Below are 54,536 nucleotides of genomic sequence, written 5' to 3' on the forward strand. Positions count from 1 at the left end.
CAAATTAATTGACAGATCGTCCGAATAAATGATAGTATATTTTCCATAAGCTTATTAATTGTTTTAACCCCTGGTTATAAAAAAGGAGTGTTTCATGTGAAAGAAAAAGTAATCATCATTGGGGCTGGTGTTGGCGGTCTTGCCACTGCTATATTTTTAAAAAAGGCTGGAATAGAAAGTAGCGTATTTGAAGGTGCTTCGATTGAAAGAGAAAGCGGGGCAGGATTTGTACTCACACCAAATGGCCTGAATGTTCTGGAAACACTGGGTATAGATAATATTGCAGACCATAGTTTTCCCTTGGAATCTGAGACAACATACACCAGTAACTATAAAGAACTGTCCAGCATGACTTTTGCGGGAAATGATTTTTTAGTAAAACCTTTATTACCATAAGTAGACATAGCCTAATGAAACTACTTTTAGAAAAAGCTGAGGAATATAATATTCCCGTACATTACAATAAAAAGCTGGTTAATTTCGAACAAAACTCTGATAGTATTACAGCTCTCTTCTCTGACAATTCAAAGGAAAAGGGAGAGATCTTAGTTGGGGCGGATGGCATTCATTCAAGAACAAGAGAAATAATATATCCTCAAATTAAACCTATTTATGCTGGTTACTATGGCATTCACGGGCTGGTATCTTCTTCGAATGTAAAGCAAACAATTGATACTAATGCAAGTGTCTATGGTGATTTTGATAATTATTTAGGTACTTTTGTAAGTAAATGTTCACCCACTTCAGAAGCAGATATATTATGGCAATTTGTGGGGAAAGAAGAAAGAAAAATTCCTGCAACAGAATTAGAGTTGGCAGACAATCAGTTTATAAAGGATTGGTTATCAGAAAAAATTAGTGGGTGGGATAATCCATTTAGTGAACTTCTGAACAATACAGAAAGCATTACCTCTAGAAATATCTTTGAGTTGGAAGAACTGCCTCATTGGTATCATGGTCGAGTCACTTTTGTAGGGGATGCCCTTCATGCCACCAATCCAATGCTGGGAATTGGTGCATCATGGGCTTTAGAGGATGGGATGTATTTAGCAAAAATGTTAAAGGAGCATGGATATAGAGATGCCTTTTATTATTTTGAGAATGACCGTAAACCAATAATTGAACCTGTAAGAAAGGCAGCCACTAAAGTACTCGATAAAATATTTGAACTAAGAAACATGACGAACACCATTTATGATAATCGCATTGATTGGTAAAAAATAAAAGTAAACAGCTAATAAAGAGTGTGTACATTTCTGTACATACTCTTCTGTTGTTTTATAGACATCCTGTCCTTAGACAGAGAGTTTTTTATATAAGATTATAATATTATATTAGAAAATAATACAAAAAACAGTGTAGCTTTCGTTTCTTCTATTTTTTTCATATGTGGTTCTTGTTATCCTATAATACTTTGTGCGCAAACCCACCTTTTTTCTTTTAGATAACAGCTGGTTTGTTAAATGAAAATCAACAATTGATGAAACTCTATAAAATTTCAAATTTTTCTTCGAACATATGAGAAAGCTACTTTCTGGCTAACGTCTTTTTGAAAGTGCATCCCCTTCACCAAAGTATAATCCTTAGTTTTCTGAGTTTAGATTCTGCCACGTTTATCTCCCAAAAGGATTTTTCTAATATAACACCCACAATATTAAATCACATCTAGCTATAAAATTTACCTCCCTTATTTGGTATATGATAATTGGTTCAGAATAAAAAAATGCGAACAAATGTTTGTTAAATTTGCAAAAAAGGAAGGATATTGAAAGGAGGGTGACGAAAGTCCTCCTACCTAGTTTTTTAGAAGGGAGGGAACTGCATGAAAAATGAAAGTTGGGAAGTAATGAGAGAGATAAGAAAGTATTTTCTTCTCGAAGAAGTCAGACTGAAAATCACAGATGACTATCGTTCTGGATGGATAGTAAAGACTAAACAAGGTGGGGAAGTCTTGTACTTCTGGTATCCCTCTAAAACAGTGTTGATAAAGAAATTATCAAACCAAATAAAATTATAAGGGGATGATGGAATTGAAACGTAGTATGAAGAGGAAAAGAAGAGAAAACAAGAATTGCTGGAGTTTCACCGAAAGAACTGGGCCGAGGTCATGTTATCATCACGAATCAAACAGGAGGGGGAAAATGAAGATAAAGATAACCAGAAGAGAGGTTGAACACCTCTCTTCCTTCGAGATAAAATGAACAATTCCATAACGCCTGGTGAAGCGTCGTATTATAAAAATAAAATCGACTCCCTTCTTTTTCGAGCGAAAATAAGAGGAAAACGGGAAGGTGTTTGAAATGTCAGTGTTTGAAGAATTTCAGAGTGAAAGAGATAAAGTGATTGTCAATGTCATTAAGAGGATATCTAAAGGGGAGTCTTGCGAAAAAGTATCTAATAAAACAGGTCTCCCTATCGAGAAGATAAAGTAGTTAGTCGAAGAGTTTAAAAAGGAGGAATCGTTGGACGAAGATGCAATCGGAAAAAAGATTCGTCTGGCAGGTGGAAAGGCAAGGGAAAAATCGTGGTCAAAAGGAGTTGAAGTTATATACGAAGATGACGAAGGTAACCTCATAAAAGAATACTCGGACGGTACAATTAAGAAACAAGTAAGAGAGGAGGAATAACGTTGGACAAAGAGACGGAAGAAAGAATCGAGTACAGAAGTAGCTTGCGGATTGCAAAGAGAATGGTTGAAGGCAAGATTGATGACGACAAGATTCTAGAGTATACAGAAATATCTCCCTATGACCTGAAAAAGTTGAAGAAGAGTGAACACGATAAGGATATAGAAGAAGAAACACTTAATCGAATTTTGCTTGCTGCGGAATGTTTAAAGGAAGGAAAAGAAATAGAAGAAGTAGCGAATAAGACCGGTATCAGTCAGGAACACGTTAAAAGAATAAAGAAACAAATAGATGAATGGAAACCAAAAACCACGACCTTACCAATAAAGGCAAGTGAAATTCCTCCTGGCGAATACACAAGAGGATTTGCGGAAGTGGACTTGTTGAAAGGAGTATCCAAACAGGATTTGCTAAAGGAGCTAGAAAAAGAGCTAGAGTACCATAAAGACAGTGGAACGAGCTACCGTATAAGGACGACAGAACTGGCGATTAAGGTAATTAATTCAACCGAAGAAGATACATTTACGGACAAAGAAACGGTAAGGTCGGAAATTGAGAAGGGACTCGTTGATGAGGATGAAGAACGGAAGCAAGATGTAACGAAGTTGATTTGTGTAATTATGAAAGACATAAAGAATGAACCGTTAAAAAACCACGTAAAGAAAGAGAAGGAAAAACGGATTATTCTCCTTAAAAAAGGTTGGGAAGAGGAAATGAACGAGGAAACCCTGATACTAAGCAATTTTCAAAATGAAAACTCGATATCTCAAGGAGGCGTTAAAAATGAGCCAGATATTAGAAAATTACGATGATGAGCTTAGAAAAGAAGGTGAAAAAAAAGCCCTGTTAAAAAATTTTAAAAACTCATCTAGAAAGAAGTAAATCTGAGGATTTCATTATAGAAGCTATGGTAATAACAAAAGACGAGTTGAATGATTTAAAAAAAGAATTAAATAATGGAAATTAGCATCTAAGAGGGAGGGGACTCTTCGTGTCTACAGCTCGAATTTTGGTACGTCAACTCGTCATCTCTTTGCAAATGTTCGTGAATAGCGTAAAGCAACAAGGTATACGAAATCGCTAAAACCCCTGATACTAAGCAATTTTCAAAATGAAAACTTGATATCTCAAGGGAGTGTTTAAATGAGTAACTATAAACAAGATATTTTGAATTACGGAGACGATGTAAAGAATTTGGATTGCAGCCCTTACGAACAACTGAGAATGGTTAACGATAGAACGGAAATTCAAAAAAATATAGATAAGCTAACCAACTCTGAGATTACTCTTTTGCGTATGTTTGATTTAATGTTATTAAACAATGTCGAAGAAATGCTTAATCATATTAGCAATGTGTATGATTTCACTTTGTCCGACAAAAACAACATCCCATACACTTACTGGTGGTGGCATTTAGACAAAATCGTTAAAGGTGATTTAGTAGTCGGTTCAGATGTATCCCCGAAAAGAAACCAAGTAAAAACAGAAGTGTTCAATTCAAATGAATTAATCGAGGGGAATTAAGATGAGAGCTGCATTTGAAAAATTTCAAAAAGAAGAGAATAAGAAAATGATGCTACTTGGAGCCAAGGTAATGAAATTGCATGGTTCAGGGGAACCCATCGAAGAAATTTCAAAAAGCACAGGTTAATCTCAAGTCAGGTCAAAGAAATAATAGACGAATTTGAAAATCAATAAAAAATGCGGTTATAAAAAGGTAGGGAAGAGAAAATGAACAAGGATTTAAATTATTATTTGTCTCTTGACTATACGGTGATATATAAAAAAGTAAACGAAAAGAATGGCAAAGAATACTACTATGGGAAAGTTTCCGAATTGGACGGATGCCATACCACTGCGGACACTTTGGAAGAACTATTATCGGAACTTGAGGAAGTAAAGAGGGATTATATTGAAATTAAATTGGAGCACGGAGACCCTATTCCAGAACCAATGAAGGAGGATAAAGTAGAACTCAATGGAAAAATTTTGGGATGCGAATAAAGAGCAAGAAGCAAAACTCAGAACTCTTCGACAAGGAGTAATTAAGTATCTTCGTGGTAGCGATTTTGATTTTGATGAAAACGACCTCAAGCGTAAATTAAATAAAATTTCGGATGAAGAGAGATTGTGGGAGTTGCAAAAGAGAGCCGGAAGAGGCATAAAGGTCGAAGTGACCGAGGATATCTCCCACATGAACGTAACGGAAGAAGAGTATAAAATCAGCGAGGCTCACTATGACACGGAGTTAGCGGAGGAAGGTGATACCGTGAGTAATGGTAAGCAAACTTGGGCTGAGTATCAAAGTAGAAAAAAGGCAATCTTAGATGAGAATTCTCTAGTTCTTGATGAAATTGAAAAAGATAAGTTGGAAAGGGTAAAGACAATGATTGAGAAGGGGTTTTCAGATAAGGATATCATCGAGATTTATGATTTATTTGAAACTGAACTCCGGAAAATAAAAGACAATATATAATTTTGTTCTGTCTTATTATGATGTGGAGTTAGCAGAGGAAGGTGATACCATGAGACCTATCGAGTTTCTCTCGAAAGAAGACAAGAAAATTTACAAAGATACAAAAGCGCTGATAGATGTTTGTACGACAACAGAACAATTGCAGCTGTGTGAAAAGATACTGGATACTCTTATGAAGAAAGCGGTAAAGGCGTATAGGGAAGGAGTTAAGTGAGTACGAACAAGATATTTTGAGATATCGAGACGATGTAGAGGATTTCGACTCTAGCCTTTACGAACAACTTAGAAAGCTACACGAAAGAGCAGAACAACAAAAGAAAATCGATAAATTAAGTAACTCTGAACGGTTACTTTTGCACATTTTTTCCAAGAATGGTTTGAAATTATAGGAAATTAGAAAAATGAATTGAAGTTTTAGGAAGGGAAAATAAAGAACCCTTTATAATTTATGTAGCTAAGAAAAATGTTGATTTGGCGGGACTGTGTGGGAATCGAACCCACCGGAGACTGCACGAGCCTCCCTGAAGGTTTTGAAGACCTCGGCGTGCACCAGCATCACAACCAGCCCCGTAAAGACCTTTCGGCCACAGATACTTATTTTATTATGTTGGGCGCAGAAAATCAAGGGGGGGGTTACGGGTTGAGAATGCTCTAACATTCTATGGTAGCAGCCTCTATTTCCCTAAGAAGATTTGAAGATAAAGCAGCTGCTGAGACGCACCGGGAATCCTTACATATCATACATAAAGACACTAAAATAGAAACAAACCCTTTGTTAGATAAAGGGCGGGATGTATGTAAGGAGGAATCCAATGAAAGTCATCATATGTTCTTCTTATGAAATGGTAAGTGTCAAGGCTTCCCAAATAGTAAGCAGCCATGTAAGGGAAAAACCAGATTCTGTTTTTGGACTGGCAACCGGGGGCACTCCTCTTCGTATGTATGAACTTTTGGCTGAAGACCACCGTCTAAATGGAACATCCTATCAAAAAACTGTCAGCTTTAATCTGGATGAATATGGAGGATTGAATCGGTCCCATCCTAACAGCTATCATTATTATATGCAAAGTCACTTTTTTAGCAAGGTAGATCTCTTACCAGCTAATCGTTTTGTACCTGATGGGTTGGCCAGTGACTTACAAGAGGAATGTGAACAATATGAAAAACAGATAAAGGGTGCAGGAGGGATTGACCTCCAAATTTTAGGACTTGGAGAAAATGGGCATATTGGGTTTAATGAGCAGGAACCTCCTTCAAAAAAGGGACGCATGTCACAACGCTCACCAATGATACAAGAAAAGCGAATGCCCGCTTTTTTAAGAATCAACGAGAAGTTCCTCATTATGCTATTACGATGGGACTTTACACAATTATTCAGGCGAAAAAAATTGTCCTTTTAGCTGCTGGAAGGAAGAAAGCAAAAGCTGTGAAAAGAATGTTTACTGGCCCAATGACCGAATCTTTCCCGGCTTCTATTTTACAGACCCATTCAGATGTAACCATCCTGATAGATAAAGAAGCATCTTTTGAAAATATTAAAGAGGAAAAATGATTTCCACTATGGAATTTGTTATACGAAAGTCAATACATCGTTATAGATGATGTCTTAAACCTTACCTATGAACAGGGGTGTACAAGTAATGACCATGAGATTAAATCCTTACCTCGTGATGGACGGAACGGGTAAAGAAGCGATTGAATTTTATGAACATGCTTTAGGTGCAAAAGTTATCGGAATGCAAACGTTTGGCGAAATGCCAGAAAGCCCGGATTTTCCACTTCCTGAAGAAGCAAAGAACCGGATAGCACACGGCTTGTTAAAAGTAGGAGAGACAGATTTGATGCTGTCTGATACTTTTCCGGGCCAGCCCCACCAGACAGGGAATCAAGTGACAATTTGTATTATTCTTTCCGATAAGGAAAGGACAAATGAAGTGTTTGAGGCGTTAAGCGCTGATGGAAAAGTGAACATGCCTTTACAGGAAACCTTTTGGAGTCCGGCTTACGGAATTGTCACTGATAAATTTGGAGTTACTTTTCAGATTACGACAGAATAAAAACGGTGAATCATCATTATTCAGGACTGGGCGGAACACTCCTTATAGGAGTGTTTTTGCTTGTTTGAAAAATAACTGATTGCCTAAAAGTGCACCCTTTTATATTGAAAACTAGATAGAGAGTCTCGTGCTTACATAATTATTTTTGTTGGCTGCTCAAATATAGTAAGATGTACGTAAGTAAAGACGTTAGTAAAGAGGTGGGGAAACCCGTGAAACATACATACACCATTGGAATGGCAGGTCATATTGACCATGGCAAAACAACACTTACAAAAGTATTAACAGACATAGATACTGACAGACTGCAGGAAGAAAAGGAAAGAAATATTTCGATTGAACCAGGTTTTGCTCCTCTTTCCATACATGAAGAGATGGATATTTCAATCATTGACGTTCCGGGACACGAACGATTTATCCGCCAGATGATTGCCGGGGTGGCGGGAATTGACGGAGTAATCCTAGTAGTTGCGGCAGACGAAGGGGTGATGCCCCAAACGAGGGAACACTTAGAAATCCTCTCGTTTCTTGGAATTACCCATTCATTAATTGCAGTTACCAAAGTAGACCGTGTAGAAGAAGAGCTATTGGAACTTGTGGAGGAAGATATCAGGGAAGAAGTTCAAGGTACTCCATTTGAGCAAGCTGACCTGGTGTTTGTTGATAGTTTGTCTGGAAAAGGTTTGGATCTTCTCAAGAGCAGGATTCAGAAAATGATGAAAGGAGTCCCTGGCCGAGACCCTAAGGGAGCCTTTCGCCTGCCAATTGACCAGGTATTTACCGTTCATGGCCAGGGAACGGTCGTAAGAGGGACCGTATACGAAGGAAAAATTGCCGAAGGAGAAACAGTAAATCTTCTTCCAGCCCAAAAAACGGTTAGAGCAAGACAGCTTCAAGTACATAAGCAGCCTGTAAGGGAAGGAATAGCGGGTCAAAGACTTGCTATTAACCTTGGTGGGATTGACAAGGAAGAAGTGGAAAGAGGAGATGTCCTTGTATCAGCAGACCATTATGTGTCTGCTGATACGATTGATGTGGAACTTACCACAGTGGATGCGATCAAATTCCCTCTAAAACAACGGGGCTATATTAAGCTTCATTTAGGGACAGCGGAAGTATACGGGAAAATTGTATTCTTTGACCGGAATGTTCTTGAAGCAGGGAAAAAGCGGGTTCTTTGTCAGGTAAGGCTTGATGAACCTGTGGTCACAAAGAGAGGAGATCGTTTTATCTTGCGAAGGCCAACTCCTGTTGAAACGATAGGCGGGGGAATGGTGATTAATACGGATACCCAAAAGTATAAGTTTGGGCAAGAGACAATAGACAAGCTTGAAAAGGATCTCGAAGGGACGCCGGAAGACCGGATAAAGGATGTTCTCCTTGAGTATAAATGGCTGAGAAAGGATGAAATAGTGAAACATTCAGGCCTTACAGCCGATGAGGCAGAAGAAACGCTTTCTCTCATGCTGGATAGAGAAACAGTCATTGAAGTAAAGAATCAGATGTTTACGTTACCGGATTTATTTGGCAACTTTATGGATCGTTTAAGGGAAAGCTTAGAAACATTTCATACTGCCTATCCATTAAGAGCGGGGAAAAATAAAAGTGAAATTCTTCAGGAGAATAAAGAATCTTATCCAAAAGGGTTGTTAGAGCATTTCCTTGATAGTGGGATTCAAAAAGAATTAATTAAAAGGAATAACCAATATATTGCTCTAAAGAATTTCACTCCACATTTCCCTAAAGGCTGGGAGTCTCGAATGGAAAATGTGGTCACCGCTCTGCAACGGGAAGGATTATTTGTTTCCCCTTTTGAAGAGACAGCAGGGAACAATCTTTGTCAGACGATTTAATGAAAGAACTTCGCCAGTACCTTTTAGAAAATGGAAAAGCAGTTCCTATGGATGACAAGCATATTTGGGACCAAGAGGCTGTGTCAGAAGCTAAAAGGAAGTTACGTGACGGGACAAATGAGGTATTTACTTTGCAAGAGGCAAAAGAAGTTCTTGGCGTGACCAGGAAGTATTTAGTTCCTTTTTAGAGTGGCTTGATAATGAAAAATGGACAGCAAGAAAGGATAAGGAACGGACATGGCTAAAATGAAGGCAACTAAGGATAAGAAAGAATTAAAGGTTGTCTTTCTTACTCCTTACCTTTATTCAATCAGAGGAAATGCCACGACAGCAAAACGCTTGACCCAGGCTCTTTCCCGGGAAGGAGTAAGCGTAAAAGTGGCTTCTTATGAAGAGGAAAGTAATGAAAAAATTAAGGAATTCATAGCAGAAAGTGACATCGTGCATGCTCTTCATGTGAGAAGGTTTGTAGAATGGCTCAGTGAAACAGGCATCAAAATTACCCAGCCCCTTTTATTAACCTCGGGAGGGACTGATGTGAATGTGGATTTCAACGATCCTGATAAACTGAAAGAAATGAAAGACATTATAAATCAAAGCAGCGGAATTACTGTGTTTACTCAGGACGGAAAAGAGAAAGTTCTTCGATCCTTTCCAGAAAGCAAAGGGAAAGTGCATATCATTCCTCAAGGGATACAACTGGAAGATAACAAGGAGGTGGATATGCAGCTTCCTGCTGGCTGTCCAAAGATACTCCTTCCTGCAGGACTGCGTCCGGTAAAGGATGTATTGTTTCTTGGAGAGGCGCTTGTTTCTTTACGAAAGGTATTTCCTGATTTGCAATTTGCCATCATTGGTGCAAACCTCGATGAAGAAACCTTTCGAGAAGTAAAGACATGGGATCACCACTATAAATGGTTTCATTACTGGGAACCAGTACCTTTGGATAGAATGTCTACCCTTTATGAGTGGGCGGATATCGTCGTTAATACATCGAGTTCAGAAGGGCAGCCGATGGCTGTCTTAGAGGCTATGGCTTGGGGAACCCCGGTGCTTGCACGAAATATTCCAGGGAACAAAAGCGTCATCTTTCATGGCTCTAATGGTTATTTGTTTAATAATGCCGAAGAGTTTATGGAGCAATGTAAAACCTTCATGGCTTCTACTGAGCTGCAACATAAATTCATTTCTGGTGGAAAGAAAACGATATCAAAGCATCATGACCCGTCTGAAGAGGCAAAAGCTTACCTTTATTTGTACAAAGAAAGCATAAGTAAGAATGAAGAAAACAAGGGTTGAATCTTGGTAGAAGGCGTGCACTGCCTTTTTAAGAGGGAGCAGCCTACCTCCCGTCCTTTGTTTTTTGAAAAGAAGATCGCTGAGCCTCTTGTGGGCAGCGATCTTCTTTTACTGTTTTACATGGGAAGCATTTTTTTCGCCAGCTTTGTAAATGCCTCGCTTTCTTGAAGATTTTCACCGTGCTGAAGGTAAGAGGCATAAAAGGTTCTGCTCGAGGGGAGAAATCCGTATCGCCCAACGTTTCTTTTCTTTTCATGCTGCAGTGCAAGATCAGAAACAAATCCATATCCAATGCCTGCTTCAACCAGTGAAAGCATGGACTCTGTCGTAGGTGAAATAGCTGCGGTTTCAAGCTCAGCCATCGACCCGCCCCATTCATTTAATCCCCTTTCTGCCGCGATAAACGTACCTGACCCTTCCTTTCGTTTAATAAAAGGAAGATGCTGCAGTTCCTCCATTGAAGTTATCTTTTTTTATCAGAAGCAGAAGGTCCAATAATTGCAAGCCTGTCTTCGATAAGAGGGACCACCATAAGTTCAGGATGAGTATGGAAGCTCCAGTGAGCGCCATATCTAAATCTCCTTTCTTTAAGGAAGAAGAGATGGTTTCTGAATCATCAACCTGCAAAGAAAGGCGAATGTCAGGATAGGCTTTTATAAAAACGCTGCACAACTTTGGCAGAAAATAGGTTCCGGGTGTGGTGCTTGCCCCTATCCGGAACGTTTTTTTCCAGCTTTCGCCCCTTTGGGAGCATCTTTCCTTTAAATCCTCCCACTCTGTCAGCCATTCACTAGCTTTTTCATACACCCATTTTCCTTCCTCGGTCAATGTGAAATGATCCCGGTCAATTAAAGAGACACCAAGTTTTTGTTCCAGAGCCTTTAAATGCTTGGTCACAGCAGACTGAGATATATGAAGTGTATCAGCAGCTTTGGAAAAGCTTTCTTGATCAGCAAGAACAACAAAGGTTGAAAGCCATTTTTCGTTCATGTACGTCCACCGCCTTTGGTATGCATATAACTTTACAATTATCTTAAACAATGGTAGCTTAATAACGCAATCGTATTCCGTTATGGAATGGATATTTGTACGTTTTGGAAATGATAAGAAAATTGTGAAAGGATGAAGATTCTCCTATGAAAAAGTTTACTATGTTGTGTACAGGTATTATTCTTGCAGGCACCCTCGCAGCCTGTGGAGAAGAAGATGGACAGGAGGAAGTGGATGAAGGGATAGAGGTAGAAGAAACAGAAGAGGAAGCCGGGGAAGAAGCAGAAGAGCCTGAGGAAGACGAAATGGCCGGTGAGGGCGACGATGATGTATTAGAAGTCGCAGTGATCCCTGCTCAGTCAATCGGTGAAATGCAGACCGGTCTTGATCGTCTGGAAGAAACATTGTCAGAAAGTCTCGACAGAGATGTAGAAGTAGAGCATTACCCTAACTATAACGCTGTAGTTGAAGCCATTAACTACAGTCATATTGATCTTGCGTACTTAGGGCCTCTTACTTATTTAATTGCTCATGAAGAAAGCGGAGCGCAGGCGATTTTAACTCAGGAAATTGACGGGGCACCGTATTACTATTCGTATATTATTACCCATGAGGAAGCACCGTGGGACGACCTTGATGAGCTCCTTGAAGACAGAGAGGAAATTGACTTTGCATTCGCCAGCATTTCCTCAACATCAGGCTCTTTGATCCCTGGACTTGAGTTGAACCAGCGGGGAGTATTTGAAGATGAAAATAATCATGAGTTTGCCAGCGTTCGCTACACCGGCTCTCATGACATTACTTCACAAGTGGTTCAAAACCAGGAAGTTGATGCCGGGGCTGTAGATAGTGCTATTTATAATGCACTGGTAGAAGAAGGAGCAGTCGACGATGACCAGATTAAAGTTATCTGGGAGTCAGAGCAGCTCTATCAATACCCATGGGTTGTCCCTCACGATATGGAAGAGGACGAAATTGAAGCGATTCAAGAAGCGTTTATTGCCATAGAAGACGAAGAGATTTTAAATATCTTTGGCGGGGCATCAGCATTTGTGGAAGCGGATGACAGCCAGTATGAAGATGTCCTTGAGGCGGCAAGAGAGTTTGATATGCTCGATCCTGAGGTTCTGGATTAATCACGCTTTGTTTTAGCCGGTCATCGGTTGACGTATTTCAGCCAGACCGGCTTTTTTCTTAATGAACATATACCTGTCGAAAACTGAGGCTTTCCGACTTTGTCTGTCAGTCTGGTTTTGGAAACACTGGGGAAAGGGTTGAAAACATGATTTGGTTCCACAAAAGATACCTCCTTTATGGAGTTATCTTACTAGCGATCACCTGGTGGAGCATGAGGGAAACGGGCTTTGAGCTTGAAAGGTTTGCTCAGTTTACAGATGCTTTTACTTTCATACAAAACCGTTTTTTGCCACCGGAATGGTCTCTGCTTCCTTTGCTGCTCAGGGAATCCCTGGTGACATTGGCGGTGGCTTTCCTTGGTACTTTCTTTGCGCTTATTATTGCTCTGCCACTCAGCTTTGCGTCTGCTTCCAACACGAGCAGAAGCAGAACGGCTTATACGTTCAACCGCTTTTCTTTATCCGGCCTGCGGTCCATTCCTGAGATTGTCTTTGGTCTGATTTTTGTGGTGGTTATCGGTTTAGGCCCCTTTGCAGCTGTTCTTGCTATTTTACTTCATAATATTGGAGTCCTTGGAAAGCTGATATCCGAGTTGATTGAAGCTTCTGATCCAGGCCCCCATGAAGCAATGAAGTCAGTAGGAGCTCAAAGGCGGATTGCAAGTCTGTTTGCCATCGTCCCGCAAATTTGGCCGAATATTTTATCTCATTATTTTTACAGGTTCGAAGTCGCTATTAGAACCTCTTTAATCCTTGGATTCATTGGCGGTGGCGGGATTGGCCAGCAGCTCTTTAATCAATTTCAAAGCTTTAATTATACAGCGATGGCAGTGAGCATTTTACTAATTATGCTTCTTGTCATAATGGTAGATATGTTTGGCTCATATGTAAGGAAACGAGTGATCTAAGGAAGGGGGGAAAGGTTTGATTACATTAGAAAATGTAACGGTAAAATATCCAGGAGCCGCTGATCCGGCTATTGATAATTTGTCTTTATCATTTCAACAAGGAGAGTTTATTGGTGTCCTTGGTAGAAGCGGGGCTGGAAAATCAACCTTTATCCGGACCATAAACGCTCTTCAGGAGGTAAGTTCAGGAGAAATTTTTGTTGATGACTATTCTGTTCACTCCTTATCAGATGAGGATAAGCGAAGACTTAGGACAAAAGCCGGCATGATCTTTCAGCATTTCCACCTCATTCCCAGGATGACCGTGCTTCAAAATGTGCTGACCGGGCGGTTTGGCCAAAAGAAATGGTATGAGAATCTACTGCTTATACTCGGAGGAGGAAAAGAACGAAGGGAAGAGTGTCATTGAACAAGTTGGCCTGGAGAAAATGGCAGGAAGAAGAGTTGAGGCTCTCAGCGGCGGACAAAAACAGCGAGTAGGAATTGCCCGTGCCTCATGCAGCAACCTGATATTTTTCTTGGAGATGAGCCAGTAGCAAGCCTTGATCCGAGTACGGCTAAGTCTATCTTTGGCATTCTTCGTTCCGTTCATGACGAAAAAAACCTGGTAACGATCATCAATATCCATGATGTTGAGATTGCCAAGAAGTTTTCAACGAGAATCATTGGATTAAAAGAAGGAAAGCTTGCTTTTGATGGACGCCCTGAGGAGCTTGATGACAAGGCATATAATAGGATTTACGATGAATAAACCCCTGGACTTTTCCAGGGGGTTTATTATACGCTATTTTACTTCAATAGGGCGTTCTGTTCTTTCTGTCACACGGCCGATGATGGCTGCTTCATGAATTCCTTTTGATTGAAGGGCTTCGACATATTGATCGGCTTCTTCTTCAGGCAATGCTACAAGGAGACCACCTGACGTGATGGCATCGCACAATAAAAGCTGCTGAGCTTTACTTAGTCGGTCATCAAAGGAAATGACAGATTCAAGCCAGCTCGCATTGGCCTTTGATCCACCGGGGATTATTCCCTCCTCGGCAAGTTGCAGGGCTCCTTTAAGCACAGGAATCCGGTCATATTCAAATGAAAAGGTGACATCGCTGGAGCCGGCCATTTCATATCCATGACCGAGTAATCCAAAGCCTGTTACATCTGTTACAGCACTTGGATGGAAAGAATCCAGAGCTTCAGCTGCCTTATTGTTAAGTGCAGCCATTGTCCGGGTAACAGCATCTTCTTGTTCTTTTGTAACAACCTCACGTTTGATGCCAGTAGTAAGAACGCCAACCCCGATCGGTTTTGTTAAGACAAGAACATCGCCAGGTTTAGCACCCTGGTTTCTAAATATCTTGTCAGGATGGACAATTCCTGTTGCTGCCAGTCCGAATTTGGGCTCACTGTCATCAATAGAATGGCCGCCTACAATGGTTGCTCCTGATTCTGCTACTTTATCAGAAGCTCCTTTCATAATTCCCGCTAAAATTTCGTCAGGGAGAGACTTGATTGGAAAACCAACGATATTTAAGACCGTCTTTGGTTTTCCTCCCATCGCATAAATATCGCTTAATGCATTTGCAGCAGCGATTTGGCCAAACATATATGGATCATCCACAATCGGAGTGAAATAGTCAACGCTTTGCACAAGAGCAAGGTCATCGGTCAAACGATATACGCCTCCGTCATCAGAGGTGTTCGTACCGACTAACAAATTTGGATCAGCTTCCCGTTCTGGTAAGTGACGCAAAACTTGCGCCAGGTCTTCTGGACCAATTTTACATCCTCAGCCAGCTTTTGAGGAAAGACTAGTTAGTCTGATTTTATCTTCTTTGCTCATATTAGGACACCTCCTGAAAATTCCTTTTTTGCTGCTTACACTAGTATAAGGGTATCATTTGCATAGTGACAAACAATATCCTAAAATAAAGTTCAGAAATCAATTATAAAGGAGAAGATTTTATTATGAAAGTAACCGTGGAATTTTGCATGCAGTGAAACTTTGCTCCAAAAGCCGTGAGTTTCGCGGACAAACTACTAGATAAATATCGAGGCGCAGTCAGCGCTGTGGAATTAATAACGAGTTCAGGCGGGGCCTTTGAAGTCACTGTTGATGGCGAAAAGGTATACTCAAAGCTTGAACAGGGCAGCTTCCCGGATGATGACCAACTGATTGAAGAAATTGCAAAATTTAAAGAATAGGTAAACAGGCGGGCCGGTTATTTCTTGGAAAACGGCCCGTGTTTTTATCTCATGGGAGCTGGGATGAAGAGGCGTCCTCGATAAGAAAGGTGAGAAATAATATGAAAGAAGCTGTAAGAATGCTCCCCCCAATTCATGAGCTTCAGGTTGAGCCTGAATATACAGCCCTGGCCTTTCAGGAGAATGGAGTATCTTCTGAGAAGTTGACAGAGTGGCTCCGTGAGGAAGTAATGAAGCTGCGAGCTGACCTTCTCCAAGGTCAGGCACCGGTTCCCGTATCTGCTGCTTCCTTTAAGAACCATGTATTGAATGCATTAAAAAAGAGAGTGCAAGCCTTTAAATCCTACACACTTACACGTGTTATCAATGCCACCGGGACGATTCTGCACACCAATCTAGGGCGGGCGCGCTTGAGTGACGAAGCGATTAAACAGGTGATTATGACCTCCTCAAATTATTCCAACCTCGAATATAATATTGGGGAGGGCAAACGGGGATCCAGACATGATTTGATCGAAGATTTACTTACCGAGGTAACCGGGGCAGAAGCTGCTATGGTTGTTAATAACAATGCTGCGGCTGTTTTTTTCGTCCTTCATGCTCTTGCAAAAAATAAGGAAGTGATAGTTTCCAGGGGCCAGCTCGTGGAAATCGGCGGATCCTTCCGTGTTTCATCAATAATGGAGGAAAGTGGTGCACACTTAGTCGAGGTAGGCACAACGAACAAGACCCATTTATATGATTATGAAAATGCGCTGAATAATGATACGGGCATGATAATGAAGGTGCACACGAGTAATTTTAAAACGATTGGCTTTACAGCTGAAGTAGGTCTTGAAGAGCTTATTCCGTTAAAAGAAAAAAACCAAGACAGCCAGTTTATTATATATGAGGACTTGGGAAGCGGAGCATTGTATGATTTTTCTTCTCATGGAATTGGAGACGAGCCTACTGTAAGAGAGGTTATTGAAAAAGGAGCCGATCTAGTTACATTTTCAGGAGATAAACTGCTTGGCGGTCCTCAAGCCGGAATTATAGCCGGGAAGAAGGAAATCATCCAAAAACTCAAGAAAAATCAACTGGCCCGAGTACTTAGGGTTGATAAAATGACCCTGGCCGCCCTGGAAGCCACGTTGAAAGCATACGTAAAAGGAATTGAGGGGGTCCATACTCTTCCTGTAGGTAAAATGGTCCTTGAGAGCAAGGAGGAAGTAAAGAACCGGGCGGAGGTCTTTTTAAAGGGCTTGGACGCTACTTCCTGGAAGGCATCACTTATTGAAGAAACCTCACAAATAGGCGGAGGAACGATGCCGGATGTTTCATTGCCGACATTTGCAGTAAAAGTGGAGCTTGAGGGTGAAATAGTTGAAAAAGTAATAAAGTTATTGAGAAACGGTGATGACCCTCCAGTTGTGGCCCGTGCGAAAGGAAACAGTGTGATTTTGGACTTTCGCACTGTTACCTGGGAAGAAACTGAGGTGCTCGTTCATCGTTTTGTCGCCCTTGATCAACATTTTCATTAATCATAGCGGTTGTCGTCAAAGGCTTTTTATAGAAGAAAAACGAGCTGGCATGAACGCTTTCAGCTCGTTTTTTCTTTTATGAAGAAGAGGACTTATTTATCCTCTGCCTCCATGTGCCTGATTGACGTGATTGCGCTGCTTTACTTTTTTTGAACCTGGCATAGGTTCTTGCATTCCTTCTGAGTCTGTATTTTTAGGTGAATTTCTTCTCTGGTCCTTATACGTGTTTTTTTCTGTCATCCTGCACCCTCCTTTCGTACGTAGGATAAACAGAGGGGAGAAAAACATACAGAAAAAAGAAATCCTACAAAAGGACATATCACAAGAGCCTGAAATAAAAGAACTAGCACGGCGGCTTGTTGCAGTCAACAACCTTTTTCCTCGTACATATTACAGAAAGATGAAAATATTTTCACTAAGCCATTTATATTTTTACAAAGTTTTGCTATTCTTGAATAGGGAAGATTTGCGACTACTAGTATCAAAGCGTTTTCAATAGTTTTGAGCAATATCTTCGACATTTTCCCAAATGTGTTATATGATAGTTTTAAAAAGGAGGGAATACATAATGAGTAAAAACAATGATGTTTTTAACTCCCGCAAGTCCTTTTCTGTCAATGGAAAGACTTACAACTATTATGACATTAAAGCGCTTGAGGAAGCAGGAGTAGGTAAAGTATCGAATCTTCCATACTCCGTGAAAGTATTACTGGAATCTGTACTAAGACAGTACGATGATAAAGTAATCAAGAAAGAGCATATTGAAAGTCTGGCAAAATGGAGCGCCGACAATAGTGGTGCCGAGGATGTACCTTTTAAGCCCTCACGTGTTATCTTGCAGGACTTTACAGGGGTGCCGGCGGTTGTAGACTTAGCTTCTCTTCGTAAGGCTATGGCTGACATTGGCGGCGATCCTCAGTCTATTAATCCTGCTATTCCGGTAGATTTAGTCGTAGACCATTCTGTTCAAGTGGATAAGTTTGGACAAAGCGACTCTTTAGAGCAAAATATGAACCTTGAATTTGAAAGAAATGAGGAGCGTTACAAGCTTCTAAGCTGGGCAACAAAAGCATTTGATAACTATAGTGCAGTGCCGCCGGCGACTGGTATTGTCCATCAGGTGAACCTTGAGTATCTTGCTTCTGTTGTACATGCTGTAGAAAGTGAAGACGGCAGCTATGAAGCATACCCGGATACACTGGTAGGAACAGATTCCCATACAACTATGATAAACGGTCTTGGTGTTTTAGGCTGGGGTGTGGGCGGAATTGAGGCAGAAGCTGGAATGCTTCAGCAGCCTTCTTATTTCCCGGCTCCGGAAGTTATTGGTGTGCGCTTAAGCGGCTCCATTCCCGAGGGAGCAACAGCTACTGATGTCGCCCTTAAGGTAACACAAGTACTCCGTGAGCAAAACGTTGTTGGTAAATTTGTTGAATTCTTCGGAGAAGGACTAGCAGATCTTCCTCTCGCTGACCGAGCTACAATTTCCAACATGGCTCCTGAATATGGAGCAACTTGCGGGTTTTTCCCAGTGGACCAAGAAGCTTTGAATTACCTTCGCCTGACTGGCCGCAGTGAAGAGCATATTGAAGTGGTTTCTACTTATTGTAAGGAAAACGGCCTTTTCTATACTCCAGGTACAGAAGAGCCGACATTTACTAAAGTAGTAGAAATTCCATTAAATGAAATTGAACCAAGTCTTTCCGGACCAAAGCGTCCTCAGGACCTTATCACTCTTAAAGATATGCGTGAGCAGTTTGTGAAAGCATTGTCTGCTCCAGCAGGAAACCAAGGGTTTGGACTTGCTCCGGAGGATATTGATAAGGAAGTAGAAATCGATCATCCAAGTGGAAAGAAATCCACGATGAAAACAGGTGCGGTTACAATCGCAGCGATTACAAGCTGTACAAACACCTCTAACCCTTCTGTTATGCTTGGAGCCGGACTCCTTGCTAAAAAAGCTGTGGAGAAAGGTCTTGAGGTGCCAGGCTATGTGAAGACCTCTCTTGCACCAGGTTCCAAAGTAGTTACAAGATATTTGGAAGATTCAGGTCTGCTTCCATACTTGGACAAGCTTGGATTCAACCTTGTGGGCTACGGCTGTACAACTTGTATCGGAAACAGCGGACCGCTTCCAGTGGAAGTGGAGGAAGCAATTGCTGATAATGATATGCTTGTAAGCTCTGTGCTTAGCGGAAACAGAAACTTTGAAGGACGCATTCACCCGCTTGTAAAAGCCAACTACCTGGCTTCACCGCCGCTTGTAGTAGCTTACGCTCTTGCTGGTAATGTTAACTTTGATATCCAAAAAGACTCCTTTGGAAAAGACAAAGACGGCAACGATGTATATTTTAAAGATTTATGGCCGTCTGCCGGGGAAGTCAAAGAATTTATCGCTCAAAGTGTTTCCCCTGAAATCTTTAAGTCAGAATATGAGTCTGTATTTGATAACAATGAACGTTGGAACGAGCTTCAATCCGATGAAAATGACGCGTTATATGATTGGGATGAAGAGTCCACGTACATTCAAAACCCGCCGTTCTTTGAAGATCTTTCTGAGAACCCAGAGGATATCAAAGAGCTTAATGAACTGCGCGCGATCGGTAAGTTTGGTGACTCCGTTACCACGGACCACATTTCTCCTGCCGGTTCAATTGCAAAGGACAGCCCAGCAGGTAAATACTTGATGAGCAAAGGCTTAAAGCCTGCGCAGTTTAACTCCTATGGTTCCCGTCGAGGTAACCATGAAGTTATGATGCGTGGTACGTTTGCAAATATCCGCATTAAGAACCAGTTAGCACCTGGCACAGAGGCGGTTACACTACGTACTGGCCAACTGGTGATGTAATGGCTATTTATGATGCAGCCATGAAGTACAAAGAGGATGAGACTGGCCTCTTAGTAATGGCTGGAAAAGACTACGGTATGGGAAGCTCTCGTGACTGGGCAGCTAAAGGTACAAACCTTCTAGGCATTAAGACAGTTATCGCAGAAAGCTTTGAGCGTATCCACCGCAGTAACCTTGTTCTTATGGGTGTGCTTCCTCTTCAATTTAAAGAAGGTGAGAGCGCTGAGAAGTTAGGACTGACTGGTAAGGAAACCTTTGATGTGAAGGTGGATAATACCGTTCAGCCTCGTGATCATGTAACGGTGATTGCAACAGATGAAGATGGCAAGACTACTGAGTTTGAAGTACTTGTACGTTTTGATAGTGACGTTGAAATCGACTACTATCGTCATGGCGGTATTCTTCAAATGGTTCTTCGCAGCAGATTGGCTGCCGCAAAGAGCAGCTAATAAGGTAAAAAGGCTGACCTGCCGGGTCAGCCTTTTTTGTGATCTAAGGCTTATGGACAACAAATTTCCTCATTAAAGTGGGAGAATGTAAAAAAGCAAGGCATTTGTTAACGAAAAGGAGATAAAGCTGGGTTATTTGGATTAAATTCTATTTCTGTCCGGCATAAAGGGTCTCAAAACACCAGTCGAAGAACTTTTTTAAATGATTGCTCCTTTACTCTCAGTCAATACTAAATGTACCTCGTCTGGTGATGGTTACAGCTCACAGAGTTTTAAAAATTTCACGTACCGTATTATAAAATTTCATAAACGTAAAGAAAAATCGTACACAATAAAACCAGAAAAAGAAAGGTGGAGGATGTATGAAAGAGAAGAAACAGACAAAAAAGAAAGAAGAGCAGCATGTTTCTCCTGGTCAGGAAGCTGAAGAACGAAAGCATATGTCATACGCTGAAATTGAACAAGATAAAATGGACAGTTCTAAAAAATGGTAAGAAATTGAGGTGAGAATCCTGGAATTCTGGACAGGTTCAGAAGCACTTCCAATCACAGGATTTGTAATTAGGGCTATTATCGTCTACATTTATATCTTTCTCATGGTAAAGATACTAGGTCAGCGATCAATGGGCTCTATTGATCCTTTAGATTTTATTTTTGGTGTCGTGATCGGTGATATTGTCGGGGAGCCTTTATCAAGCGGTGATCTTCCATTGGGTGGTCCGTTAGCATCAGCAGGATTAATAGCAGCCTTTCACTTTACCCTTACCTATACGGCATTAAAAACACCGCGCTTCAGAAGAGTAATTGAAGACGAGCCTCTCATTGTCATAGAAAAAGGAAAAATTCTCCATGACCAATTAAAAAAGGCAAAAGTCACAATAGAATCACTATTAATGGACTTGCGGCTGAGGGATGCATCAGATTTAAATGAAGTGGATTATGCCATTCTTGAGGCAAACGGCCAAATAAGTGTCATTAAAAAGAGTGCCAATCAGGCTCTTACCCCAACAGACATGAACATGGACCCTAAAGATAAAGGTTATCCTAAGGTCATTATTGAGGACGGGAAAATTATTCATGCCAATCTTAAGGAATTAGGATCCATAGATTGGCTGAAAGAAGAACTGTTAAAACGCGGGCATAGAAATCCTCATGAAATCTTTTTACTGACCATCGATGAAACATCGGGCTGGTATATCAGCCCTAAACAACAGGTATAAGATGAATCTTTTTTTCCATAATGGAGAAAAAGGAGTGAAGAATATTGAGAAAAATTAAGCGTTTAACCTTTGAAGAATTAGTGAAGGTAAATAAAGTGGAAATCATGAAGGACAAAAAGATGCTTGAAGAACTTGAGGAAAGATGGGAAAATCGCAGAGCAGTCAGATAATAGTATCATCGTACCAGCAGGAGCCTGTTGCTCTTTCTGGTTTTTTTATGTAGAGAATGGTTTATGTATTTGCTTAGTCTTTCGTATTACATAACGCGACGAATTAACCGAATTAAATGATTTTCTTAGTCTCTAAATGCTTAAGAAGCAGAGGAAAGGATTATGGTATTGTCTTGCAGGGTAAAGGTGTGTCGAACAGGCACTATAAAAATACATTGTCAATGATTATAGATCATTTCATAATAAACATGCACCTATTAATTGAATAACAGGGGAGTGATACATATTCTCCAAACGGAAATAAACGATAAAAAAATAAGGTCTATCATAACCCCGTTGCTTTGGGCTGTATTTATTATTTATATGGCAGTTCTTTTCTATGTCACATTGTTAGCATGGAATTACGGAGCTTCCTTTGGGCCACAGGTCCAGGCGGGAGAAATTACAATCTCGTTCCCTTTCGCAGCATTTATAGAATTGCTATGTTCAGCCGGGGCTAGCAGACCCCTCCGCATATTAGCAGGGAACATTGTGCTTTTTATTCCTTTTGGTTTCATTTTGGGTTTGTTAAGTAGAAAAAAAAGCAGAGCAATCTTGACTATTACTGTTGCCGCTATGCTTGTTTCTACTTTTATTGAAGTGAACCAGTTTATCTTTACGCACAGAGTGGCCAATGTTGACGATGTCATATTAAATACCCTCGGCGCATTAATAGGAGTCATTGCTGCCATTTTCATTGGCTTTCTACTCAGGCGAGTGATATGGATTTCCGTGAAAAACCGTCAGTAAAAGGCGGTTTTTTGATGGAACGGGCCCGGCTCTTTCGAAAGCCGAAAAAATGATACAATAAAAAGTGGAATACATAGCACTTTAAAGAGAAGAGGATAGAACAATGAAAGAACGTCCAAAGTGGCTGGTTTATGTCATGCTTGTTTTTGCAACGTCAATGTGGGGGAGCGGCTTTATTGCCGGGAAAATAGCTGTGGAAGATTTTGGACCTTTTACTGTCGCGTTTCTCCGTTTTTTCTTTGCCGCGGTCTTGTTGTTTCCTCTCATGTGGAAAATGGAACCAAAGCGTCCTGTGGTTACTCTAAGAGACTGGCTGTTCTTTGCTCTTCTTGGGTTAACAGGAATTTTCATCTACAATGTCTGCTTTTTTCTTGCAAGCATGTATGCTCCTGTGGTAAAAAGTTCATTGTTTATTGCCACCAACCTGTTTTGATTTTACTATTGTCGATTCTTTTCTTGAAAGAGCGAGTTACTCGTTTTCAAATCGCAGGAATGATTTTGGCACTAAGCGGTGCAGCAACGATTATAAGTGAAGGAAACATGGGAGCCATTATAACTGGCGGCTTAGAAGCGATTGATATTATTTTGCTTTTAGCAGTGGTAACATGGGCATTGTACAGCGTGCTTGGAAAAGTGGTATTAAAGAAGTTCAGCCTGTAGTTTCGACTACTTATGCTGTCATGTTCGGAACAATCTTTCTTTTGCCTTTCTCCTTATATGAAGCTTCTCCTCTCAGCTGGTTGGAAGCCTCACCTTCATCCTGGCTGGCCATCTTACATATGAGTGTTTTTGTGACAGTAATCAGTTTTGTTATGTACTATGACGGGATACAACAAATCGGAGCTTCGAAGGCAGCATTATTTATAAATGTGATGCCTGTTTCAGCAGTAGTGATGGCGGTAATATTTTTAAATGAATCCTTTGGCATGATACATTTAGCAGGAGCACTTCTTGTTTTTTCTGGAGTAACTTTAGGGACAAAAGTGATAGGGCCTCAGGTGAAGCCCGTTCCTTTCTTTCGGAAAAAGGCAGGATAAGGCTCAGACGATACCTTGCAGGCTGACAATAGAACGTGATTCATGTAAAGATAGGTGATTGTATGACTCATCAAGAAAAAACTGAAATCATAGATGAAATAAAGGCGTGGGAAAAAGATCTAAGTCTTTTTTCCATGGAGAAAGCCAGGAATTATATTGATAAATTGTCGGGTGACGAGAGTGATGTGGAACCATTTATAGGCGTCTTATACGCTTTCATGTCATATACCCGTTTTAAGCAAGTAAGAAAAATAGATCCCCTTATTCGTGATTGGATGGATAAAGGTGAGAAGCGCAATGAGAACTATCCTTTATTTCTTATAATCAAAGGACAGGATATTCTTTGGAGAGCAGAGCAGGCCCTCTTTCCTAACAACCTTCCTTCGATAAGAGAGACAGACCAGAGTTCTGCAAGAAAAAAAACAGCTGAACAGCTATACACCGCTTCTTCTTCCCAAATAGAGAAAATGAAGGCTCAGAGCGAGGCTCTCAAAAGAGCAAAGGTTATGTTTGAGAAAGCGGACAAGGAGCAAGAGGCCGATTTTGCAGAAGAAGCGTATCAAATACTGATCAAGGGGTTAGAGCGTCTCCGTTTGTTACAGGAGTCATCACGGCTCTATCAGGAGACGGCGACCGGCACCTTTTATTCCCCTGAACATGTGAAAGAGATGAAAGATGCGTTGCAGGAGATTAATCATATTTCCAGGGAATGGCATTCTCATTTTGATGGGTTCAAAGACAGAAAAGAAGATGACAGTCCCCTGCAGGAGTTAGATCAGTTAATTGGCCTGCAGGAGGTAAAGGACCGGTTCATCAGTTGTATTATTATCTGCAATACCAGAAAAGAAGAAAAGAAGAAGGTTTTGTCCTTCAGGATGAATTAAGCTTAAATATGATCTTAACCGGGAATCCTGGCACTGGAAAAACCATGCTTGCCCGCTTGCTCGCTAAAATTTATCATGATGTTGGGCTGTTGCCCCGGGAAGAGGTTTTAGAAGCGGACCGCTCACATTTAGTTGGCTCTTATGTAGGCCAGACTGAAGAAAAGACTCTTAATTTAATCAAAGAAGCAGTAGGAGGAGTTCTTTTTATAGATGAAGCCTACAGCTTGAAAAGAGAAGGCATGACTGGCAACGATTATGGACAAACCGCCATTGACACGTTGGTGTCCGCCATTACAAGCAGTGAGTATGCAGGGACGTTTTCTCTTATTCTGGCTGGATATCCTGAAGAAATGAGACAGTTTTTACGTGCCAACCCGGGGCTTCGCAGCCGTTTTCCGGAAAGTAATCACATTCATATTTCTGACTATTCTCTCAAGGAATTGCTTGATATAGGCGATAAGGTTGCATTAGCAAATGATTATACGTTATCTGCTGATGGGAAAATAACGCTGGAAGAGCGGATTGCAGCTGAGCAGGTAGATGAGTCGTTTGGAAATGCTCGTACTGTCAAGAACATCATTCTTGATGCTATTTTTCAAAAAGGAGCAAAGGCAGGAAAAAAAGAGTCACCTTCCCTGGATGACTATGCCGTGTTAACAAGTGAGGATTTGAAAGATAAGAAAAAAGAACAAGAAAAAGAACGGCAAGCAGGTATAGAAGAGTTAAACGAACTTGTCGGCCTGGATAAAGTAAAAAAAGAAATGAAAAAGCTGGCTTCCTTTGTGCAGGTGCAGCAAGAAAGAAGACAGGCAGGCCTTCCTTCTGCTCCTCTTTCTCTTCACACGATTTTTAATGGAAGACCAGGTACGGGAAAAACAAGTACAGCTGCCATTTACGCAAAAATCTTAAAGGAACTGGGCTTTTTAAAAAGAGGGCATCTCGTTGTCTGCGGACGGAGTGACCTTGTAGCAGGATATGTCGGCCAGACGGCCTTAAAAACAAAACAGAAAATCCGTGAATCCCTGGGAGGGGTACTCTTTATAGATGAGGCCTATTCATTACTGCCTAAAGGAGCAGGGGATTTTAGCAGAGAGGCAATTGACACGCTTGTTGAAGAAATGACAAAGCATGAAGAAAACCTGGTCGTTATTTTATCCGGTTACCCAGAACCAATGGAGAATCTCCTTGAAAGTAATCCAGGACTGCGATCCCGTTTTAAAAAGTCTTTTACGTTTCCCGATTATTCAGGCGAAGAGCTGGCTGAAATTACAAAGAAAAAAGCTAGTGAGTACGGATACCGCTTCACCACGGAAGCGTGGGAAGCTTTACTCGAACATCTGGCAGAAAGAACGGTCCCTGGGAATGGACGGCTGGCACAAGATCTTGCAGAAGAAATGTTTCAGCAGCAAGCGGTCAGGTTGTTGAACCGTAATGAGAGTGGGGACTATGCACTACTGGAAAAAGAGGATGTGACAGAGGCTTTGCACATTAAGTTATAAAAGGAGCTGGAAAAATGAAAGCAGCAGCAAACATTGAAGTCAGATATGCAGAAACCGATCAAATGGGTATCGTCCACCACTCTAATTATCTCGTATGGTGTGAGCTTGCACGCACAAAATTGATCAATGAACTTGGCTTTAATTACAAAGAGCTTGAAGAGCAAGGCATACTGTCCCCAGTGACAAATGTGAACCTTGATTATAAGGCTCCGTCAACTTATGGGGATGTCATCACCGCTGAAACATGGATAGAAGATTATGATGGTCTGCGGGTGACATACGGTTACAACATAATCAACCAAAAAGGTATTCTCTGTGTTAAGGGAACCACCACTCACGTGTGTATTCGCAAAAATACATTCCGGCCCATCTCTATTAAGAAGCATCTTCCTGACTGGCACGAGAAGTATGAAATGATTAAGAAACGAGTGAAAGAAAATGTATAACAACCTTCTTCTCATTCCACACTAATGTGGACAAATGAGAAGGAGGAAATGAAATGGCTAAACCTGATGACCGTTCAGATAACGTTGAAAAAACTGGAAAAAATGAAGGATAACACCCTTAAGAATATGGAAGCCGCTGAGGAAACGATGAATAACCTTGATTTGAAGGAATCAGACAAAAAAGCAATTGAAGCAAAGAATGCAAGAAGACAGGAAAGCCTGGGAAATATATATGAAGAAATCGCAGACGAAGAAAGAGATGCGAAACGGCGGTAGCAGGAAGGGGCAGCTCCTTAAAAGAGCTGCTTTTTTTTAATGTAAAATGAAACATGTGATATACTTCACCGACATCCTTACATACATTTATGAATCCAAAGAAACATTTTCTTCCGTTATAACAGACAAAAATGCCTTCGTATGATATAAAAAGAGACAGGGAAATTGGAAAAGGAGCTAAATTATGGCGTTTGGAATCAGGCGAGAAGAACTCATAGAATGGAAACGAAAAGCTTCAAATGGAGAAATCGCGTTTATCACTCATTTTTGGTATGATCCAAGGTTTCCGGATTGTGATACAGTCACAAAAGTAGGATGTTCAAATGTAAAAGCACTGATCAGCTGGGGAAAGCAATACGGCCTGAAAGAAGAGTGGATTCATCTTCGAAAGCCATACCCCCATTTTGACCTGTTAGGGGAAAAGCAAGCCGAAATTTTACAGAAAGAAGGAAAACAGTCCCAATTATTAAAGCTGAAAAAAAGAAACCATGTCCCTTAATGCTATGGTTTAGTATACTGGGATGTAGGATAAATAATAAGCAAATGATGGTCATTGGAGTGATTAAATTGTCTATTTCACAGCAGCAGATTGTAGAAGCTTTGGAAGTGAAGCCGGATATTGATCCTGTTGAAGAAATTAATAAGAGAAAAGAGTTTTTAAAATCATATGCAAAAAAAGCCCACGTATCCGGATATGTATTGGGGATATCGGGGGGGCAGGATTCTACATTAGCCGGTAAACTAGCGCAAATGGCTATTGAGGAATTAAATGAAGAAGAGGACAAAGAATATTCTTTTATTGCCGTTCGTCTGCCATATGGCGAACAGTTCGATGAAGATGATGCTCAACAGGCGCTAAAGTACATCAGCCCATCAAAGACAATTACAATAAACATTCAACAAGCAGTGGATGCGGCAGAAGAGGCTTTTGAACAAGCAGTGGGCCATAAGATGAGTGATTTTAACAAAGGGAACACAAAGGCAAGGGAAAGAATGAAAGCCCAATACGATTTGGCAGCGGAGTTTGGCTGCCTAGTGATCGGGACAGACCATGCAGCGGAAGCTGTTACTGGATTTTACACTAAGTATGGTGACGGGGCCTGTGACGTCGCACCGTTATTTGGTCTGAACAAAAGGCAGGGAAAAGAGCTTTTACGTAAACTCGATGCTCCGGCACACTTATACGAGAAGGTGCCTACTGCTGATCTAGAAAGCGATAAACCAGGTATTTCAGATGAAGAAGCTCTGGGAGTCACCTATGACGATATTGATAATTTCCTGGAAGGTAAAACGGTAAGTGAAGCCGTGAAAGTAAACCTCATTACCAGGTATACTCAAACAGAGCATAAAAGACAGCTGCCGGTTACCATTCAAGATGATTGGTGGAACGAAGGGAAATAAGCGTCATATTTGTTTTATTAGAACAAGGTGGCCATAACGGTCGCCTCCTTTGATGTGGGGTGGAAAACAGAGAACAAGCGCCTATGTGATATAAAATGATGCTAAGCTTTGTTCTATGGAAAAGCAAAGTCTCATATCTTTTCTGTTGAGAAGGGCACCAGGTTTGAACATGTTGGAACAGATTAGGTAGAATGGAGAGAGTGATTTAGCATGACGGTGAAATATGGGGTATTACTTGGACTTGTTTTATTGCTCGGTTTTTTCTCAGGTGTCTTATTTCAGTCACAGACTACAAGCGGGTTAACGGATAACCCTATGCACAGATTGTGGAGGGGTCTGAACACCTGTTGGAAAAAGGTGAAACGGCAAGAATAGGCGGAATGGATGTGACCGTCCATGAAGCATATGAGACCGAAGAGGAAGGGGAAACCTTTTTGGTTGTTGATGTCTCTTTCTTTAATGCCACTGAAGAAGTAAAAGAAATATCTTTATTCAACACATTGGTCGTAAACGACGAAGGATATACTTATGAGTACCATGACAACTATGACGATAAAAGGCTCATTGGAGGTCAACTCCGCCTGAAGGGCAAAGAAGAGGGACGTTGGCATTTAAAGTAGAACCATCTTCATATTATGAGTTTACCTATACAGACCATATGAGAAAAGGGCAAGTAGCTTGGGCAGTGAAAACTGCTTCGTAAACAAAGCGGAGGTGGACCAGCAATTGATGCAGGCAGACTTACATATGCACTCTACGGCTTCAGATGGGGGCTATTCACCCGCTAAGCTGATGGAAAAGTGCAAAGAGGCAGGATTACACATCGTAGCATTGACAGACCATGATACAACAAATGGGGTAAAAGAAGCACAGGCGGCAGGGAAACAGCTGAATCTGACTGTGATCCCAGGCATTGAGCTTTCCACGAAGTGGAAAGGGAAAAGCGTTCACATGCTAGGCTACGGGGTAAATATTGAAGATGCAGCATTTCAAGAAGTGCTGGAAGGACAACGACAAATGAGAAACAAGCGTATGGAAGTTATGCTTGAACGTTTACAGGGTGCTGGAGTTACATTGCAGGAAGAAGATGTACTCCGTTATGTGGACGGGGGCAGTGTTGGCCGCCCGCACGTAGCAAAAGCACTGATTGATAGAGGGTACGTTAAAGAAGTATCAGAGGCATTTGATAAATATTTAGGAGAAGGAAAGCCGGCTTACGTATCGAAGGCAAAAGAATTCACTCCTGAAGAAGCCATATCACTTATTCATAAAGCCGGAGGGCTTGCAGTCGTTGCTCATCCTGGGTATTACGGTCTTGATGAAGACATTGAAAAATGGGTGCATCAGAGCGGGCTTGACGGGGTGGAAATTGAACACAGAGATCACGACCCTGAAGAAAGAAAACACTACGAAAAACTGACTTCCAAACTGGAGAAAGAAACAAACAAGACCCTGCTTCGTACAGGAGGATCAGATTTTCACCATGAAGAATACGGAAGGAAAAAAGAACCTCTTGGTGTAACCACCATCTCTGGCGAAAAAGCTGAAATATTACTACGTGCTATAGAAAAAAGGCATTCCTCTCAAACATCCGGCTGATCCCGGATGTTTCTTTTATAAAAGCTTTTGTGAAAGGACCACTTATTCTAGAGGGAGTCAAGTTGGCTGCTTTTTAATTTACGTAAACTAAAAGAACCCCCCAGGGACTGGCCCCATATAACCCCTTTGGGAACAGGGGACCAGGGTGGGAAGCAGGTGTTGCAGCTCTTCTCCAAAAGAAGAATAGAGAAGACAATAGATAGATATGTTATAAAATAGTATAATGAATCCTGTAAAAGATTTGCGAAAAATTCGGTTTTATGATAATTTTAACAATTACAGAATAACTTTATGAAAGTATGATAGATCGGTTGGAATGGGTAGATACCAATCAAGCTGATGCTGTAGAGAGTCAGCTTTTCAGTTGAGTGGTGAGCTTTCCGGTTTTATCTATTCATCATATGATATAACTTTTGAAAACGAATCTTTCAGGGAGCACTATAAAAAATATACAATAAAGATAGCTGAGTATTGAGAGAAAGTAGGAGAGAATTATGCCTATTAAGGTACCCGATCATTTACCCGCAAAAGATATATTGTCGAAAGAAAATATATTTATTATGAATGAAAGCAGCTTATACTCAGGATATTCGCCCACTTAAAATACTGATTTTAAACTTAATGCCAATAAAAGAAACGACAGAAACACAATTGCTCAGGCTGTTGGGAAACACTCCCCTTCAATTGGATGTTTCATTGCTTCACCCTCATACACACAGATCCAAAAATACACCAATTGAGCATCTCGCCTCCTTTTATAAGACCTTTGATGAAGTCCGTGAAAGAAAATTTGACGGAATGATTATAACCGGAGCGCCTATAGAGAAGCTCCCTTTTGAAGATGTTACTTATTGGGAAGAGCTAAAGAGCATTTTAGAGTGGAGCAAATCAAATGTAACTTCCACCCTTCATATTTGCTGGGGGGCGCAGGCAGGCATGTATTACCATTACGGAGTTCCTAAACATGAACTTCCTGTTAAGCAGTTTGGTATTTATGAACATTTTGTTGAAAAGCCGAATGAAAGCTTAATGAGAGGCTTTGATGATGTTTTTTATGTCCCTCATTCCAGATATACGGGTACCAGGCGTGAAGATGTAGACAAGGTACCTGAGCTTCAGGTGCTGTCTGAATCTCCTGAAGCCGGCGTATATATCGTCGCCTCAAAAGATGGCAAACAAATTTTGTGACAGGCCACAGTGAATATGATACCTGTACACTTCAGGATGAATATGAACGGGATTACAACCGGGGAGTGAAGACAGCGGAGCCAGAGAATTATTACCCGGAAAACAACAGAAAGGCAAGGCCTCAGCTTAGATGGAGAGCTCATTCTAATCTTTTATTTTCAAATTGGCTAAATTATTACGTCTACCAGCAGACACCATACGACCTTCGTTCCTATTAGGACGGTGACAAAATAGTCTCAGTATCCTCCACAAAGTTAGATTTTTATTACGCAGGCCATTGGCTGGTTTGAGTTTCGTATTGAACGAGACTTAAACCAGCCTATTTACTTTCACTTGCCCTTTAATTGATTGTTCTTCAGCTCTTAGTAAGCAGAAGGGATGTTCTTCTTCTTCCTCCTGGATCTCTTGATCATTAACCCCAAAAGAAGAAGTGGCCCATTTCTGCGTGATCCGTCCCTATTGTTTTGTTTCTTTGCCCTTTGCACGAAGGAGCTAAATCCCAAACATGGAATTGGTTTTTATTACAGCCACACTCTTTGAATTGTGAAAAAGAAAAAAAGTACATGGAAACATTGCTTGTGTAAATCATATAAAGGAGATGACAGTGGACGAAGAAAAGGAAGGGTGCTATGGAGGGCAAGTATATAAAAGTGAACAATGTCTCTGTTTATGTTGAAGAATACATGCCAAAAAGCTATGGAAAAGATACTCCTGACGTATGTTTAATCCACGGCCTCGTGTCTTCAGTTCACAGCTTTAAGCCTGTTATCCCGAAGCTTGCTGAATTTGCACGTGTGATTGCATTGGATCTTCCCGGCTTTGGCAAAAGTGAAAAAGGGACCGGTTACCTTTATTCGTATGAAAATTATGCAGCTACAATCGCTGAATTAATGGAAATCCTCTCGGTGAAGAAAATAACCGCGGTGGGACACTCGATGGGAGGACAAATCTGCCTCTATCTGGCTAAGTATTACCCAGACCTTATTTCGGAGCTGGTGCTCATGGCTCCTTCCAGTTATGTAGGCCGGTCTTCAATTAGGCTGCGCCTGGCTACTTATCTGCCTCTTGCCCCCTTATGCGCCCGCTTTCTCATTAACCGTTCAGATTTACGAAATATTTTTAAAAGTGTAGTGTATGATGAAAAGCATGCGGACGATGAAAGCTATCAAATATATGTGGCCCCTTTTAAGGACAAGGCCTTCTACCAGTCCCTTATTGGTTTAATACGCCACCGGGAAGGGGATTTGAAAGATGAAGACCTTTATGGTATTGCTCATCACACACTTCTTCTATGGGGAGAGAATGATCAAGTAGTTCCTTTATCTATAGGTGAACGTCTATCTACCCAACTGTCTCAGGCCAGGTTTATTACTTATCCCAAAACAGGGCATCTCCTCCCAAAAGAGCAGCCAGAAAAAGCTCTGACTGAGATGATAAATTTTTTAGAAGAGAGAGGACGTTTTCAGAGGTTGCCTAAGAAAGAAATCTAGAATACGATGAGAGGAGAGGTGAGAAAGATGAACATTGATGCAAAAAATTTATCCAGGAAAGAAAATTATAAGCTGTTAATCTCCAGTATTCTCCCGAGGCCCATAGCATTTATTACAACCGAGGGAAAGGATGGGACAATTAATGCCGCTCCTTTCAGCTTTTTTAATGTCATTACAGCGGAACCTCCATTAGTCGGTGTGTCAGTTGGACGAAAACCTGATGGTTCATTTAAAGATACTGCGAGAAACATTCTTGAAGCAAATAATCAGTTTGTTATCCATATTGTGGATGAAACCTTAATTGAACAGGTTAATCAAAGTGCAGCCAATTATCCAGCGAATGTCAGCGAGGTGGAAGAAACAGGATTGACATTAATAAAAAGCGAAAAAGTAACGGTTCCTGTGATTAAAGAAGCGAAAGTGGCGTTGGAATGTACCTCCATCAGCATATGGAACTTGGGGGGAAACAAGATGAGCCGCGGTGTGATTTTATTATTGGAGAAGTGGTTTCCTACCGGGTAAGTGATTCTCTCTATAAAGAAGGAAATATTCAAACGGAATTGCTGGCTCCTGTCAGCAGGCTTGGCGGGGTGGACTATGGACTGCTTGGAGAGATTATATCCAAGCCGCGGCCAACCTAATAAAAGCGGGCTCATCCTCGATTGAGCCGGCTTTTTGTACGAGAAAGGTTTACGTAGAATGCTCCTGATTTTTTATAATAAGATGAGCCATGATATAATAAACATGGAGAGATGTGGTAACGGATAGAAAAGGTGATAAAAAATGGATGCATTAGATATCGTTCTACATAAAGACAAGGCTCTTCCTTATTTTCAGCCAGTGATAGGAGCCGATAAACAGGATGTCATTGGTTATGAAGTGGTCGGCAGGTTCAAAAATGAAGAAGAAATCATCAGTTAGGCTCTTTTTTCCAAGATCAGTCGGTTCCTGAAGAGTATAGGCTGGAAATGGATGAATATATTCAGGATCAGGCCATTCAGAAATATATTGACGAGGAGCAGGATGGGTATCTTTTTTTAAATGTGGATGCCAACCTGTTAGTGGGGGATGGAGCCGACCAATTTATTTCCAGGCTTAGAGCACGAGAGGAAAATGAGGATTTTGATATGACCAGGGTTGTCCTCATCATTACTGAACATGATTTTCATGGTGAGGTATCTCACCTTAAATATTTTATTCAATACGTGCAAAGTGTCGGAATAAAAGTGGCGATTGATGATGTGGAAAAAAGCGGCACCCACCTGGACCGCATTGCTTATTTGCGTCCGAATATTATTAAGGTGAATATGGACCTCATTGATGATGGATCCTTTCCTGATGTCTATCGGGAAGTTCTTCACTCTTTATCGATGCTCTCTAGAAAGATAGGTGCTGCTCTCTTGTTTAAGAGAATCAGCACATTTAACCAGTTAAACTATGCCTGGCGTCACGGGGCTCGTTATTATCAAGGTTCATATTTGGAAAAAGACCTTTCTGACTTCGTTGATCCATTTAAATATAAAGAAAGCCTTAAAAAAGGATTTCCACCACTTTCTTGATTTTGAAAGAAAAAAAATTAAGGCTCAGCTTACTTTGAGTGAAAAATTAAACATACGTCTTCAAGAAGCACTGCATGATCTTAAAGACCAAAAGGATTACGACCATATTGCCCAAGTCGTAGCAAAGCGACTTGATGACCTTTGTTTTCGGGTATATATATGTAATGAAGATGGATTCCAGCAATCTGGAAATGCTGTAAAAGTAGAAGGAACATGGGAGTACCATCCGGAAGATAAATCAAAAAACTGGAGCTGGCGCCCTTACTTTCTGGAAAACATTATTCGTATGAATTATGAAGGGAGAGGCTTTTTGTCTTGATTTGTATACAGACATCCATAAGGATGAACTCATCAGAACATATTCTTCGCCAATTAATGAGCAGATGTATGTCTTCATTGACATCCCTTATTCCTATTTATTTGAACAAGACTTTTTATTGTAAGATTGTACCCACCCCCTTAATGGGGGTCTTTATTTTCTACAACGTTTTGGCCAAAGATTGAAAAGGAGAGAAAAACTATGCGCAGGCAGACACTTCCCCTTATGGGCTACTTGTTTTTTGCTTACTCAGCCCTAACCGTCTTGGTCAGTTATCTTCCTGTATATTTTCAAAATGAAGGCTGGTCACAAAGTCAAATCGGCTGGCTGATTGCTATCGGGCCCCTGGCAGCTGTGTTTGCCCAGCCTTTCTGGGGGTACATGAGCGACAAGTGGAAAACGATCAAGAAAATACTTATAATCTGCCTTAGTTCAGGCGCCGTAGTCAGCGTCTTCTTTTTTCAGATAACTGAATTCTATGCTCTGTTCATTTTTGGCTTTATGCTCTTTATTTTTGTGGCGCCAACTACGGCTCTTGGAGACAGCTTGACTCAGAAAACAGCAATGCAGCAGGGTTTGAGCTTCGGTCGAATTCGTATGTGGGGTTCTCTTGGATTCGCCTTTACCTCACTGGTCAGTGGTTTCTTTTTAGAGCGCGTGGGGGTCTCTTATTTATACATTCCCTTTTTGCTTTTTACTCTTCTTGCCCTCTCAATGGCATGGCTGGTCACAGATGCTAAGCCTGCGAATAAACCGGTTACTATCGTTCATGCTCTTCAGTTTGGAGTGAAACCAAGAGTACTGTTTTTTCTGGGAATGATTTTTTTATTTCGGTAGGACACCGGGCAAATGACAGTTTTTTAGGGTTGTTTATTGTAGAACTTGGCGGAGCGGAGTCTTTGATTGGAATGGCGTGGTTTGTGGGGGTTGTTTCTGAGGCAGTCGTCTTTTTTCTATCTTACTTATGGTTCCGCAGATTTCACCCGCTCTTTTTTATTTTAATTGCTGGTTTGCTGTATGCTTTTCGCTGGTTTATGATGGCAGGAATGGATGATCCAAGTCATGTTCTTTGGCTTCAGGTTCTTCACGGTATTACTTTTGGAGGGATGTATTTTTCAGCTCTTCAGTATATCTCTAAGCTAGTGCCCGAAGAACTACAGGCTACAGGGCATTTACTTTTTATCACTACATTTTTTGGATTGTCAGGTGTTATAGGATCGCTAGGCGGGGGATGGATGATGGAACATTACGGAGGAGAAGGACTGTATACTCTCCTTGGTGTTTTTGCGGTTACCGGCGTCCTCTTTCTTTTCATTTATTCGTTACGTCTTAAAATTGCATTAAGAGAAACCTAGAGTATAAAGTAGACTGACAATTTTTAATTCGTTACACTTAGATAAGGAACCCTAGACCGATATTGCAGGTGATAGGAAATGAGAACTTGGAAGTCTGCTCTGTTGACCAACCAGGAAATTCAAACTTTGATGAAGCAAAAAAAGCTTTAACAAGCAAATGCTCCAGGAAATAGGGGAGGAACTTGCTGAACAATGGAAAGCAGCCGGTGATATTGAAAACTCAAAAAAAGCAGAACGACTCCTGGTAAAGATGAAGGAGAATAAATGGAAAGTGGCCTTCTGCGGGCACTTTTCTGCAGGAAAGTCGACTATGATTAATCATCTTCTAGGAAAAGATCTTCTGCCTTCACACCCTATCCCGACAAGTGCAAATATTGTTGAAATTAAAAAAGGAAACCATGAGGCAAGGGTTACATTCAAAGAAAAATCTCCAGTCTTGTTAGAAGATCCAACTGATCTTCAGGCCATAAAGGAGTATTGCAAAGACGGTGATGAGGTTACGGAAGTCTCTATTGCTACTCCGGCCACCAGCATTCCTGCAAATGTCATCATTATGGATACGCCAGGAATTGATTCAACAGATAAAGCACATCGCCTGGCAGCGGAAGCAAAGCTTGATGAAGCTGATTTAATCCTGTATTTGATGGATTATCACCATGTTGAATCCAAAGAAAATATGGCATTTATCAAAGAGTTGAATGAACGGTATATGTACCCTGTAGCAGTGATTAGTCAAATCGACAAACATAATGAAGCAGAACTTTCTTTTAAGTCATTTAAAAAGAAGGTCGCAAGTACGTTAGCAAGACAATCACTTGTCACAAGTGGCACGTTTTTTATATCTTCCTTTTCACCTGAGCTGGAAATAAATGAGTGGAAGCTTTTACAGGAAGAGCTGTCATCGAGAGTAACAAATAAGGAAAAAGATATTACTCAAACGGCGGCTTTAGGCTTTTATCGATTATTAGAAAAACATATAGCCTGGGAACAATCCAACGCAGAAGAAAAGGAAGGGTTGACCTTTACATGGGAAAAAGGCGTTTCTTCCTTTTCGCTTAATAAAAAGCTTGAAAAAATGGAGGAAAGAATGAAAGCTCTTCCTTTGTTGGAGGACGAAATGGAAAGGGAGCTGTTAAGGGCCTTTGACCATATTTTTTCTAATGCCAAACTGACTCCCTATCACACTCGGAATGCTGCGCGAAGCTATCTTGAATCACGACAGGGAAGCTTTAAAGTGCGAGGCCTTTTTTCAAGGAGAAAGACAAAAAGTGAACAAAAGGAACGTCTGGAGGCTTTGACTCATTCCGTACAGGAAAATGTAAGGGCTTATATTGAGATCCATCTAAAGCAAAAATTACAGGACCTTCTTCGTGTGTACAGGATAGACGATATTGACATCGAACAGGAGATCCAAAACATTGATGTTCCAATAACCTCTGAAGTTATTCGCAAAGCAGAACGAAAAGGTGCCTTATTTACTCAGGATTATGTGCTGACCTACTGCAGATTGTTAGTATCAGAAGTCCGTTTACTATTTAAAGAAGCTCTTCATCCGGTAATTGGGAGAATGAAGCAGAACCTTGAAGAGCAAAAGAAAAAAGAACAGGAGTCATTAAAGCGGCAAATAGTGATTACAGAAGAAAAGCGGAGAATGGCAGCGAAAGCAGAAGAATATCAAACAGCTTGGAGGAAGAGGATTACAAGCTACATTGACCGTGTATCTGATATTACTGAGGAAGAAAAAGAAGAAGAGAAACCATCTAAAGCTGCATTTAAAATAAATGCAAAAGAACAAAGAAAAGGTTTTTCCGTCAATATAGGGAGCATGGCAGAGCATGATGATTCACGCTCTTGTCTTTCTGGGGCTCCCGGAAATCTCAGTGAACAACTCCGATGGATAGAAGAGGGAGCTGGCATAATATCTGCTTTTGAAGGCCTGACATTGGTAAGAAAAAGGCTTTTAGAACGCCTTGAAAGGCTTAAAGAGGATTCATTTCAAGTGGCACTGTTTGGGGCCTTCAGTGCTGGAAAATCTTCCTTTGCCAATACCTTCTTGGCGGGGAGTACCTCCCGGTCTCGCCTAACCCAACAACGGCCAGCGTCAACCATATCATGTCTCCTGATGATAAAAATAAGAATGGTACAGTACGCATTACGTATAAAACAGAAAAAGACTTGCTAAACGATCTTAACGATATTCTAGTATTTAGTGAAACTTCAGTGAGTTCCGTTTCTGAGTTTCTCTCTTTGTGGCAAAAACGAGAGAGGATGCTGCAAAGAGCGAAGCAGCAGGCGGAGGTAGAGAAAGATGAGGGCAACGAGAAAGAGGAAGAGAAATGGAAGATCCTTTTACCTATTTAGACGGTGACCGGATCGCGCAGCTTTCCCTCTTTGCTCACAGCTATGGAACCTATAAAGGAAACCTGGGAGAAGAGAAGAAAACAGACCTTGTCACATTTCAAAAAGCAGCGGCTGAGGAAGAGCACGCCATGTTTATAGCTGAAACCTATTTCTATCTTTCATGCCCTCTCACAAACAGCGGGGTGACACTGACTGATACTCCAGGAGCAAGCTCTGTTTATCAAAGGCATACGGCTACGGCTTTTGAATATATGAAAAATGCAGACGCTCTGTTATTTTTAACCTACTATAATCATGCTTTTTCAAAAGCTGATGAAGAGTTTCTCATTCAATTAGGAAGAATAAAGGAATTTTTCCGTTACGACAAAATGTTTTTTATCGTAAATGCAAGTGATCTTGCTTCAAGTGAGGATGAACTTACGTCTGTTTTAAAGCATGTAGAAGATGAGCTCATAACTTTTGGAATTCGACGTCCGAGAATACTGCCGGTTTCAAGTAAAAGCGGACTGTTGGGAGTCAAAGCAAAGTCAGGGGAGTTAAGTTCAGCCGAGGAAAAATGGCTGGATGCTCATTATCCTTCTGTTGCTAAAGAGCAACTTCTTCACTATGCCGGCATAGAAGAATTTTGGCATCAATTCCACGGATTCAGGCACCAGGTCATGAATGAAACACTTATGAAAGAATGCTGGGATGATATAAAGTTTGCCAAAGAGAGCCTTTTACGTCTTAGAGGCGAAGCTTTTGAAACAGTAAAGCAAAGAAAAGAAACCCTGCTCATGTACCAAAAGAAATCAGAGGAAACAATAGGAAAAATAAGAAATATGGAGACCGATGTATATGAAAAGCAACTTGCTCAAGAAATAGAGGAACTTTTGTTTTATGTGAAACAGAGGGTGTTTTATCGGTACTTTGATGAATTTAAAAAAACATTTACACCTCTTCAGTTTTCTGATGAAGAAGATTTTAAAAGACGACTCAGACAGCTGGTCAACGAGTTCTTACGTTTCTTTTCTCATGATTTAATACAAGAAATCAGGGCAACGTATATCCGTCTGGAACGCTTTCTAAATGGACAAATAAAAAAAGCCGAAGCCCATATTCAGAAAATAGGTGAGAGAATTGAGCCGATGCTTTCAGGTGGGGACACGAAGACAGAGATCCCTTCTTATCCTGTAGCAAAGGGACTTACGGTAGATGGAAAAACAGTACTCTCCCTTTATGAAGGATATACGAGCTCCCACGAGTTTTTTATTGAAAAAGGAAATGTGGAATTTAAAGACAAGCTTGAAATTGCTCTTCGTCCGTGGGTCGATGACTTCATTGAAGACTGGAAAAAGACAATGATCAAAGAGCTCCTTCCTTTTTTACGAGGAAAATCCAGGGTATCAAAGATGAAAAAATAAAGGAATTAGATTTCCTGGCTAACGATAAAGTGAAACAGCTGGAAAAGCCTGTTCGGACAATAAACATAGAGGATGCCATTGAGAAGCTTACTGTCATCCAAAATAGAGAATTGGATGCGGGTGTTGTTAGTGATGGCAGATTGTGATACGGTGAAAGAAGTAGATGGAAACCCTTGCTAACGAAAATCTGCTTTATAAGGATATGGTTACTTGAATAAGCGACTAAATGTTTTTTAGATGATGTACGTCAATGTCCAGAGGAGCATGTGTTAGCGAAAACGGCCGATGACTGTATTGAGCTTATAAGGGAAGGAAATCCAATCACTCACCTTTCACTTGACCATGACTTGGGAAGTAAGGAGAAAAACGGCTACGCAGTGGTATTGCATATGATTGAACAAGGTGTGTATGCACAACGAATTACGATTCATTCAGCTAACGCGAGTGAAGGAAAAAAAATGTACAAGCGACTTTTGGAGGCCCAGAAAGACGGCAATATGCCCCGTGAGATAAAAGTGTTCACAGACCTTTACCGTTATAGATCATATCTTTAAAGTGAGTTGCTGATAGAGCAATTCACTTTTTTAATTAGGAAAAGATAGCAGAGCAATCGTTTTTTACGGACAAGCAAAGGGTATGATAAAAAGCACGCTGTACTTAATAGAAAGGTGAGGTGAAAGCATGCGTATTACAGATAGAGGACAAAAAGCGGTCTTTGAGAGCATTGTCACTACGCAAGCTTCTATTTATCTTACGGGAAAAGAAACTCATGGCTGACAAGGCACAATTGAGTACGAACTTGTCCTGGAAGGTCAAGAGCAAAACAATGAGGAAGCAGAGTCCATCAACATTACTATTGATGAGAGATTTGCAAATAGGGTAGGACCTGATCCTGTTCTCGATAAGCATCCTTCCTTAGGGTGGATGTTGAAAAACAAAAATGAAACAGTTGCCTATGGTATTGCGTTGACAAAAAATAAAGAAAGCAAGGAATAAATCCTTGCTTTCTTTTCTATTATCGTTGTACATAGGATAGCATTATACCGGTTATGATCTTTTAATAAATAACTCGGACATTTGTCTGACAAGAGGCTGTACCTGGTGAACAGTCTGCATTACTGTATTCATTGTCGTCATTGTTTTTTGCAGGTCAAGGTTTCCTTGATCATTTACAAACCCGTTCATCACCGCAGATAATGGAGAGTTTCTTCTAGGACCTCCATGAAGCGGAGCTCCTCCCGGGAAAGGATAGGGCTGTTGCATTGCATATGGATGATACTGCCCTCTTGGCGTATGAGGGGAGGAATAAGGATGGTGAGGCTGAACAGGGAAAGGTGGTTCAGCATAAGGAAGTTTACGATTCATGTTTTTTCACTCCTCTGAACTTCTGGCTGCCAATATCTACTGGCGTCTGTTTTAGTTTATGTTTGTTACCTTCTAGTAGGGTGGGCATATACCCGATACTTTTGGATAAAGGAGGAGATGTCTTGTTCATCTCTGATACTCACAGTGATCCCCTATGGAAAATGTGGAAAACGAAAGATCGTAACTTTTCCAAAAGTCCTGCCTTATCCGTTTCAGCTGAACATCTGGTACAAGGAGGTGTGAATGCCAGGTGTTCGCACTGTTTGTGCCTGTTGCGCCTGCCGAGCATAGCCGTTTTTCTATTCTGCTTGCACAGCTGGATTTGTTTTATGAAGAAGTGATTACTCACCCGTGCATCAGATGGGAGCCAGGCCAGCCGTTACATGAGATAAAAGGAAAAACACAGGCAATTCTTGCCCTTGAAGGAGCAGGTTATATAGGAGAAGATCCTGTATTATGGAGGCTGCTTAAACACTGGGGGGTGGAGATGGCAAGCCTCACCTGGAATGAAGCAAATGAACTAGGGGACGGTGTCCTTGAAGAAAGGGGAGCCGGATTAAGCTCAAAAGGAAAACATGTCGTAAAATTACACCAGGAGCTTGGGATCGTAACGGATATTTCCCACCTGAATGAGCATGGTTTCTGGGATGTGGTTGAGCACGGTGGTACCTGATTGCAAGTCATTCTAATTCCTCGTTTGTGTGCGGACATAAACGTAACTTAACGGATCAGCAGATCCGGGCACTGATTCAGAAAAACAGTTTTATCGGACTTACTTTTTATCCCCCGTTTATTACAGAAAAGAAAATAGCTTTAGTGGAGGACTTGGCGAGCCATATTGATCACATTGGCAGCTTAGGGGGGATTGAGCACGTTGGTTTCGGGTCAGATTTTGATGGAATTGATCAGACGATTCAAGGCCTGTCATCCCCTGCTGATTATGATGCTTTGATAAATTGGCTTCTTAAGCGTTATGATGAAAATATAGTAAGAGGAATAGCCGGGGAAAACTTTGCCCGTTTTTGGAGAGACACCCGGAGGTTTTTTTAGTTTTCAAATTGGAAATATTAATCTACAATAGGGTAGTGAAAAGAGGTGAGATGAATGGAAATTACTAATGAAGCTAAATCATTTATCCAAGATGTAATGAAAGAACATTCCATGTCTAACATTCGTGTCGTATTTGCCGGAATGGGCTGAGGAGGTCCAAAATTTGGGCTGGCTCTGGATGAGCCACAGGACTCGGACGTTGTGAAGGAAATTAACGGATTAAACGTAGCCATTGAAGAGCAGATTGTCTCTCACGTGGATACGGTGACATTGGATGTAGAGGCTGATATGTCGGGTAATAAGTCACTGACTATGAAAAACAGTGCTGGCTCTGACTGCTGTTAGTCTTTAAGAAGGAAGCCTGGTTTCTTTTATGAGAAGCCGGGCTTTTTATATTGCAATGGAGGAGATTTTTGAATAAGTAATGGTGAAAAGAGGTAAGGGAAAGTAAAGAACTATAGGTAACAATTATTGGTAAGGGGGATTACTGATGAATCGTAAACCGAAAGAACTGAAAATCTTTCTTTATGATGAATGGTGCAAAAAGATAATCGCCTGGCCAGCGCATTAGAAGAAGAAGGTAAAAAAGAGGGATTTAAACAAGAGGATATAAGGGAGGTACTCAATGATCTCGAGCAAAACGGAAGTATTACCTTTGCCGAGCAAGAAAACCCCCTGCATCCCAACAAGCATCCAGAGGATGTTATTGTCATTCAAGATGATAAACTATTCAGGGATTTCCTGCGTTAAATGCAGGGATAACAAAGCTTAAGGACTGTCTTTCAAACAGGAGGTATAAGCGATGGATGTTCAGAAGGAACAATATTTGCGGGAAGCGTACAAGCTGTATAAAGACGGAAAGAACAAAAAAGGAACGTTGCAGGCAAACTCAATGACAAGGGAAGACAAAAGCGACTTTCATTTTGAAAAAGGCTTTATTGAAGAGCTTGAAAGGGAAGGTCTGCTACGTATTATAACAAATAAAGAAAATCGGATAGAATATACTATTACGGAAAAGGGATACCAATTTGTTAATGAACAATAACGGAAACATAAAAGAGGATAGCACAAAATCAACACCGTTCTTTTGAGTGGGAGGTATAGAAAAATAACGTAATAGGTAACCAATTTACAGTTAATTTGGTTACCTATTTTTATTAACTGAAAAATCTACTTGTAGAATTTTAATCTTAAAACAGGATCTCCATTCTATCGAGAGACAAATGGATTGCCGGTCACCCAAAATCTCCAGGGATAGTCCTTCGCTTCTCCAGAGTTTTCAATTCCGATTCTTGGTCCCTGAGAAATGTATTCCTCGTTTCGCCCCTCAGCAATATAAAGGGGCGGCTGATGAAAGGGGTGACCGTAATCGTCTTTAATAATGCCGAGAGCCTTTGTCAATTTTCCAGGGCCATTTGTCAGGTCCTTTTCCTTTTTATCACCTCGACGTTCATACATTAAATCTATCCCAAGGAGTGGTTCTACTGCCCGTATCAGTACAGCTTCTGGTTTACCAGGCTCACCACTTACCACGTTCACTAAACAGTGAGTGTGCATCACATACGTATACACATAGCCAGGAGGACCAAACATGACCTCTGTGCGTTTTGTCCTTCTATTATTAAAGCTGTGGGCCGCCCGGTCTTCAGGACCCATATATGCTTCGGTTTCTACGATATAACCGGCTGTAACGCCTTCCTTTGTTTCTTTTATAAGAATGTGTCCTAAAAGCGCTTTGGCAAGTGTGAGGGTGGATTTTTGATAAAAGTCCACTGGCAAGGGGGAAAACAGCATTAAGCATCTTCCTTCTCTATTGGTGTTTATTTATCAGGGTAACATAGAGTGGATACAAAACAAGAAACGGAACCTTTTTGGTTCCGCCTGTTTAGTAAAGCTATTCATTTTCTTCAAGGTCGCCTGGTATATCTTCTTCCTCATCGGCGGGCGGCTGGTCACCACATGCCCCTAAAAATACGAGCATTGATGATATTGACAATAGCATTCCAAGTTTTTTCATCTCTATACCTCCCTTATTTCCCGTCTTTTTACATATCTCTTCATCTTCTCTTTCTTTTCCTTTTTCCTTGCTCCATTAAACCAATAAAACATCACACAAAACAAGGAATTTATCGAATGGTGGAGAATAGTTTAAAAAGATACTGTATTTGCGGAGGCAGAAAAAATGATGAAGAAATCAAATGATCCAATGATTGAACTAAAAGATATCACGGTCAAAATTCAGGGAAAAACGCTTCTGGAACAATTTGAGTGGACCATTTCCCATGGAGAGCACTGGGGTCTACTCGGTCTTAATGGCTCAGGGAAAACGACTATTTTAAAACTTATTACTGGATTTCTTTGGCCGACCAAAGGTAATGTTACAGTTTTGGGAAATAAATTCGGACAAGTCAATGTACAAGAAGTAAGAAAGAAAATTGGCTGGGTGAGTGATGCACTTGATGACCGGTACCGAGCAAAGCCGGGAGACACGGCATTAGAAATTGCAGCAAGCGGAAAGTATGGTTCTATTGGTATTTATTCACCCTTATCGCGCCAGGAATATCTTAATGCAAAAGAAGCCCTTTCTCTTTTTGGAATGGAGGCAGCAGAGGAAAAAGTTTTTTACCAGCTCTCCCAGGGAGAAAAGAGAAGGGTGATGCTGGCAAGAGCCTGGCTGGCAGAACCGGATCTTCTTTTACTGGATGAACCGTGCAGCGGGCTTGATGTTAAAGCGAGAGAGGATTTACTTTCCCGGCTTGAGTCCTTGTCAAAGGAACCGAACAGCCCTGCAGTGATTTATGTGACTCACCACGTAGAAGAGATTCTGCCTTTTGTCACTCACATGCAGCTCATCAAGAATGGAAGGTCAGCAGGAAACGGGCGAAAAGAGGAAGTGGTCACATCTTCTAACTTGGCTAACACGTTTGATGTCCCTTGTGAAATAGAATGGAAGGACAACAGACCGTGGCTAAGTATCACGTCTATGAAGTGATGAAAGGATCCTTACTAAAGGAATCCTTTTCCTCTCAAAAAAAATTTCACATACCGTATTTGTTTTAAAAATTAAAAAATAGTAAAAATATAAAGTAAGGAAGGTGATGGAATTGAATAAGAAAACTTTCAGAATTCTGCGTTGGGCAGCAGGAACTGGGGCTGTTCTATGGGCTTTAGTAGTTATATCCACAGATGGAGCAACAGAAATTCCAGGTGTATTTGGAATACTGTTCGGTGCTTTTTTACTGTTTTTAGGACTTGAATATAAAGAGGACAATGAAAGCCGAAGAGGATTTTCCTATATGTGCATTTTTGCTGCCCTCATTTCCTTTTTCTTTTGCTCTTAACCGTTTTTTGGGGTGCTTCCATAAGCATTAGGCGGTTTTGAAAATTTTACATGATTCCTTTCACTTTTTCTCATAAATGCTCTGTACCTTGATATAGAGAGAATCACAGAGGTGTTACTATGAAATAATTCCTTTGTTACGCGGATGTTACAACTTCATCACAATTGAGAAAAACATAGAAGAAGTTGAATATGTTACAATACGAAACAGCACATGAAAAGAAAGGGGAATCCTTTTGAGCAAAAAATGGATTTTAGCGACTGCAATGACAATCTCTGTAACAGTTATGGCTGCTTGTGGAGATGATGATACTGATTCACCTGAAGTAACAGATGAAGAGTTAGAGCAAGAAGAACAACAGGAGGCCCCTGAAGGTGAAGAAATGGAGCTTGAAGATGAAGAAGCTATGGAGCTTCCGGATGAGCCTGACATGGATGACTTTCCAGATCCTGTGGCCGAAGTAAACGGAGAACCGATCTCAAGCGAACAATTTGGCGAGATTTATTCATTCACCCTTCAAACTGCTGCAATGCAGGGCATAGATCCTGAAGATGAAGAAAGTGAACAAATGCTTATTGATCAAACGTTAGAACAGCTGATTGGCTTAGAACTGCTTACTCAAGCTGCTGAAGAGCAAGGCTATGAAGTAACAGATGAAGAAGTGGACGAGCAGCTTCAGCAGGAAAGAGAACAGGCTGGGCTGGATGATGAGGAAGAGTATATTGCATTCCTTGAAGAGCAAGGCCTTGATGAAGAAGAACTCAGACAAGACATTAGTGAGCAACTAAAAATAGATCGTTTCATTGAAGAAGAAACTGAGCAGGAAGATGTTTCGGATGAGGAAGTAGAAGAGGTTTATGAACAGGTTGCTGAAATGCAGGGAGACGATGCCCCTGAACTTGATGAAATTCGAGAGGACCTTGAAGACCAAATCAGGCAGCAAAATGAGTCCGAACAAGTACAAGGGCTAGTCAACAGCTTGCGCGAAGAAAGCGATGTAGAAGTTCATATTTAGTATTAAGGTAAGAGCAGGGAAAACCTGCTCTTTTTTTATGTAATTTTTAAATAGGAAGCCGATATTACTCATAGAAGCTTTTTCTGTTTGTCTGAAGAAGAGCTAAGGATACATTTAACATGAAAAGGATGAGTGAGGGTATGAAGGAAACGAGCCAATCAAATATACTCCTTGAAAGTGGAACAAATGAATTGGAAATAGTCATGTATAAGGTAGGTGGGGAAACATTTGGAATAAATGTATTAAAAGTTAGAGAAATTATCCAGCCACTTCCTGTCACAAAAACCCCACAGCATCACCAGTACGTGGAAGGAGTGTTCCGTTTAAGGCAAGAGGTCATTCCTGTGGTTAATTTAGCGAAGGTTCTGGGGTACCCTCCTTCACCGGAGCCTAACCAGGACAAGTTTATTATTGGAGAACTGAATAAAGTAAAGGTGGCTTTCCAGGTCCAGAGTGTATCGCGAATACATCGCATTTCCTGGGAGCAAATAGAAAAACCTAGTGAACTTTCTCAAGGATCTCACATTCAAACGATAGGCGTAATTAAATTGGAAGATGAGATTGCTTTGTTACTCGACTATGAAAGAATTTTAATGGAAATCTCCCTCAAGTAGGTATACATATGGATCAATTAAAGGCTCTAGAACCACGAGATCGCTCCAGCAAAAAATCGTGATAGCTGAGGATTCGCCTATTCTGCGTAAGATGCTTGAGGATACATTACAAGAAGCCGGATACATGCAATTGAGCTTTTTTGAAAATGGCCAGGACGCATGGGGATTTCTCGATTCTGGCAGCCATTGTGATTTATTGATTACTGATTTGGAGATGCCAAAAATGGATGGGCATCATTTAACCTATAAAATTAGAAGGGACCAAAAGCTTAAGGAATTGCCTGTCATTATCTTTAGTTCGTTGATTACCGAGGATTTATTTCATAAGGGAGAAAAAGTAGGAGCAAGTGCTCAAATCAGCAAACCTGAAATTGTTGAATTGGTAGAAACAATAGATCAACACATCGAGTAATTCCATGGAAGCCTGGCGATTTATTTGTCAGGCTTTAATAGGTTTTACTAAAAAAAACTAGTGGAAAGAGTAAAAAAGATATCAAACTTCATACAGTAGGTGAAGAAACTATGGATTTGTCACCAGATGTAGTGGGTTTTAGCTTTTTGCTCTTGGGTATTTTTTTGATCCTTGGAAAGCTCATAAGAGTGTATGTCACCCCCTTGCAAAAATTTTTTACCAAGCTCTATTATTGCAGGCTTGCTTGCTCTTTTTCTTGGCCCTGAAGTGATTGGGCTGCTTGTTCCAGGTGAGGTGAACCTCGTGCATGAGGGAGGCCTTTTTCCTGAACCAATTCTTGAAGTCTGGGGTGTACTCCCCGAACTGCTTATTAATGTTATTTTCGCTTCATTATTTCTAGGGAAAACCATTCCTCATGTAAAGGAAGTGTGGAATGTAGCCGGTCCGCAAATAACCTTCGCTCATTTTCTGTCCTGGGGTCAATATGTTGTTGGAATATCGCTGGTATTATTCTTTTTGACACCCGTTTTTGGTATGAATCCATTAGCCGGTGCTTTGCTTGAAATTAGCTTTGTTGGCGGTCATGGGACTGCAGCAGGTTTATCCGGAACTTTTGAAGCGGTTGGTTTTGAAGAAGGGACTGATTTAGCAGTTGGTTTTGCGACAGTTGGAGTGCTATCAGGTGTTATTATTGGAATGGTGCTCGTTAACTGGGCAGCAAGAAAAGGAAGAACTGAAATAATTGATAACCCGGAGAACTTTTCCGAAGAAAAGAAAGTGGGTCTTATCAAAGCAGAGAACCAGGAATCAGCGGGTAAGAAAACGACTCGGCCTGAATTTATTGAACCATTAACAGCTCATTTTGCTTATATAGGACTTGCCATACTTATTGGTTTTTTATTGCTGGAAGGCTGATTTTATTAGAAGAATTTACATGGGGGCCCGCCACTGGAGTAGAACTGATGAGTTATTTGCCGCTCTTCCCTTTGGCAATGATAGGTGCTGTAGTGGTACAGTTGTTTATGGACAAATTTATTAAGCACAGAACCATTGACGGGGAAATGATTTCCAGGATTCAAGGGTTTGCTCTTGATTTACTTATTGTTTCCGCTCTTGCAACTCTTTCTGTTTCAGTTATTGGTGAATACCTTATCCCATTTATCATTATGTCTGTTGCAGCAATTTTGTGGAATGTATTAGCTTTACTATATATTGCTCCTCGTATTATGCCAGACTATTGGTTTGAGAGGGCTATTGGAGATTTTGCCCAAGCTATGGGGATGTCGGCTGCAGGGCTGTTAATGATTAACATTACAGACCCAGAAGAAAAAAGCCCGGCTTTAAAAGGCTTTGGCTATAAACAATTATTTCTGGACATTATTGTTGGAGGAGGACTCTTTACTGCTTCATCAGTACCGCTCATTATCTTGTTTGGTCCAGCAACCGTTTTAATTATCGCAGCCGTTTTAATGGTTGCCTGGCTGTTAGTGGGTCTGCTTTACTTTGGAAAGAAAAAATCAACCGAAGAATCATAAGTCATCCGTTATCCGGGTGGCTTTTTTCATGTATTATTACACGTTGTGAATAACAAACAATGTGTTAAGTAACAGAATGAGTAAACAAAAAGTAATACCGCTATTTTGTTATATAAAATTCAAAAAAACTGTTGACTGTATTATAACAACGTCATATAATAAAATTAACCAAAAAAACAGAAAATTAATTAAAAGGGAGAGAGACAAAATGAAAACAACAGAAAAGAAGACAAACGAGAGAAGATTTACCCCGGTAAAAGAAGAGAAGACTGTGCTTGAAATGATTAACGATTACCATATGACAAATAGATAATAACAAGACAAAAGGCTGGGTTATCCCCGCCTTTTTGAATTAGATAGAAACCTGCGCTTATGACGTGCAGGTTTCTTTTTGGTAGGCAGCTCTATTGGATATGTGCTTAGAAGTCTGATAATAAAACAAATATTTCAAATTAAATGAAAAATAAGGAAAGGAAAGAAGGAATTAGGGTATCTTAAATCGAACTGGTAAGGTGAGAGTTTCACTTTTTTCTTCAGATGGGTCTTGGAAGAAAGCTTAGATAGCAAGAATAGAAGAAAAAGGGGGTACATGCATGGTACAGGGACATATTGAAGGAATTGTTCAAGGCAAACATGCTGTTTTGGTCATTGGAGAAAAAGAAATTATTGCACCTGTTGATGAACTTCCTAAAGATATTTATGTAGGTAAGACCGTGTACGGTAAATGTAACCGATTTGGAGAAATCATAGCTTTCACCGATTCAGAAGATGAGGCAGCAATGAAAGAAAATTGGGTAAACCGCACGTTTTCCCAATTGAAAACCCTGGTTGGAAAATGACTTTATTATTTTTCTATAAATATGTTATCTGAGAAAATTCCTGGATGAATCCAGGAATTTTTTATGTTACTGTTACTGCTATATTCGTATATTTTCTTTGTGACAGATAGTGGGTAAGAGGAATTATAGCCTGTATGATGTTAATAGTAGTCAGAAAAAAAGAAAAGCATTAAGATAGGAGTTAGCAGGAATAAGGGAGTGTAGAGATTATGGATCTAAATCAAAGAATAAATGATCTCAAAGACAAAATATCAGGTTCTGTTTTTCAAAAGGAAAACGAAAAAATGATGAAACTGGAACAAGAAAATAAGAGACAAGCACAAAATATTGAAAATTTGCAAGGTGAAATCTCTCGTATAAAAGGTTTTGTACCAGAAATAATATCTACTGCCAAGGAAGGGTTCGATTTCTTTTGTATAAAGGAGATAAACAGAGAAGGAAAGTACAGGGAATGTGTAGCGGTTTTCACAAAAGACGACAACCTGTATTTGAAATCAGACGCCGGTAAGGATAGAAATTTTATATTCGAAGTAAAAGGTAATCACCTCGTACCTTTACAAAAATATTTGATTGAAACTATAAAAAGAAACATCCAGGACCCTGGGTATGAAGAGATGGTACTTCAAGTGCTCGAAGAAAAGGCAACTGAATTGGAGGTAATAGAGATCGAAGGAGAAATTTCTTTTGCCGGGGATTCCTCCAACGGTAGATTACAGGAAGTCTACCAGAAAAAGGGTTATGAAGTTTATTTCAATGAAGAAAAAACAGAAGCTTTTATTCAAAAACATTTGCAGGGAACCCAAGAGTAGATATAAAACTGACAATAAGAGAAGGTGCTTTTATCAGCACCTTCTCTTATTCATGTATCTTTAAGTATTACTATGCTACATCTTCTTGAGTGACCCAAACTGAGGACTGTTCGCCTTCGGTTTGTTTGCCTTCCTTATCCTTATTTTTTAAGGCAAGAATAGCAACGGCTCCTATAATTATAGCTAGACCACCAAACAGAAATTTTTTCATTTGGCACACCTCCTTTGTAACATACATACATCATACTATTTTTGTTAAACATTTTGGGCAGAAAATTCAAAAAATATAAATTGACAAAATTTTGTAACATAAAGAATCTGCAAAAAGAGATCGTTCAGTAAGTAATCACTTATTTACCATACTCTTAAATAAACCAGTTTTATTTCGCTTCATTAAAAAACGCAGAGTGCACAAACCTTCTGCGTTTTTATTGTGAGCAACTCGTGTAGCAAAAAAAAATTAAGAGAATAGTAGTAAGAATACAAACGAGTGACAATCCTCACAAAAATCAAAACGCCAGCTGTGTTAATTTTAATATGACTTCATAAAATTGTAGGAAATGAAAAAATAGTAAGGGGAGTGTTTAAAATGAGAAAGTTTGAAGATAAAGTAGTTTTAATTACTGGTGGAGCCGACGGTATCGGCAAGGTTACTGCTGAGTATTTCTTACAAGAAGGTGCTAAAGTAGCCATCGTTGACATTAATTTAGAACTAATTGTCAGCGCAGAGAAAGAATTGAAAGAACATGGAACAGTTATTGCAATTCAGGCTGATGTGTCAAAGAAAGAGGACACAAAAAATACGTGGAGCAAACATTGGATGAGTTTGGTTCGATTGACGTATTCTTTAATAATGCGGGAATTGAAGGGAAAGTGGCACCAATTATAGATCAAGATATTGAGGACTTTGATAAAACTATGGCTGTAAATGTACGGGGAGTTTTTCTAGGCCTACAGTACGTATTACCAGTCATGATGAAACAAGAAAAAGGAAGTATTATAAATAATTCTTCTGTTGCAGGATTTATGGGGAGTCCAGGTGTTGCACCTTACGTAGCTTCAAAACATGCAGTGATTGGTTTAACGAAAACAGCGGCACTTGAAGCAGCTCCTCATAATATTCGTGTGAATTCTATTCATCCGTCTCCTGTAGAAACGAGAATGATGCGGTCTTTGGAAGAGGGCTTTAACCCTGGACATGCTGAAGAAGCAAAAGGAGAGCTGGCAAGGGCTATTCCTCTTGGCAGATACGGGGAATCACACGAAATTGCAAAGCTTGTTCTCTTTCTCGCTTCAGAAGACAGTGCTTTCATAACCGGGGCCCAGTATCGAATTGATGGGGGAATGGGCGCTTCTTAAATTTGTAAGATGGAAATAGGATTAAAAACTATGAAGAGAAGGGAGATCCCTTCTCTTAGTATAATGTGGTTGGCATACGTAAAAGCGCTGTGGTCGTTAGGCGGAGGCAGGGTGTACATAGCGAGGTGGAATTTTAAGTTGGACCTTCGCCCCTTCGAAACGAGTCTCATAGAATAACTGGGAGGAACAAGGGGAAAAATTTATAAAACAATAGGAAGAAATAGGGAATTACTGTGTAATCACCATAAAAATGGTGAAAATCAAGAGAAGTTTTCCTGATAGAGTAAGAAAAATAGTATACTAGAATGAAGAAACAATCCCATTTTTTTCATTTTAACCTTTTATGATTGTATGTCTTAAGATCTTTAGACTTGTTTTTTCACTTTACGGAGGTGAAGGTAAGTGGCAAAAGTGTTTTGGATAATAGCTCTATTTTTACTTATTCCCACAACAATTTTTGGGCAGGAAGAAACAACTCACACAGTAGCACCCGGGGATACAATGTGGAGTATTTCTCAGCAGCATGATGTAACGATAGAAGATATTTTGAAGGTCAACCCAGATATCGTTGATGCAGAGGTTATCTACGTGAAACAAGTGATTCAACTTCCATATCAAGAGAGTGCAGAAGAGTCCCCTACTTATGACGAATCACCGGAAGGAGGCCAAGGAGGCTTTGTCAAAGAAGTTATTCGCTTGACTAACGAAGAGCGGGATCATCACGGACTGGAACCTTTGGAAGAATATGAAAAACTATCTAAAGTAGCCCACTTAAAGTCGGAGGATATGAGGAATGAAGGTTATTTCTCTCATAATAGCCCAACCTATGGAAGCCCTTTTGATATGATGATTTCTCAAGGAATCGATTTTCAAGGAGCAGGGGAAAACTTGGCTGCAGGACAAACCTCTCCAGAACAAGTAGTAGAAGAATGGATGGCTTCTCCTGGGCACCAAGATAATATCTTGCGCTCAGATTTCACACATATTGGAGTAGGGTACGTCGAAGGAGGAGCGAACGGGTCATACTGGACTCAAATGTTTGTGGCACAGTAACGGCTCCTTTTTACAAAGGAAAGCCCGCTATTGAACAAATGAGAAAAATGTATATTCCTTAATCTATTATCTTGTGGTGGCCGGAGACCGTAGGATATCTTCATTATGATAATGTAAAAATGTATATTGAATAAGGATATAACATATATAACGGTTACCGATTTCTGCCGCTTTGTTCCTGAGAGTCATTCATCATCTAACATGGCAGTGACCAATAAAGGTAGACGAAATAAACATTTCGTCTACCTTTATTGTGTAGCCGACATGTTTACACGTTCCAGTGGTACAAGTCCAGAACGATGGAGGTCGTTGTGATAAAGGCAAGTGTGGCGTGGGACTCAGAATCTGAGTGAACCATGAAACAGCTTTTTTCTCCGCGAACTCAACGATTGTTACAATAGCGTTACAACCAAGACGGGTGCCAGGCACCATTGGATCAAAAGGAGAGCCTATGTAAAGGCTCAATCGTTTTTAGAATTTGAATCAGAAGTAACCTCTATGCTTGTCATATCTTTTCCATCAGGATCAATTAACTTGTTTTTATTCTTGGCAACCAGCTTCGCCCAATCCCCGACAACGAGATTTCCCCCTTGAGATTTTTCATATGCCTTGTGCTCCTCATGTACAGTGTTACCAAAGTTTATGGAGCTGTTATCAGCCATATTGTTTACTCGGATATTTATCCTGCCCATCTATAACCCTCCTGGCTATTCTCCTGTTTTTTTATTATATGATCATTTTAAAAAAGGAGTGGTTTTCTTTCCTAGGAAAGGTGCGTAATTGATGGTAGTAAATATTGACCGCAATAAAAGAATGAGTAAATAACAGATATTGATTATCTTAGTTTATTAACAGTGGAGGATAGAGAGCTTTTAGTTGGCATCACCGCAACCCATAAATCTATTTTCAACAAGTCACTTTGCTTATACAAAGGATAAAAGAAAGCATGGGATTATCCTTGAGACAATATGGGATGAGTAAACAGTTACACCTTTTCAACATTTATTTTTGTCTTGGTGTGAGTAAGAATAAGTGGTTTAGTTCTGCAAAAGATAAAGATATAGAGAAAGGGTGAAAAGCAGGATGGAAAACCAGGATATTAAACAGTTGTTAAATGGCTCACATACAAAAGAGGAGGTTGATCAATTTGTTCTTTCAAACCAACAAGATTCAATCAAAGCTAAGGAGGCTCTTTTGTATCAAATAAATAAAATACAAAGTGAAATTGCAGATCGTGAGGCTTTCCTATCAAATGACGCCTTTGTGTTATTGGATGGAGAAGAAATGCATGAGTGGCTGAGGACTAAAGATGAAGAGTTGAATTTTTTAACTACGGTTTATTCCAGGTTTAAAGAACTTTAAAAGCTTTAACAGGCTCTATCGGTGAGCGGTGACACCAGATGATTTGGCAACAAGATCATGTTTATCGTCATAAATAAGGCAATTGGTGTGGCTGAGTGATCTTCCCTTCTTGAGCAAACGTGCAGCTGCAAGCAGGTATGTACCTTTGCTGACTTACATCAATAAACCAGCACACCCATTTTCAGTGAATAGGTCTGCACTGGGAGATAAACTAATTTCAAGACTAGAAGAAAAGAGGGCAGATCAATGAGAAAGAATATCGTTTTTATCCTGCTTTTTTTTGTATTAACTTGTTCGTGTGTTGGATTTTTAGCTGGTGAAGGCTTGGCACAGGAAAATACACCGGCACAAAATGGAGAGGTGCAGTGGTGGTGGAAAAAGGATAAATCAAGGGATTCTGAGCGAGGTATCCCTGAGCTTA

General features: G+C 40.5%; 72 protein-coding genes, 1 tRNA gene and 6 pseudogenes (1 of these 79 running past the window's edge). 69 read left to right on the top strand and 10 right to left on the bottom strand.

Going from position 1 to position 54,536, the window contains the following annotated elements:
• Positions 1–96: 96 nt before the first annotated feature.
• The 10 genes from JCM19033_RS15690 to JCM19033_RS23665 all read left to right on the top strand — a co-directional run bounded on the left by JCM19033_RS15690 (position 97) and on the right by JCM19033_RS23665 (position 5,317).
• The gene (locus tag JCM19033_RS15690) at positions 97–396 is read left to right on the top strand and encodes an NAD(P)/FAD-dependent oxidoreductase (RefSeq protein ID WP_054636991.1); all 300 of its coding nucleotides are present in this window, start codon (positions 97–99) and stop codon (positions 394–396) included.
• Between the two features lie 14 nt (positions 397–410).
• Complete coding sequence (locus JCM19033_RS15695) at positions 411–1,217, top strand: FAD-dependent monooxygenase (protein WP_054636992.1); 807 nt, start codon at positions 411–413, stop codon at positions 1,215–1,217.
• Between the two features lie 605 nt (positions 1,218–1,822).
• On the top strand, positions 1,823–2,017 hold the full coding sequence (locus tag JCM19033_RS15700; RefSeq protein ID WP_054636993.1) for a hypothetical protein: 195 nt from the start codon (positions 1,823–1,825) through the stop codon (positions 2,015–2,017).
• Between the two features lie 445 nt (positions 2,018–2,462).
• A complete protein-coding gene (locus tag JCM19033_RS23660) occupies positions 2,463–2,627 on the top strand; it encodes a hypothetical protein (RefSeq protein WP_157049926.1) in 165 nt (54 codons plus the stop codon).
• A 2-nt stretch (positions 2,628–2,629) separates the two neighbouring features.
• Positions 2,630–3,439, top strand: a complete 810-nt coding sequence (locus JCM19033_RS15705) for a hypothetical protein (protein WP_054636994.1) — start codon at positions 2,630–2,632, stop codon at positions 3,437–3,439.
• A 331-nt stretch (positions 3,440–3,770) separates the two neighbouring features.
• Positions 3,771–4,151 (top strand): hypothetical protein, encoded by a 381-nt coding sequence (locus JCM19033_RS15710; RefSeq protein WP_054636995.1) that lies wholly within the window; start codon positions 3,771–3,773, stop codon positions 4,149–4,151.
• 1 nt (position 4,152) lies between these two features.
• Positions 4,153–4,278 (top strand): hypothetical protein, encoded by a 126-nt coding sequence (locus tag JCM19033_RS26255; protein WP_269758299.1) that lies wholly within the window; start codon positions 4,153–4,155, stop codon positions 4,276–4,278.
• Between the two features lie 80 nt (positions 4,279–4,358).
• The gene (locus JCM19033_RS15715; RefSeq protein ID WP_054636996.1) at positions 4,359–4,631 is read left to right on the top strand and encodes a type II toxin-antitoxin system HicB family antitoxin; all 273 of its coding nucleotides are present in this window, start codon (positions 4,359–4,361) and stop codon (positions 4,629–4,631) included.
• On the top strand, positions 4,606–5,103 hold the full coding sequence (locus JCM19033_RS15720) for a hypothetical protein (protein WP_054636997.1): 498 nt from the start codon (positions 4,606–4,608) through the stop codon (positions 5,101–5,103). The genes JCM19033_RS15715 and JCM19033_RS15720 overlap by 26 nt, the downstream gene beginning before the upstream one ends.
• A gap of 49 nt (positions 5,104–5,152) precedes the next feature.
• On the top strand, positions 5,153–5,317 hold the full coding sequence (locus JCM19033_RS23665; RefSeq protein ID WP_157049927.1) for a hypothetical protein: 165 nt from the start codon (positions 5,153–5,155) through the stop codon (positions 5,315–5,317).
• Between the two features lie 258 nt (positions 5,318–5,575).
• On the opposite strand, the gene JCM19033_RS23670 is transcribed toward JCM19033_RS23665, so the two are convergent.
• Positions 5,576–5,672, bottom strand: a tRNA-Sec gene (locus tag JCM19033_RS23670).
• 243 nt (positions 5,673–5,915) lie between these two features.
• On the opposite strand from JCM19033_RS23670, the pseudogene nagB reads away from it, so the two are divergent.
• From nagB to JCM19033_RS15745, 5 genes and pseudogenes are all read left to right on the top strand, one after another.
• Positions 5,916–6,655, top strand: a pseudogene (gene nagB / locus JCM19033_RS15730) (glucosamine-6-phosphate deaminase).
• Between the two features lie 88 nt (positions 6,656–6,743).
• The gene (locus JCM19033_RS15735; RefSeq protein ID WP_054636999.1) at positions 6,744–7,160 is read left to right on the top strand and encodes a VOC family protein; all 417 of its coding nucleotides are present in this window, start codon (positions 6,744–6,746) and stop codon (positions 7,158–7,160) included.
• A gap of 212 nt (positions 7,161–7,372) precedes the next feature.
• Complete coding sequence (gene selB, locus JCM19033_RS15740) at positions 7,373–9,013, top strand: selenocysteine-specific translation elongation factor (RefSeq protein WP_306301371.1); 1,641 nt, start codon at positions 7,373–7,375, stop codon at positions 9,011–9,013.
• Positions 8,998–9,201: a hypothetical protein gene (locus tag JCM19033_RS27615; protein WP_306301372.1), complete on the top strand. Its 204-nt coding sequence runs from the start codon at positions 8,998–9,000 to the stop codon at positions 9,199–9,201. The genes selB and JCM19033_RS27615 overlap by 16 nt, the downstream gene beginning before the upstream one ends.
• A gap of 49 nt (positions 9,202–9,250) precedes the next feature.
• Positions 9,251–10,312: a glycosyltransferase gene (locus JCM19033_RS15745; RefSeq protein WP_054637000.1), complete on the top strand. Its 1,062-nt coding sequence runs from the start codon at positions 9,251–9,253 to the stop codon at positions 10,310–10,312.
• Positions 10,313–10,428: 116 nt separating this feature from the next.
• Here the strand turns inward: JCM19033_RS15745 and JCM19033_RS15750 are convergent, their stop codons facing one another.
• Entirely contained in the window at positions 10,429–10,770 is a 342-nt protein-coding gene (locus JCM19033_RS15750; RefSeq protein ID WP_054637001.1) for a LysR substrate-binding domain-containing protein, read from the bottom strand.
• A complete protein-coding gene (locus JCM19033_RS15755; protein ID WP_054637002.1) occupies positions 10,739–11,302 on the bottom strand; it encodes a LysR family transcriptional regulator in 564 nt (187 codons plus the stop codon). The genes JCM19033_RS15750 and JCM19033_RS15755 overlap by 32 nt, the downstream gene beginning before the upstream one ends.
• 146 nt (positions 11,303–11,448) lie before the next feature.
• Between JCM19033_RS15755 and phnD the strand changes: the two genes are divergently transcribed.
• From phnD to JCM19033_RS26270, 5 genes are all read left to right on the top strand, one after another.
• Positions 11,449–12,438, top strand: coding sequence for a phosphate/phosphite/phosphonate ABC transporter substrate-binding protein (gene phnD, locus JCM19033_RS15760; RefSeq protein WP_054637003.1), 990 nt, complete (start codon positions 11,449–11,451; stop codon positions 12,436–12,438).
• Positions 12,439–12,584: 146 nt separating this feature from the next.
• Positions 12,585–13,346 (top strand): phosphonate ABC transporter, permease protein PhnE, encoded by a 762-nt coding sequence (gene phnE, locus JCM19033_RS15765; protein WP_054637004.1) that lies wholly within the window; start codon positions 12,585–12,587, stop codon positions 13,344–13,346.
• Between the two features lie 16 nt (positions 13,347–13,362).
• Positions 13,363–13,755, top strand: coding sequence for an ATP-binding cassette domain-containing protein (locus JCM19033_RS26260; RefSeq protein ID WP_269758300.1), 393 nt, complete (start codon positions 13,363–13,365; stop codon positions 13,753–13,755).
• 19 nt (positions 13,756–13,774) lie between these two features.
• Positions 13,775–13,882, top strand: coding sequence for a hypothetical protein (locus JCM19033_RS26265; protein WP_269758301.1), 108 nt, complete (start codon positions 13,775–13,777; stop codon positions 13,880–13,882).
• Complete coding sequence (locus tag JCM19033_RS26270; RefSeq protein WP_269758302.1) at positions 13,843–14,097, top strand: hypothetical protein; 255 nt, start codon at positions 13,843–13,845, stop codon at positions 14,095–14,097. The genes JCM19033_RS26265 and JCM19033_RS26270 overlap by 40 nt, the downstream gene beginning before the upstream one ends.
• A 33-nt stretch (positions 14,098–14,130) precedes the next feature.
• Here the strand turns inward: JCM19033_RS26270 and selD are convergent, their stop codons facing one another.
• Entirely contained in the window at positions 14,131–15,183 is a 1,053-nt protein-coding gene (gene selD / locus JCM19033_RS15775; protein ID WP_083465512.1) for a selenide, water dikinase SelD, read from the bottom strand.
• Between the two features lie 170 nt (positions 15,184–15,353).
• Here selD and JCM19033_RS22515 point away from each other — a divergent pair.
• Both JCM19033_RS22515 and selA read left to right on the top strand, forming a co-directional pair.
• Positions 15,354–15,545, top strand: a pseudogene (locus JCM19033_RS22515) (Rdx family protein); the annotation flags it as partial.
• A gap of 101 nt (positions 15,546–15,646) precedes the next feature.
• Complete coding sequence (gene selA / locus JCM19033_RS15780; RefSeq protein ID WP_054637047.1) at positions 15,647–17,068, top strand: L-seryl-tRNA(Sec) selenium transferase; 1,422 nt, start codon at positions 15,647–15,649, stop codon at positions 17,066–17,068.
• Between the two features lie 96 nt (positions 17,069–17,164).
• On the opposite strand, the gene JCM19033_RS22520 is transcribed toward selA, so the two are convergent.
• Positions 17,165–17,308: a small acid-soluble spore protein P gene (locus JCM19033_RS22520; RefSeq protein ID WP_083465514.1), complete on the bottom strand. Its 144-nt coding sequence runs from the start codon at positions 17,306–17,308 to the stop codon at positions 17,165–17,167.
• Positions 17,309–17,636: 328 nt separating this feature from the next.
• On the opposite strand from JCM19033_RS22520, the pseudogene acnA reads away from it, so the two are divergent.
• The 30 genes and pseudogenes from acnA (at position 17,637) to JCM19033_RS15895 (ending at position 39,915) form a co-directional block, all read left to right on the top strand.
• Positions 17,637–20,365: pseudogene (gene acnA, locus JCM19033_RS15785) on the top strand (aconitate hydratase AcnA).
• Between the two features lie 362 nt (positions 20,366–20,727).
• On the top strand, positions 20,728–20,859 hold the full coding sequence (locus tag JCM19033_RS26275) for a hypothetical protein (RefSeq protein ID WP_269758303.1): 132 nt from the start codon (positions 20,728–20,730) through the stop codon (positions 20,857–20,859).
• Positions 20,860–20,868: 9 nt separating this feature from the next.
• Positions 20,869–21,585 carry a DUF421 domain-containing protein gene (locus JCM19033_RS15790; RefSeq protein WP_306301373.1) on the top strand — a complete coding sequence of 239 codons (717 nt, stop codon included), beginning with the start codon at positions 20,869–20,871 and terminating at the stop codon, positions 21,583–21,585.
• A 44-nt stretch (positions 21,586–21,629) separates the two neighbouring features.
• On the top strand, positions 21,630–21,755 hold the full coding sequence (locus JCM19033_RS22525) for an FbpB family small basic protein (RefSeq protein WP_083465515.1): 126 nt from the start codon (positions 21,630–21,632) through the stop codon (positions 21,753–21,755).
• A 336-nt stretch (positions 21,756–22,091) separates the two neighbouring features.
• Positions 22,092–22,544: a VanZ family protein gene (locus tag JCM19033_RS15795; RefSeq protein WP_198153541.1), complete on the top strand. Its 453-nt coding sequence runs from the start codon at positions 22,092–22,094 to the stop codon at positions 22,542–22,544.
• 103 nt (positions 22,545–22,647) lie between these two features.
• On the top strand, positions 22,648–22,977 hold the full coding sequence (locus JCM19033_RS26280; RefSeq protein ID WP_269758304.1) for a DMT family transporter: 330 nt from the start codon (positions 22,648–22,650) through the stop codon (positions 22,975–22,977).
• Positions 22,974–23,204, top strand: coding sequence for a hypothetical protein (locus JCM19033_RS26285; protein ID WP_269758305.1), 231 nt, complete (start codon positions 22,974–22,976; stop codon positions 23,202–23,204). Before JCM19033_RS26280 ends, JCM19033_RS26285 begins: the two co-directional genes overlap by 4 nt.
• On the top strand, positions 23,150–23,581 hold the full coding sequence (locus tag JCM19033_RS26290) for a DMT family transporter (protein ID WP_269758306.1): 432 nt from the start codon (positions 23,150–23,152) through the stop codon (positions 23,579–23,581). Before JCM19033_RS26285 ends, JCM19033_RS26290 begins: the two co-directional genes overlap by 55 nt.
• A 62-nt stretch (positions 23,582–23,643) precedes the next feature.
• On the top strand, positions 23,644–24,465 hold the full coding sequence (locus JCM19033_RS15805; protein WP_054637006.1) for a hypothetical protein: 822 nt from the start codon (positions 23,644–23,646) through the stop codon (positions 24,463–24,465).
• Positions 24,399–25,964 (top strand): AAA family ATPase, encoded by a 1,566-nt coding sequence (locus JCM19033_RS15810; protein ID WP_054637007.1) that lies wholly within the window; start codon positions 24,399–24,401, stop codon positions 25,962–25,964. Before JCM19033_RS15805 ends, JCM19033_RS15810 begins: the two co-directional genes overlap by 67 nt.
• A 14-nt stretch (positions 25,965–25,978) precedes the next feature.
• Entirely contained in the window at positions 25,979–26,410 is a 432-nt protein-coding gene (locus JCM19033_RS15815) for a thioesterase family protein (protein ID WP_054637008.1), read from the top strand.
• 24 nt (positions 26,411–26,434) lie between these two features.
• The gene (locus tag JCM19033_RS15820; protein ID WP_306301374.1) at positions 26,435–26,686 is read left to right on the top strand and encodes a small acid-soluble spore protein Tlp; all 252 of its coding nucleotides are present in this window, start codon (positions 26,435–26,437) and stop codon (positions 26,684–26,686) included.
• A 184-nt stretch (positions 26,687–26,870) separates the two neighbouring features.
• Complete coding sequence (locus JCM19033_RS15825; protein ID WP_054637009.1) at positions 26,871–27,185, top strand: hypothetical protein; 315 nt, start codon at positions 26,871–26,873, stop codon at positions 27,183–27,185.
• Positions 27,186–27,232: 47 nt separating this feature from the next.
• Positions 27,233–28,087 (top strand): ammonia-dependent NAD(+) synthetase, encoded by an 855-nt coding sequence (nadE, locus tag JCM19033_RS15830; RefSeq protein ID WP_054637049.1) that lies wholly within the window; start codon positions 27,233–27,235, stop codon positions 28,085–28,087.
• Between the two features lie 347 nt (positions 28,088–28,434).
• A complete protein-coding gene (locus tag JCM19033_RS15835) occupies positions 28,435–28,707 on the top strand; it encodes a DUF4352 domain-containing protein (RefSeq protein WP_157049928.1) in 273 nt (90 codons plus the stop codon).
• Between the two features lie 58 nt (positions 28,708–28,765).
• A complete protein-coding gene (locus tag JCM19033_RS15840) occupies positions 28,766–29,686 on the top strand; it encodes a PHP domain-containing protein (protein ID WP_269758307.1) in 921 nt (306 codons plus the stop codon).
• A 494-nt stretch (positions 29,687–30,180) separates the two neighbouring features.
• Positions 30,181–31,092: pseudogene (gene metA / locus JCM19033_RS15845) on the top strand (homoserine O-succinyltransferase).
• 411 nt (positions 31,093–31,503) lie between these two features.
• Entirely contained in the window at positions 31,504–32,364 is an 861-nt protein-coding gene (locus JCM19033_RS15850; RefSeq protein WP_054637012.1) for an alpha/beta fold hydrolase, read from the top strand.
• 27 nt (positions 32,365–32,391) lie between these two features.
• On the top strand, positions 32,392–32,886 hold the full coding sequence (locus JCM19033_RS15855; RefSeq protein WP_306301375.1) for a flavin reductase family protein: 495 nt from the start codon (positions 32,392–32,394) through the stop codon (positions 32,884–32,886).
• Positions 32,868–33,005, top strand: coding sequence for a hypothetical protein (locus JCM19033_RS27620; RefSeq protein WP_306301376.1), 138 nt, complete (start codon positions 32,868–32,870; stop codon positions 33,003–33,005). The genes JCM19033_RS15855 and JCM19033_RS27620 overlap by 19 nt, the downstream gene beginning before the upstream one ends.
• 142 nt (positions 33,006–33,147) lie before the next feature.
• Complete coding sequence (locus JCM19033_RS26295; protein ID WP_269758308.1) at positions 33,148–33,285, top strand: hypothetical protein; 138 nt, start codon at positions 33,148–33,150, stop codon at positions 33,283–33,285.
• 47 nt (positions 33,286–33,332) lie between these two features.
• Positions 33,333–33,923, top strand: a complete 591-nt coding sequence (locus tag JCM19033_RS26300) for an EAL domain-containing protein (protein ID WP_054637013.1) — start codon at positions 33,333–33,335, stop codon at positions 33,921–33,923.
• Positions 33,868–34,242 carry an EAL-associated domain-containing protein gene (locus JCM19033_RS26305; protein ID WP_054637014.1) on the top strand — a complete coding sequence of 125 codons (375 nt, stop codon included), beginning with the start codon at positions 33,868–33,870 and terminating at the stop codon, positions 34,240–34,242. Before JCM19033_RS26300 ends, JCM19033_RS26305 begins: the two co-directional genes overlap by 56 nt.
• The gene (locus JCM19033_RS26310; RefSeq protein WP_269758309.1) at positions 34,217–34,366 is read left to right on the top strand and encodes an EAL-associated domain-containing protein; all 150 of its coding nucleotides are present in this window, start codon (positions 34,217–34,219) and stop codon (positions 34,364–34,366) included. The genes JCM19033_RS26305 and JCM19033_RS26310 overlap by 26 nt, the downstream gene beginning before the upstream one ends.
• A gap of 77 nt (positions 34,367–34,443) precedes the next feature.
• A complete protein-coding gene (locus JCM19033_RS28360; protein ID WP_054637015.1) occupies positions 34,444–35,079 on the top strand; it encodes an MFS transporter in 636 nt (211 codons plus the stop codon).
• Positions 35,070–35,597 (top strand): MFS transporter, encoded by a 528-nt coding sequence (locus JCM19033_RS28365; protein ID WP_374701259.1) that lies wholly within the window; start codon positions 35,070–35,072, stop codon positions 35,595–35,597. Before JCM19033_RS28360 ends, JCM19033_RS28365 begins: the two co-directional genes overlap by 10 nt.
• Positions 35,598–35,754: 157 nt before the next feature.
• Positions 35,755–37,779: a dynamin family protein gene (locus JCM19033_RS28370; RefSeq protein ID WP_054637017.1), complete on the top strand. Its 2,025-nt coding sequence runs from the start codon at positions 35,755–35,757 to the stop codon at positions 37,777–37,779.
• Positions 37,773–37,958: a hypothetical protein gene (locus JCM19033_RS24380; RefSeq protein ID WP_054637018.1), complete on the top strand. Its 186-nt coding sequence runs from the start codon at positions 37,773–37,775 to the stop codon at positions 37,956–37,958. Before JCM19033_RS28370 ends, JCM19033_RS24380 begins: the two co-directional genes overlap by 7 nt.
• Entirely contained in the window at positions 37,934–39,361 is a 1,428-nt protein-coding gene (locus tag JCM19033_RS15890; protein ID WP_054637019.1) for a dynamin family protein, read from the top strand. The genes JCM19033_RS24380 and JCM19033_RS15890 overlap by 25 nt, the downstream gene beginning before the upstream one ends.
• Before the next feature lie 266 nt (positions 39,362–39,627).
• Positions 39,628–39,915: a cyclic-phosphate processing receiver domain-containing protein gene (locus tag JCM19033_RS15895; protein WP_054637020.1), complete on the top strand. Its 288-nt coding sequence runs from the start codon at positions 39,628–39,630 to the stop codon at positions 39,913–39,915.
• A gap of 493 nt (positions 39,916–40,408) precedes the next feature.
• On the opposite strand, the gene JCM19033_RS15900 is transcribed toward JCM19033_RS15895, so the two are convergent.
• Positions 40,409–40,726, bottom strand: a complete 318-nt coding sequence (locus JCM19033_RS15900; RefSeq protein WP_054637021.1) for a YppG family protein — start codon at positions 40,724–40,726, stop codon at positions 40,409–40,411.
• A gap of 250 nt (positions 40,727–40,976) precedes the next feature.
• On the opposite strand from JCM19033_RS15900, the gene JCM19033_RS15905 reads away from it, so the two are divergent.
• The 5 genes from JCM19033_RS15905 (at position 40,977) to JCM19033_RS15920 (ending at position 42,821) form a co-directional block, all read left to right on the top strand.
• Positions 40,977–41,399: a membrane dipeptidase gene (locus JCM19033_RS15905; protein WP_054637022.1), complete on the top strand. Its 423-nt coding sequence runs from the start codon at positions 40,977–40,979 to the stop codon at positions 41,397–41,399.
• A 26-nt stretch (positions 41,400–41,425) separates the two neighbouring features.
• Complete coding sequence (locus JCM19033_RS15910; RefSeq protein ID WP_054637023.1) at positions 41,426–41,776, top strand: dipeptidase; 351 nt, start codon at positions 41,426–41,428, stop codon at positions 41,774–41,776.
• Positions 41,777–41,977: 201 nt separating this feature from the next.
• Positions 41,978–42,121: a hypothetical protein gene (locus JCM19033_RS23680; protein ID WP_157049929.1), complete on the top strand. Its 144-nt coding sequence runs from the start codon at positions 41,978–41,980 to the stop codon at positions 42,119–42,121.
• Between the two features lie 189 nt (positions 42,122–42,310).
• The gene (locus tag JCM19033_RS15915) at positions 42,311–42,526 is read left to right on the top strand and encodes a hypothetical protein (protein ID WP_054637024.1); all 216 of its coding nucleotides are present in this window, start codon (positions 42,311–42,313) and stop codon (positions 42,524–42,526) included.
• Positions 42,527–42,578: 52 nt separating this feature from the next.
• A complete protein-coding gene (locus tag JCM19033_RS15920) occupies positions 42,579–42,821 on the top strand; it encodes a hypothetical protein (protein WP_054637025.1) in 243 nt (80 codons plus the stop codon).
• A gap of 164 nt (positions 42,822–42,985) precedes the next feature.
• Here JCM19033_RS15920 and JCM19033_RS15925 read toward each other — a convergent pair whose 3' ends face one another.
• Entirely contained in the window at positions 42,986–43,570 is a 585-nt protein-coding gene (locus tag JCM19033_RS15925) for a DNA-3-methyladenine glycosylase (protein WP_054637026.1), read from the bottom strand.
• Positions 43,571–43,670: 100 nt separating this feature from the next.
• Positions 43,671–43,793, bottom strand: a complete 123-nt coding sequence (locus JCM19033_RS26315; protein WP_269758310.1) for a hypothetical protein — start codon at positions 43,791–43,793, stop codon at positions 43,671–43,673.
• A 165-nt stretch (positions 43,794–43,958) separates the two neighbouring features.
• On the opposite strand from JCM19033_RS26315, the gene JCM19033_RS15930 reads away from it, so the two are divergent.
• The 8 genes and pseudogenes from JCM19033_RS15930 (at position 43,959) to JCM19033_RS15960 (ending at position 50,341) form a co-directional block, all read left to right on the top strand.
• Positions 43,959–44,768, top strand: a complete 810-nt coding sequence (locus JCM19033_RS15930) for an ABC transporter ATP-binding protein (protein WP_054637027.1) — start codon at positions 43,959–43,961, stop codon at positions 44,766–44,768.
• A 112-nt stretch (positions 44,769–44,880) separates the two neighbouring features.
• Positions 44,881–45,117, top strand: coding sequence for a hypothetical protein (locus JCM19033_RS15935; RefSeq protein ID WP_157049931.1), 237 nt, complete (start codon positions 44,881–44,883; stop codon positions 45,115–45,117).
• A 235-nt stretch (positions 45,118–45,352) separates the two neighbouring features.
• Positions 45,353–46,132: a SurA N-terminal domain-containing protein gene (locus JCM19033_RS15940; protein WP_054637029.1), complete on the top strand. Its 780-nt coding sequence runs from the start codon at positions 45,353–45,355 to the stop codon at positions 46,130–46,132.
• A gap of 140 nt (positions 46,133–46,272) precedes the next feature.
• Positions 46,273–47,158 (top strand): annotated as a pseudogene (locus JCM19033_RS15945) (chemotaxis protein).
• A gap of 240 nt (positions 47,159–47,398) precedes the next feature.
• On the top strand, positions 47,399–48,073 hold the full coding sequence (locus tag JCM19033_RS27625; protein ID WP_306301377.1) for a sodium/glutamate symporter: 675 nt from the start codon (positions 47,399–47,401) through the stop codon (positions 48,071–48,073).
• Between the two features lie 47 nt (positions 48,074–48,120).
• A complete protein-coding gene (locus JCM19033_RS27630; protein ID WP_306301378.1) occupies positions 48,121–48,693 on the top strand; it encodes a hypothetical protein in 573 nt (190 codons plus the stop codon).
• Positions 48,694–49,286: 593 nt separating this feature from the next.
• Positions 49,287–49,532, top strand: a complete 246-nt coding sequence (locus JCM19033_RS15955) for a hypothetical protein (RefSeq protein WP_054637030.1) — start codon at positions 49,287–49,289, stop codon at positions 49,530–49,532.
• Between the two features lie 209 nt (positions 49,533–49,741).
• A complete protein-coding gene (locus tag JCM19033_RS15960) occupies positions 49,742–50,341 on the top strand; it encodes a hypothetical protein (RefSeq protein WP_054637031.1) in 600 nt (199 codons plus the stop codon).
• Between the two features lie 70 nt (positions 50,342–50,411).
• Here the strand turns inward: JCM19033_RS15960 and JCM19033_RS23685 are convergent, their stop codons facing one another.
• Complete coding sequence (locus tag JCM19033_RS23685) at positions 50,412–50,552, bottom strand: hypothetical protein (RefSeq protein ID WP_157049932.1); 141 nt, start codon at positions 50,550–50,552, stop codon at positions 50,412–50,414.
• Positions 50,553–50,930: 378 nt separating this feature from the next.
• Between JCM19033_RS23685 and JCM19033_RS15965 the strand changes: the two are divergent.
• Both JCM19033_RS15965 and JCM19033_RS15970 read left to right on the top strand, forming a co-directional pair.
• Positions 50,931–51,700: pseudogene (locus tag JCM19033_RS15965) on the top strand (SDR family NAD(P)-dependent oxidoreductase).
• 402 nt (positions 51,701–52,102) lie between these two features.
• Positions 52,103–52,753 carry a CAP domain-containing protein gene (locus JCM19033_RS15970; protein ID WP_054637032.1) on the top strand — a complete coding sequence of 217 codons (651 nt, stop codon included), beginning with the start codon at positions 52,103–52,105 and terminating at the stop codon, positions 52,751–52,753.
• Positions 52,754–53,214: 461 nt separating this feature from the next.
• Here the strand turns inward: JCM19033_RS15970 and JCM19033_RS15975 are convergent, their stop codons facing one another.
• The gene (locus JCM19033_RS15975) at positions 53,215–53,445 is read right to left on the bottom strand and encodes a spore germination protein (protein ID WP_054637033.1); all 231 of its coding nucleotides are present in this window, start codon (positions 53,443–53,445) and stop codon (positions 53,215–53,217) included.
• Between the two features lie 391 nt (positions 53,446–53,836).
• Here JCM19033_RS15975 and JCM19033_RS15980 point away from each other — a divergent pair, with 391 nt between their 5' ends.
• Together JCM19033_RS15980 and JCM19033_RS15985 are read left to right on the top strand one after the other, a co-directional pair.
• Positions 53,837–54,115, top strand: coding sequence for a hypothetical protein (locus JCM19033_RS15980; RefSeq protein ID WP_054637034.1), 279 nt, complete (start codon positions 53,837–53,839; stop codon positions 54,113–54,115).
• Positions 54,116–54,361: 246 nt separating this feature from the next.
• Positions 54,362–54,536: the 5' portion of a polysaccharide deacetylase family protein gene (locus JCM19033_RS15985; RefSeq protein WP_054637035.1), read on the top strand. 677 nt of this gene lie beyond the right edge of the window; only the first 175 of its 852 coding nucleotides appear in the window; the start codon lies at positions 54,362–54,364; the stop codon falls past the right edge of the window.

The sequence above is a fragment of the Thalassobacillus sp. C254 genome (genome assembly GCF_001310615.1).

Bases quoted from the DNA above. Each gene is read 5' to 3' on its own strand.
- JCM19033_RS15850 (WP_054637012.1), top strand. From the start codon at position 31,504: ATGGAGGGCAAGTATATAAAAGTGAACAATGTCTCTGTTTATGTTGAA.
- nadE (WP_054637049.1), top strand. From the start codon at position 27,233: ATGGTCATTGGAGTGATTAAATTGTCTATTTCACAGCAGCAGATTGTA.
- JCM19033_RS15960 (WP_054637031.1), top strand. From the start codon at position 49,742: ATGGATCTAAATCAAAGAATAAATGATCTCAAAGACAAAATATCAGGT.
- JCM19033_RS15745 (WP_054637000.1), top strand. From the start codon at position 9,251: ATGGCTAAAATGAAGGCAACTAAGGATAAGAAAGAATTAAAGGTTGTC.
- JCM19033_RS15900 (WP_054637021.1), bottom strand. From the start codon at position 40,726: ATGAATCGTAAACTTCCTTATGCTGAACCACCTTTCCCTGTTCAGCCT.
- JCM19033_RS15955 (WP_054637030.1), top strand. From the start codon at position 49,287: ATGGTACAGGGACATATTGAAGGAATTGTTCAAGGCAAACATGCTGTT.
- JCM19033_RS15735 (WP_054636999.1), top strand. From the start codon at position 6,744: ATGACCATGAGATTAAATCCTTACCTCGTGATGGACGGAACGGGTAAA.
- JCM19033_RS26295 (WP_269758308.1), top strand. From the start codon at position 33,148: ATGGATGCATTAGATATCGTTCTACATAAAGACAAGGCTCTTCCTTAT.
- JCM19033_RS15700 (WP_054636993.1), top strand. From the start codon at position 1,823: ATGAAAAATGAAAGTTGGGAAGTAATGAGAGAGATAAGAAAGTATTTT.
- JCM19033_RS28370 (WP_054637017.1), top strand. From the start codon at position 35,755: ATGCTCCAGGAAATAGGGGAGGAACTTGCTGAACAATGGAAAGCAGCC.
- JCM19033_RS26275 (WP_269758303.1), top strand. From the start codon at position 20,728: ATGAAAGAGAAGAAACAGACAAAAAAGAAAGAAGAGCAGCATGTTTCT.
- JCM19033_RS26255 (WP_269758299.1), top strand. From the start codon at position 4,153: ATGAGAGCTGCATTTGAAAAATTTCAAAAAGAAGAGAATAAGAAAATG.
- JCM19033_RS15825 (WP_054637009.1), top strand. From the start codon at position 26,871: ATGGCGTTTGGAATCAGGCGAGAAGAACTCATAGAATGGAAACGAAAA.
- JCM19033_RS26290 (WP_269758306.1), top strand. From the start codon at position 23,150: ATGGGCATTGTACAGCGTGCTTGGAAAAGTGGTATTAAAGAAGTTCAG.
- JCM19033_RS15930 (WP_054637027.1), top strand. From the start codon at position 43,959: ATGATGAAGAAATCAAATGATCCAATGATTGAACTAAAAGATATCACG.
- selA (WP_054637047.1), top strand. From the start codon at position 15,647: ATGAAAGAAGCTGTAAGAATGCTCCCCCCAATTCATGAGCTTCAGGTT.
- JCM19033_RS26315 (WP_269758310.1), bottom strand. From the start codon at position 43,793: ATGAAAAAACTTGGAATGCTATTGTCAATATCATCAATGCTCGTATTT.
- JCM19033_RS15695 (WP_054636992.1), top strand. From the start codon at position 411: ATGAAACTACTTTTAGAAAAAGCTGAGGAATATAATATTCCCGTACAT.
- JCM19033_RS22520 (WP_083465514.1), bottom strand. From the start codon at position 17,308: ATGACAGAAAAAAACACGTATAAGGACCAGAGAAGAAATTCACCTAAA.
- JCM19033_RS26300 (WP_054637013.1), top strand. From the start codon at position 33,333: ATGGATGAATATATTCAGGATCAGGCCATTCAGAAATATATTGACGAG.
- JCM19033_RS23665 (WP_157049927.1), top strand. From the start codon at position 5,153: ATGAGACCTATCGAGTTTCTCTCGAAAGAAGACAAGAAAATTTACAAA.
- JCM19033_RS26270 (WP_269758302.1), top strand. From the start codon at position 13,843: ATGCAGCAACCTGATATTTTTCTTGGAGATGAGCCAGTAGCAAGCCTT.
- JCM19033_RS28360 (WP_054637015.1), top strand. From the start codon at position 34,444: ATGCGCAGGCAGACACTTCCCCTTATGGGCTACTTGTTTTTTGCTTAC.
- JCM19033_RS15755 (WP_054637002.1), bottom strand. From the start codon at position 11,302: ATGAACGAAAAATGGCTTTCAACCTTTGTTGTTCTTGCTGATCAAGAA.
- JCM19033_RS15820 (WP_306301374.1), top strand. From the start codon at position 26,435: ATGTGGACAAATGAGAAGGAGGAAATGAAATGGCTAAACCTGATGACC.
- JCM19033_RS27630 (WP_306301378.1), top strand. From the start codon at position 48,121: ATGAGTTATTTGCCGCTCTTCCCTTTGGCAATGATAGGTGCTGTAGTG.
- JCM19033_RS15975 (WP_054637033.1), bottom strand. From the start codon at position 53,445: ATGGGCAGGATAAATATCCGAGTAAACAATATGGCTGATAACAGCTCC.
- phnE (WP_054637004.1), top strand. From the start codon at position 12,585: ATGATTTGGTTCCACAAAAGATACCTCCTTTATGGAGTTATCTTACTA.
- JCM19033_RS15805 (WP_054637006.1), top strand. From the start codon at position 23,644: ATGACTCATCAAGAAAAAACTGAAATCATAGATGAAATAAAGGCGTGG.
- JCM19033_RS15980 (WP_054637034.1), top strand. From the start codon at position 53,837: ATGGAAAACCAGGATATTAAACAGTTGTTAAATGGCTCACATACAAAA.
- JCM19033_RS26265 (WP_269758301.1), top strand. From the start codon at position 13,775: ATGGCAGGAAGAAGAGTTGAGGCTCTCAGCGGCGGACAAAAACAGCGA.
- JCM19033_RS15925 (WP_054637026.1), bottom strand. From the start codon at position 43,570: ATGCTGTTTTCCCCCTTGCCAGTGGACTTTTATCAAAAATCCACCCTC.
- JCM19033_RS15915 (WP_054637024.1), top strand. From the start codon at position 42,311: ATGGTGCAAAAAGATAATCGCCTGGCCAGCGCATTAGAAGAAGAAGGT.
- phnD (WP_054637003.1), top strand. From the start codon at position 11,449: ATGAAAAAGTTTACTATGTTGTGTACAGGTATTATTCTTGCAGGCACC.
- JCM19033_RS15890 (WP_054637019.1), top strand. From the start codon at position 37,934: ATGGAAGATCCTTTTACCTATTTAGACGGTGACCGGATCGCGCAGCTT.
- JCM19033_RS15920 (WP_054637025.1), top strand. From the start codon at position 42,579: ATGGATGTTCAGAAGGAACAATATTTGCGGGAAGCGTACAAGCTGTAT.
- JCM19033_RS26310 (WP_269758309.1), top strand. From the start codon at position 34,217: ATGAAGGGAGAGGCTTTTTGTCTTGATTTGTATACAGACATCCATAAG.
- JCM19033_RS26280 (WP_269758304.1), top strand. From the start codon at position 22,648: ATGAAAGAACGTCCAAAGTGGCTGGTTTATGTCATGCTTGTTTTTGCA.
- JCM19033_RS15855 (WP_306301375.1), top strand. From the start codon at position 32,392: ATGAACATTGATGCAAAAAATTTATCCAGGAAAGAAAATTATAAGCTG.
- JCM19033_RS15750 (WP_054637001.1), bottom strand. From the start codon at position 10,770: ATGGAGGAACTGCAGCATCTTCCTTTTATTAAACGAAAGGAAGGGTCA.
- JCM19033_RS15715 (WP_054636996.1), top strand. From the start codon at position 4,359: ATGAACAAGGATTTAAATTATTATTTGTCTCTTGACTATACGGTGATA.
- JCM19033_RS15710 (WP_054636995.1), top strand. From the start codon at position 3,771: ATGAGTAACTATAAACAAGATATTTTGAATTACGGAGACGATGTAAAG.
- JCM19033_RS23685 (WP_157049932.1), bottom strand. From the start codon at position 50,552: ATGAAAAAATTTCTGTTTGGTGGTCTAGCTATAATTATAGGAGCCGTT.
- JCM19033_RS15815 (WP_054637008.1), top strand. From the start codon at position 25,979: ATGAAAGCAGCAGCAAACATTGAAGTCAGATATGCAGAAACCGATCAA.
- JCM19033_RS15720 (WP_054636997.1), top strand. From the start codon at position 4,606: ATGGAAAAATTTTGGGATGCGAATAAAGAGCAAGAAGCAAAACTCAGA.